Origin of the sequence: Pseudomonas sp. Pse1 (genome assembly GCF_024519635.1) — a bacterium.
Taxonomy (GTDB): domain Bacteria; phylum Pseudomonadota; class Gammaproteobacteria; order Pseudomonadales; family Pseudomonadaceae; genus Aquipseudomonas.
In genome coordinates this window covers 230181-285846 of the sequence record NZ_JALJRO010000001.1, presented here as the reverse complement: position 1 = coordinate 285846, position 55666 = coordinate 230181, and the positions used below count along the sequence as shown (strand labels likewise).

The 55666-nt window shown below is 57.3% G+C and carries 59 protein-coding genes and 4 pseudogenes (2 of these 63 only partly in view); 34 read left to right on the top strand and 29 right to left on the bottom strand.

Annotation, left to right across the window (positions count from 1 at the left end; translation table 11 throughout):
• The 4 genes from NR126_RS01305 to NR126_RS01290 form a co-directional block, all read right to left on the bottom strand.
• A protein-coding gene (locus NR126_RS01305; RefSeq protein ID WP_256829508.1) for an OprD family porin crosses the window boundary here: on the bottom strand, positions 1 to 543 show its beginning. Its footprint begins 735 nt before the window's first position; the window shows 543 of its 1278 coding nt (coding positions 1-543); the start codon lies at positions 541 to 543; its stop codon lies beyond the left edge, outside the window.
• Between the two features lie 35 nt (positions 544 to 578).
• A complete protein-coding gene (locus NR126_RS01300; protein WP_105754183.1) occupies positions 579 to 1913 on the bottom strand; it encodes an MFS transporter in 1335 nt (444 codons plus the stop codon).
• Between the two features lie 223 nt (positions 1914 to 2136).
• Positions 2137 to 3204, bottom strand: a complete 1068-nt coding sequence (locus tag NR126_RS01295) for an aromatic ring-hydroxylating dioxygenase subunit alpha (RefSeq protein WP_256829507.1) — start codon at positions 3202 to 3204, stop codon at positions 2137 to 2139.
• A gap of 37 nt (positions 3205 to 3241) precedes the next feature.
• On the bottom strand, positions 3242 to 4195 hold the full coding sequence (locus NR126_RS01290; RefSeq protein ID WP_256829506.1) for a PDR/VanB family oxidoreductase: 954 nt from the start codon (positions 4193 to 4195) through the stop codon (positions 3242 to 3244).
• A 242-nt stretch (positions 4196 to 4437) separates the two neighbouring features.
• Here NR126_RS01290 and NR126_RS01285 point away from each other — a divergent pair, with 242 nt between their 5' ends.
• Together NR126_RS01285 and NR126_RS01280 are read left to right on the top strand one after the other, a co-directional pair.
• Positions 4438 to 4911, top strand: coding sequence for a MarR family winged helix-turn-helix transcriptional regulator (locus NR126_RS01285; RefSeq protein WP_027618844.1), 474 nt, complete (start codon positions 4438 to 4440; stop codon positions 4909 to 4911).
• A 32-nt stretch (positions 4912 to 4943) separates the two neighbouring features.
• Positions 4944 to 5243, top strand: a complete 300-nt coding sequence (locus tag NR126_RS01280; protein WP_256829505.1) for a chorismate mutase — start codon at positions 4944 to 4946, stop codon at positions 5241 to 5243.
• A gap of 12 nt (positions 5244 to 5255) precedes the next feature.
• Here the strand turns inward: NR126_RS01280 and NR126_RS01275 are convergent, their stop codons facing one another.
• Entirely contained in the window at positions 5256 to 5717 is a 462-nt protein-coding gene (locus NR126_RS01275) for a MaoC/PaaZ C-terminal domain-containing protein (RefSeq protein ID WP_027618846.1), read from the bottom strand.
• Between the two features lie 264 nt (positions 5718 to 5981).
• Between NR126_RS01275 and NR126_RS01270 the strand changes: the two genes are divergently transcribed.
• On the top strand, positions 5982 to 6659 hold the full coding sequence (locus NR126_RS01270) for a type 1 glutamine amidotransferase domain-containing protein (RefSeq protein WP_256829504.1): 678 nt from the start codon (positions 5982 to 5984) through the stop codon (positions 6657 to 6659).
• A gap of 133 nt (positions 6660 to 6792) precedes the next feature.
• On the opposite strand, the gene NR126_RS01265 is transcribed toward NR126_RS01270, so the two are convergent.
• Together NR126_RS01265 and NR126_RS01260 are read right to left on the bottom strand one after the other, a co-directional pair.
• Positions 6793 to 8067: a carbohydrate porin gene (locus tag NR126_RS01265; protein ID WP_256829503.1), complete on the bottom strand. Its 1275-nt coding sequence runs from the start codon at positions 8065 to 8067 to the stop codon at positions 6793 to 6795.
• 108 nt (positions 8068 to 8175) lie between these two features.
• The gene (locus tag NR126_RS01260; RefSeq protein WP_256829502.1) at positions 8176 to 10581 is read right to left on the bottom strand and encodes a glucose/quinate/shikimate family membrane-bound PQQ-dependent dehydrogenase; all 2406 of its coding nucleotides are present in this window, start codon (positions 10579 to 10581) and stop codon (positions 8176 to 8178) included.
• A gap of 296 nt (positions 10582 to 10877) precedes the next feature.
• Here NR126_RS01260 and NR126_RS01255 point away from each other — a divergent pair, with 296 nt between their 5' ends.
• Positions 10878 to 11459: a hypothetical protein gene (locus tag NR126_RS01255; RefSeq protein ID WP_027618850.1), complete on the top strand. Its 582-nt coding sequence runs from the start codon at positions 10878 to 10880 to the stop codon at positions 11457 to 11459.
• A gap of 36 nt (positions 11460 to 11495) precedes the next feature.
• Here the strand turns inward: NR126_RS01255 and uraH are convergent, their stop codons facing one another.
• The gene (gene uraH, locus NR126_RS01250; protein ID WP_027618851.1) at positions 11496 to 11906 is read right to left on the bottom strand and encodes a hydroxyisourate hydrolase; all 411 of its coding nucleotides are present in this window, start codon (positions 11904 to 11906) and stop codon (positions 11496 to 11498) included.
• Between the two features lie 10 nt (positions 11907 to 11916).
• On the bottom strand, positions 11917 to 12420 hold the full coding sequence (locus NR126_RS01245; RefSeq protein ID WP_256829501.1) for a heme-binding protein: 504 nt from the start codon (positions 12418 to 12420) through the stop codon (positions 11917 to 11919).
• Positions 12421 to 12620: 200 nt separating this feature from the next.
• Here NR126_RS01245 and NR126_RS01240 point away from each other — a divergent pair, with 200 nt between their 5' ends.
• Both NR126_RS01240 and NR126_RS01235 read left to right on the top strand, forming a co-directional pair.
• Positions 12621 to 13292: a heavy metal response regulator transcription factor gene (locus NR126_RS01240; RefSeq protein ID WP_256829500.1), complete on the top strand. Its 672-nt coding sequence runs from the start codon at positions 12621 to 12623 to the stop codon at positions 13290 to 13292.
• On the top strand, positions 13289 to 14659 hold the full coding sequence (locus tag NR126_RS01235; protein WP_256829637.1) for a heavy metal sensor histidine kinase: 1371 nt from the start codon (positions 13289 to 13291) through the stop codon (positions 14657 to 14659). The genes NR126_RS01240 and NR126_RS01235 overlap by 4 nt, the downstream gene beginning before the upstream one ends.
• Here the strand turns inward: NR126_RS01235 and NR126_RS01230 are convergent.
• Positions 14615 to 15097, bottom strand: coding sequence for a TspO/MBR family protein (locus NR126_RS01230; protein WP_051550535.1), 483 nt, complete (start codon positions 15095 to 15097; stop codon positions 14615 to 14617). The two genes, NR126_RS01235 and NR126_RS01230, sit on opposite strands and share 45 nt — an antisense overlap.
• A 172-nt stretch (positions 15098 to 15269) precedes the next feature.
• Between NR126_RS01230 and NR126_RS01225 the strand changes: the two genes are divergently transcribed.
• Positions 15270 to 15878, top strand: a complete 609-nt coding sequence (locus NR126_RS01225) for a dTMP kinase (RefSeq protein WP_256829499.1) — start codon at positions 15270 to 15272, stop codon at positions 15876 to 15878.
• A 429-nt stretch (positions 15879 to 16307) separates the two neighbouring features.
• On the opposite strand, the gene NR126_RS01220 is transcribed toward NR126_RS01225, so the two are convergent.
• From NR126_RS01220 to NR126_RS01210, 3 genes are all read right to left on the bottom strand, one after another.
• A complete protein-coding gene (locus NR126_RS01220; RefSeq protein ID WP_256829498.1) occupies positions 16308 to 16649 on the bottom strand; it encodes a hypothetical protein in 342 nt (113 codons plus the stop codon).
• A complete protein-coding gene (locus NR126_RS01215; RefSeq protein ID WP_256829497.1) occupies positions 16636 to 16860 on the bottom strand; it encodes a hypothetical protein in 225 nt (74 codons plus the stop codon). Before NR126_RS01215 ends, NR126_RS01220 begins: the two co-directional genes overlap by 14 nt.
• Before the next feature lie 197 nt (positions 16861 to 17057).
• Complete coding sequence (locus tag NR126_RS01210) at positions 17058 to 17513, bottom strand: MarR family transcriptional regulator (RefSeq protein WP_256829496.1); 456 nt, start codon at positions 17511 to 17513, stop codon at positions 17058 to 17060.
• 296 nt (positions 17514 to 17809) lie between these two features.
• On the opposite strand from NR126_RS01210, the gene NR126_RS01205 reads away from it, so the two are divergent.
• The 5 genes from NR126_RS01205 to NR126_RS01185 all read left to right on the top strand — a co-directional run bounded on the left by NR126_RS01205 (position 17810) and on the right by NR126_RS01185 (position 23567).
• On the top strand, positions 17810 to 18430 hold the full coding sequence (locus tag NR126_RS01205; protein ID WP_256829495.1) for a TetR/AcrR family transcriptional regulator: 621 nt from the start codon (positions 17810 to 17812) through the stop codon (positions 18428 to 18430).
• Between the two features lie 94 nt (positions 18431 to 18524).
• Positions 18525 to 20033, top strand: coding sequence for an efflux transporter outer membrane subunit (locus NR126_RS01200; protein WP_256829494.1), 1509 nt, complete (start codon positions 18525 to 18527; stop codon positions 20031 to 20033).
• Positions 20030 to 21220: an efflux RND transporter periplasmic adaptor subunit gene (locus NR126_RS01195; RefSeq protein ID WP_256829493.1), complete on the top strand. Its 1191-nt coding sequence runs from the start codon at positions 20030 to 20032 to the stop codon at positions 21218 to 21220. The genes NR126_RS01200 and NR126_RS01195 overlap by 4 nt, the downstream gene beginning before the upstream one ends.
• Positions 21221 to 21231: 11 nt before the next feature.
• Positions 21232 to 22752 carry an MFS transporter gene (locus NR126_RS01190; protein WP_256829492.1) on the top strand — a complete coding sequence of 507 codons (1521 nt, stop codon included), beginning with the start codon at positions 21232 to 21234 and terminating at the stop codon, positions 22750 to 22752.
• A gap of 161 nt (positions 22753 to 22913) precedes the next feature.
• On the top strand, positions 22914 to 23567 hold the full coding sequence (locus NR126_RS01185; protein ID WP_256829491.1) for a hypothetical protein: 654 nt from the start codon (positions 22914 to 22916) through the stop codon (positions 23565 to 23567).
• 51 nt (positions 23568 to 23618) lie between these two features.
• Here NR126_RS01185 and NR126_RS01180 read toward each other — a convergent pair whose 3' ends face one another.
• The 4 genes from NR126_RS01180 to salA all read right to left on the bottom strand — a co-directional run bounded on the left by NR126_RS01180 (position 23619) and on the right by salA (position 28588).
• A complete protein-coding gene (locus tag NR126_RS01180; protein ID WP_256829490.1) occupies positions 23619 to 25070 on the bottom strand; it encodes an aldehyde dehydrogenase in 1452 nt (483 codons plus the stop codon).
• Between the two features lie 32 nt (positions 25071 to 25102).
• Positions 25103 to 26251, bottom strand: coding sequence for an NAD(P)-dependent alcohol dehydrogenase (locus NR126_RS01175; protein ID WP_306218646.1), 1149 nt, complete (start codon positions 26249 to 26251; stop codon positions 25103 to 25105).
• 43 nt (positions 26252 to 26294) lie between these two features.
• A complete protein-coding gene (gene catA, locus NR126_RS01170; protein ID WP_256829489.1) occupies positions 26295 to 27233 on the bottom strand; it encodes a catechol 1,2-dioxygenase in 939 nt (312 codons plus the stop codon).
• A gap of 71 nt (positions 27234 to 27304) precedes the next feature.
• Entirely contained in the window at positions 27305 to 28588 is a 1284-nt protein-coding gene (salA, locus tag NR126_RS01165; RefSeq protein ID WP_256829635.1) for a salicylate 1-monooxygenase, read from the bottom strand.
• Between the two features lie 144 nt (positions 28589 to 28732).
• Between salA and NR126_RS01160 the strand changes: the two genes are divergently transcribed.
• Positions 28733 to 29632, top strand: coding sequence for a LysR family transcriptional regulator (locus tag NR126_RS01160; RefSeq protein WP_256829488.1), 900 nt, complete (start codon positions 28733 to 28735; stop codon positions 29630 to 29632).
• A gap of 32 nt (positions 29633 to 29664) precedes the next feature.
• On the opposite strand, the gene NR126_RS01155 is transcribed toward NR126_RS01160, so the two are convergent.
• Positions 29665 to 30567 carry a LysR family transcriptional regulator gene (locus NR126_RS01155; RefSeq protein WP_256829487.1) on the bottom strand — a complete coding sequence of 301 codons (903 nt, stop codon included), beginning with the start codon at positions 30565 to 30567 and terminating at the stop codon, positions 29665 to 29667.
• A gap of 167 nt (positions 30568 to 30734) precedes the next feature.
• Here NR126_RS01155 and NR126_RS01150 point away from each other — a divergent pair, with 167 nt between their 5' ends.
• The 3 genes from NR126_RS01150 to NR126_RS01140 all read left to right on the top strand — a co-directional run bounded on the left by NR126_RS01150 (position 30735) and on the right by NR126_RS01140 (position 32038).
• Positions 30735 to 30932, top strand: coding sequence for a 4-oxalocrotonate tautomerase family protein (locus NR126_RS01150; protein WP_256829486.1), 198 nt, complete (start codon positions 30735 to 30737; stop codon positions 30930 to 30932).
• A 70-nt stretch (positions 30933 to 31002) separates the two neighbouring features.
• A complete protein-coding gene (locus NR126_RS01145) occupies positions 31003 to 31356 on the top strand; it encodes a putative quinol monooxygenase (protein WP_007910304.1) in 354 nt (117 codons plus the stop codon).
• 67 nt (positions 31357 to 31423) lie between these two features.
• Entirely contained in the window at positions 31424 to 32038 is a 615-nt protein-coding gene (locus NR126_RS01140) for a nitroreductase family protein (protein ID WP_256829485.1), read from the top strand.
• Between the two features lie 84 nt (positions 32039 to 32122).
• Here NR126_RS01140 and NR126_RS01135 read toward each other — a convergent pair whose 3' ends face one another.
• The 3 genes from NR126_RS01135 to NR126_RS01125 form a co-directional block, all read right to left on the bottom strand.
• On the bottom strand, positions 32123 to 32824 hold the full coding sequence (locus NR126_RS01135; protein ID WP_256829484.1) for a hypothetical protein: 702 nt from the start codon (positions 32822 to 32824) through the stop codon (positions 32123 to 32125).
• Between the two features lie 74 nt (positions 32825 to 32898).
• A complete protein-coding gene (locus tag NR126_RS01130) occupies positions 32899 to 33693 on the bottom strand; it encodes an SDR family NAD(P)-dependent oxidoreductase (protein WP_256829483.1) in 795 nt (264 codons plus the stop codon).
• A gap of 140 nt (positions 33694 to 33833) precedes the next feature.
• Complete coding sequence (locus tag NR126_RS01125; RefSeq protein ID WP_065953535.1) at positions 33834 to 34742, bottom strand: LysR family transcriptional regulator; 909 nt, start codon at positions 34740 to 34742, stop codon at positions 33834 to 33836.
• 145 nt (positions 34743 to 34887) lie between these two features.
• Here NR126_RS01125 and NR126_RS01120 point away from each other — a divergent pair, with 145 nt between their 5' ends.
• Complete coding sequence (locus tag NR126_RS01120) at positions 34888 to 35841, top strand: alpha/beta fold hydrolase (RefSeq protein ID WP_256829482.1); 954 nt, start codon at positions 34888 to 34890, stop codon at positions 35839 to 35841.
• A gap of 72 nt (positions 35842 to 35913) precedes the next feature.
• On the opposite strand, the gene NR126_RS01115 is transcribed toward NR126_RS01120, so the two are convergent.
• Entirely contained in the window at positions 35914 to 36813 is a 900-nt protein-coding gene (locus NR126_RS01115; RefSeq protein WP_256829481.1) for a LysR family transcriptional regulator, read from the bottom strand.
• A 109-nt stretch (positions 36814 to 36922) separates the two neighbouring features.
• Here NR126_RS01115 and NR126_RS01110 point away from each other — a divergent pair, with 109 nt between their 5' ends.
• From NR126_RS01110 to NR126_RS01095, 4 genes are read left to right on the top strand one after another with little or no spacing between them, the layout of a single operon-like run.
• Positions 36923 to 37552: an NADPH-dependent F420 reductase gene (locus NR126_RS01110; protein WP_256829480.1), complete on the top strand. Its 630-nt coding sequence runs from the start codon at positions 36923 to 36925 to the stop codon at positions 37550 to 37552.
• A 19-nt stretch (positions 37553 to 37571) separates the two neighbouring features.
• Positions 37572 to 38414 (top strand): class III extradiol ring-cleavage dioxygenase, encoded by an 843-nt coding sequence (locus tag NR126_RS01105; RefSeq protein WP_065953531.1) that lies wholly within the window; start codon positions 37572 to 37574, stop codon positions 38412 to 38414.
• Positions 38407 to 39078, top strand: coding sequence for an alpha/beta hydrolase (locus NR126_RS01100; protein WP_007910318.1), 672 nt, complete (start codon positions 38407 to 38409; stop codon positions 39076 to 39078). The genes NR126_RS01105 and NR126_RS01100 overlap by 8 nt, the downstream gene beginning before the upstream one ends.
• A gap of 18 nt (positions 39079 to 39096) precedes the next feature.
• Entirely contained in the window at positions 39097 to 39498 is a 402-nt protein-coding gene (locus NR126_RS01095) for a DoxX family protein (protein WP_256829479.1), read from the top strand.
• A gap of 81 nt (positions 39499 to 39579) precedes the next feature.
• Here the strand turns inward: NR126_RS01095 and NR126_RS01090 are convergent, their stop codons facing one another.
• Complete coding sequence (locus tag NR126_RS01090; RefSeq protein WP_256829478.1) at positions 39580 to 40461, bottom strand: LysR family transcriptional regulator; 882 nt, start codon at positions 40459 to 40461, stop codon at positions 39580 to 39582.
• A gap of 167 nt (positions 40462 to 40628) precedes the next feature.
• Here NR126_RS01090 and NR126_RS01085 point away from each other — a divergent pair, with 167 nt between their 5' ends.
• From NR126_RS01085 to NR126_RS01030, 12 genes are all read left to right on the top strand, one after another.
• On the top strand, positions 40629 to 41636 hold the full coding sequence (locus NR126_RS01085) for an LLM class oxidoreductase (protein WP_256829477.1): 1008 nt from the start codon (positions 40629 to 40631) through the stop codon (positions 41634 to 41636).
• Positions 41633 to 42433, top strand: a complete 801-nt coding sequence (locus NR126_RS01080) for a sugar phosphate isomerase/epimerase (RefSeq protein WP_256829476.1) — start codon at positions 41633 to 41635, stop codon at positions 42431 to 42433. The genes NR126_RS01085 and NR126_RS01080 overlap by 4 nt, the downstream gene beginning before the upstream one ends.
• Before the next feature lie 16 nt (positions 42434 to 42449).
• Entirely contained in the window at positions 42450 to 43256 is an 807-nt protein-coding gene (locus tag NR126_RS01075; protein ID WP_123449866.1) for a sugar phosphate isomerase/epimerase, read from the top strand.
• A 42-nt stretch (positions 43257 to 43298) separates the two neighbouring features.
• A complete protein-coding gene (locus NR126_RS01070; RefSeq protein WP_256829475.1) occupies positions 43299 to 44282 on the top strand; it encodes an LLM class flavin-dependent oxidoreductase in 984 nt (327 codons plus the stop codon).
• 79 nt (positions 44283 to 44361) lie between these two features.
• Positions 44362 to 44736 (top strand): helix-turn-helix transcriptional regulator, encoded by a 375-nt coding sequence (locus NR126_RS01065; protein WP_110718385.1) that lies wholly within the window; start codon positions 44362 to 44364, stop codon positions 44734 to 44736.
• A gap of 325 nt (positions 44737 to 45061) precedes the next feature.
• Positions 45062 to 46171, top strand: a complete 1110-nt coding sequence (locus NR126_RS01060) for an S-(hydroxymethyl)glutathione dehydrogenase/class III alcohol dehydrogenase (RefSeq protein ID WP_007910335.1) — start codon at positions 45062 to 45064, stop codon at positions 46169 to 46171.
• 65 nt (positions 46172 to 46236) lie between these two features.
• Positions 46237 to 46815: an S-(hydroxymethyl)glutathione synthase gene (gene gfa / locus NR126_RS01055; RefSeq protein WP_256829473.1), complete on the top strand. Its 579-nt coding sequence runs from the start codon at positions 46237 to 46239 to the stop codon at positions 46813 to 46815.
• Positions 46816 to 47068: 253 nt separating this feature from the next.
• Complete coding sequence (locus NR126_RS01050; protein ID WP_256829472.1) at positions 47069 to 47761, top strand: 3-oxoacid CoA-transferase subunit A; 693 nt, start codon at positions 47069 to 47071, stop codon at positions 47759 to 47761.
• An 8-nt stretch (positions 47762 to 47769) separates the two neighbouring features.
• Complete coding sequence (locus tag NR126_RS01045) at positions 47770 to 48411, top strand: 3-oxoacid CoA-transferase subunit B (RefSeq protein WP_110718389.1); 642 nt, start codon at positions 47770 to 47772, stop codon at positions 48409 to 48411.
• Positions 48412 to 48562: 151 nt separating this feature from the next.
• On the top strand, positions 48563 to 48991 hold the full coding sequence (locus tag NR126_RS01040) for a MarR family winged helix-turn-helix transcriptional regulator (protein WP_065953519.1): 429 nt from the start codon (positions 48563 to 48565) through the stop codon (positions 48989 to 48991).
• A 52-nt stretch (positions 48992 to 49043) separates the two neighbouring features.
• The gene (locus NR126_RS01035) at positions 49044 to 50300 is read left to right on the top strand and encodes a M20 family metallopeptidase (RefSeq protein WP_007910363.1); all 1257 of its coding nucleotides are present in this window, start codon (positions 49044 to 49046) and stop codon (positions 50298 to 50300) included.
• A 6-nt stretch (positions 50301 to 50306) separates the two neighbouring features.
• A complete protein-coding gene (locus NR126_RS01030; RefSeq protein ID WP_007910364.1) occupies positions 50307 to 50951 on the top strand; it encodes a trimeric intracellular cation channel family protein in 645 nt (214 codons plus the stop codon).
• A 25-nt stretch (positions 50952 to 50976) separates the two neighbouring features.
• Here NR126_RS01030 and NR126_RS01025 read toward each other — a convergent pair.
• Positions 50977 to 51441 (bottom strand): annotated as a pseudogene (locus NR126_RS01025) (MFS transporter); the annotation flags it as partial.
• Positions 51420 to 51539: pseudogene (locus tag NR126_RS28915) on the bottom strand (muconate cycloisomerase); the annotation flags it as partial. The pseudogenes NR126_RS28915 and NR126_RS01025, both read right to left, overlap by 22 nt.
• Before the next feature lie 156 nt (positions 51540 to 51695).
• Here NR126_RS28915 and NR126_RS01020 point away from each other — a divergent pair.
• Positions 51696 to 52562, top strand: a pseudogene (locus tag NR126_RS01020) (LysR family transcriptional regulator); the annotation flags it as partial.
• A gap of 36 nt (positions 52563 to 52598) precedes the next feature.
• On the opposite strand, the pseudogene glyA reads toward NR126_RS01020, so the two are convergent.
• The 4 genes and pseudogenes from glyA to NR126_RS01000 form a co-directional block, all read right to left on the bottom strand.
• A pseudogene (glyA, locus tag NR126_RS01015) lies at positions 52599 to 52925 on the bottom strand (serine hydroxymethyltransferase); the annotation flags it as partial.
• Positions 52926 to 52986: 61 nt separating this feature from the next.
• Positions 52987 to 53910, bottom strand: a complete 924-nt coding sequence (locus tag NR126_RS01010; protein WP_256829471.1) for a helix-turn-helix domain-containing protein — start codon at positions 53908 to 53910, stop codon at positions 52987 to 52989.
• A gap of 174 nt (positions 53911 to 54084) precedes the next feature.
• Positions 54085 to 54627, bottom strand: a complete 543-nt coding sequence (locus NR126_RS01005; RefSeq protein ID WP_256829470.1) for a VOC family protein — start codon at positions 54625 to 54627, stop codon at positions 54085 to 54087.
• Positions 54624 to 55666, bottom strand: partial view of an FAD-dependent oxidoreductase gene (locus NR126_RS01000; RefSeq protein WP_256829469.1) — the 3' portion only. Its footprint extends 853 nt past the window's final position; 1043 of the gene's 1896 nt are visible here — the last part of the coding sequence; its start codon lies off the right edge, out of view; it ends in the stop codon at positions 54624 to 54626. The genes NR126_RS01005 and NR126_RS01000 overlap by 4 nt, the downstream gene beginning before the upstream one ends.

Sequence of the window (55666 nt, the reverse complement as noted above, 5' to 3'; positions counted from 1 at the left end):
GCGCAGATTGACCCTATCCATGCGCCCGGCATGAACGGTCAGTTTGTCTACGTCATCGGAGATCAGGTAGGCCCCACGAAACGATTGCGGCAGTAGCCGGGCGGGGCTGGCGTTGATCACCGGCAAGGCAGGAAACTGGGTGCCGACGGACAACCGGGTCCTGGAGATCTTGCTTTTCAGTGCCAGTCCCAGCTCCGAGTATTCGTCCCGTGCCTCGCGGGTAACCGGGTTGTACGCCAGCAATTGGGTACCGGTGCGATCAGGCGACGAATCGAGCTTGAACCCGGCCAAGCCCGTGACATCGACACCAAACCCTAGCGTGCCCTCGGTGAAACCGGAATTGGCCTTGAAGATAAAACCCTGGGCCCATTCACGTGCAGCGGAGTAGGGGCTTTGTCCCTTGTAGTCGCGATCCAGGTAAAAGTTGCGGGTGGTCAGCGTCGCACTGCTGTCGTTGACGAAATCGGCCAACGCACTTTGCGCCAGCAACGCCGCAAGCAGCCCCAGGCCCGTCGACCTGAAGTTGAAAGAGTTGATGCACATGAAATATCACCTTCTTGTTGTTAGGGGTGATCCGCTCAGGCGGCAGGCTTGAGTGCAGCCCGTACCGTTAAATGACTGCTCATCAGCCACACCGCGACGGCCGCGACCACAAATGCGCAGGCAAACAGCAGGTAGAGATCGGCGGGCCGCCAACTGGCATCGATCAAGCGGCCAGCCACCAGCGGCGAGAGGATTGCCCCCATCCGGCCCATGCCGATGGCCCAGCCCAGCGCCGTGACGCGCTGCTCGGGCCCGTACAGGCTCGGTGTCAGCGCATACAGGCCGGCCACACAGCCATTCACCAGAATCCCGATCATCAGCACCAGCGCGAACGCCAGGTTGAGGTTGTCGGTGAAATGCACGAAAAGACCGAGAAACAGGGCGTTCAGGCACAGATAGCTGATCAGCACCCTTGGCAACCGATAGCGTGCCGCAAGCAGGCCGATCAGCGATGTGCCGACGATTCCGCCGACATTGAGCAGTACCCCGGCCGTGATGCCCTGCTGATTGGAAAGTCCCGCTGAAACCAGCAGCTTGGGGGTCCAGCTCATGACGAAATAGAAGCCGAACATGACCAGGAAGAATCCCGCCCAGACCAGCAGGGTGGAGCGCAGCAGTTCCCTGGAAAACAGCCCAGCAAAGGTCTCGCGCCAGGAAGCCTGGGTACTTGACTGAAGGGGCGGCATGGCGGTGATTAGCTGAATGCCAACTCGGCTCAATAGCCGATTGAGCCGCTGCAGGGCATTGCGAGGCTGACGCGCGATGAGAAAGGCGATGGACTCGGGAAGCAGCCAATACATGACGGGCAGCACCAACAAGGTGACGATGCCGCCATACAGAAACACCGCGCGCCAGCCCAGGTGCGGAATGATCTGCGCGGCGATGAGGCCGCCGATCGTTGCACCCAGGGCATAGGCGGTCGATTGCAGGCTGATCGCCAGGCTGCGCCATTTGCGGTTGGCATACTCCCCGGCAATCACGTAGCTGCTCGCCAGCACACCACCAATGCCCAGGCCCGTCAGGAAGCGCAATCCGCCAAGCATGCTCACGGACGATGCCTGCGACGACGCCAGCATCCCCAGCCCGGCGATGGAAATGCACAGCAGAATCACCGGCCGACGACCGAAGCGGTCAGCCCAGGGCGCGATAAACAGCGACCCCAGCGCCATGCCGATCAGGCCGGCACTCAACAGGTAACCCAACTCAATGCCGCCAAGCCCCCACTCGCTGGACACGGAGGCGGCGGTGAACGCCATCACCAGTACATCGAAGCCGTCGAGCATGTTGATCAGGAAACACAGGGCGATCACCACCCATTGGAAAGCCTCCATGGGCTTCTCTTCCAGTTGAACATTGATGGACCGACTCATGGGGTGGTCCTCCGGCTCTGCCTGGCCTGGGGTTTTGTGCAGGCGAACGGGTTCGTCCTGCTGATGAGGAGATTCGAAAGATTCATTGAGCACCTTTTTGTTTTTGTCGGGCGTGCAACGCAAGGCTCGGCAAGAATCACCGAGCGAAAACTGCAGACCGATCCCTCTACGTGGATCGGCGGCAGTGGGTCAGATCAGGCGGCAGCCAGTGATCGGTGGTCCATCAGGACTGTTGGCGAAGCTGTTCAATAATTCTCCGGGCTCGATTGGCGCCGACATCGACATGGATGTCGACCATGGGCCGGTCAGCGAACTCGAGCATGTTCTGGTACTGGGCTTCGATCACCCCTTTGTCTTCGTCGAAGGTCAGGACCGTCTGCTCGACCACTTTCGCGGCGATGGCTTCGCGGTTGTCCTTGGGGTTGGTGGCCATGGTCCAGAAGTAGTGGCTGGTGGTTTCGGTTTCCGGTGTCACACCGTGGAAACCGCGCATATGGAAGCCGCCTCGTTGCGGGTCATCCAGTGATTCGGTGCCGGCATCGGCGGCACCGGTCCAGATCCGCAGGTGGCTGACGTGGAACTCGATTTCCTGCCAGCGATCGACCTTGCCCTTGAACGGATAGGCCGCGGTGTAGGTGGGTGGCGGCTGCGAGCCGGGCATATGCCGGGTCACCTTGACGTGGGTGTCGTCGCTGTCGACACGCATCTGCGCATTCATGTGGATGCTGGCGTTGCCACCGATGGTGCGCAGGTGCACGTAGCCCAGGTGGCTGAGATCCAGCAGGTTGTCGTGGATCAGCTGATAGGGCGCATCGTAGTGATAGGCGCCGCCTTCGAAGAGGTAGTCATCGTTGCTGTGGAACTCGTAGGCCGGCGGCTCGCAGTTCGGCTGCGGCTGATCGGCGTTACCGAACCAGACCCAGATCAGTTGATCGCGCTCGCGCACCGGGTACGCCGGCACCTTGGCTTTCGACGGGATCTTCGCCTGGCCGGGCACTTCCAGGCATTGGCCGTCACCATTGAACAGCAGGCCGTGATAACCGCAACGCACGCCGCGTTCTTCCAGGGTGCCATGGGACAGCGGCAGGGCTCGATGGCAGCAGCGATCTTCCAGGGCTGCCGGCCGGCCATCGGCGGTGCGGAACAGCACCAGCGGCTTGCCCAGCAGGGTCCGGCCCAGCGGCTGGTCCTTGAGTTCCCAGGCGAATCCGGCGACGTACCATTGATTCAAGGGAAATTTCGGCAAAGCGGCAGGTGCTGCAATTTCATGGGCGAGTGTCGATGTACTCATGACGATCTCCAGTGATCAGGCTTGTTGTTATCGGTAGTCATAGGTCCAGCACCAGGCGTGGACTGCGCGAGCGCGAACAGCAGGGGGTGAAACTGTCGTTACGGGCGTGCTGCGCGGCACTCATCCACTGATCGCGGTGCTCGGGCTCGCCGGCCAGGACCTGGGTGATGCACGAGCCGCAGATGCCTTGTTCGCAGGAGCTTTCAATCTCCACGTCGTGCTCCAGCAGCACTTCAAGGGCGGTCTGGTGCGCGGGAACCTGCAGGACTTGGCCCGAGCGTGAGAGCTCGATCTCGAAGGGCTGATCACCTTCCAGCACCTGCGGCGGCGCGGCAAAGTCCTCGCGGTGGATCTGCTCATCGCTCCAGCCACAGGCCTTGGCCGTGCTCTGAATGTGCGCCATGAATCCTGAAGGCCCGCAGACGTAGAGCTGGTCGCCCGGGTTTGCCGTCGCGAGGATCCGTGCAGCATCCAGGCGCTGTTGCGCCGGACCATCGTCGACATGCACCTGGACGTGCCTGGCGAACGGCGCTTCGCCCAGCATCGCGGTGAACGCCAGGCGTTCGAAGGAGCGGCCGCAGTAGTGCAGTTCGAATTGCTTGCCTGCAGCGATCAGGGCATGGGCCATCGCCAGGATCGGGGTGATGCCGATGCCGCCGGCGAACAACAGGTAACGCTCGCCGCTGAGGTCCAGGTCGAACAGGTTGCGCGGGGCGCTGATGGCGAGTGTCGAACCCTGTGCAATGTCAGCGTGCATGCCCCGTGATCCGCCCCGGGAGGTCGGCTCGTTGAGCACTGCAATCAGGTAACGGCCGCGCTCATGGGGCGCGTTGCACAGCGAATACTGGCGGGTTAGGCCAGGCGCCACCTGCACATCGACGTGCGAGCCGGCGCTGAAGGCCGGCAGTTCTGCGCCATGGGCAGCGATCAGTTCAAAGCTGCAGACGCCGTCAGCTTCAGGGGTTTTACGAGAGACATAAACTTCAAGCATGAGTGTGACCCCACCGCAGTTGTGCAGTGTTTCAAAGGCTATGGAGGGTGTGCCGGGATTAGCGGGGCAGGGCAATCAGGACGGCGGAGGAGGGAGCAGGCAAGTCATGGCAGGGAACCTCGCAGTTCTTATTGTTGTACGGCGCGCTTATGATGCAGGCGCGCAATCGTGGTGTGATTGTCATCCTATGCCTTTTAGTTGCGGTGTCAACTAATTCAATCGAAGTCCAGGAACCGTTTGTCATGACCCCAGCCTCGCCCCTCAATCTGGATCGCTACGTTCCCGCGCTCCTGACCTTCCTCACCAACAAGATGTCGAGTGGCGCATCGGCCTGCTATCGCAAGCATTTCGGCATCGGCATCGTTGAATGGCGGGTGTTGTCGATGCTCGCGGTCGAAGACCGGATCAGCGCCAACCGGGTGGTGCAGGTGGTGGGCCTGGACAAGAGTGCGGTCAGCCGTTCGTTGCAGACGCTGGAGCGTGACGGCTATGTCTCGACTGTGGTCGATGCCAAGGATGCGCGGCGCTACACGGTGTCGCTGACGGATTCCGGGCGTGAGTTGCATGACCGGGTGCTGGTCATTGCCCTGAAGCGAGAAGAGTTGCTGCTGTCGGCCCTGAAGGAGGAGGAGGTCGACCTGCTGATCGGCTTCCTGCACCGGATGAGCGGGCAGTTGGATGCGGTGAATGCGATAGAGCCGGATGTTCAGGCGTAGGCAGTACAACAATGGAAAAGGGAGAACACGGAATGGACATTGAATGCACATCGATCGAGGACGTACGTCGGCACATCGATCAAATTGATCGTGAGGTGGTAGCGCTACTGGGCAGACGGGGCAAGTTCGTCACCCAGGCGGCAGCTTTCAAGAAAACCACCGAGGACGTGCGCGCACCGGCCCGGGTAGAACAAGTGATTCATAAGGTTCGCGCGCTGGCCGACGAAACCGGCGCCTCGCCTGCGGTGGTGGAGAAGGTCTACCGGGCGATGATCGCGGCCTTTATCGAGCAAGAGCTGCAGACCCATGCGCACTTGCACGCCGGGCGCTGAGAGCGCGGGTGATTAGCCCGGTCCGTCACGCAGGACCAGCACCGTCACTTCATACAGCAGCACGGTTTTGCCCTCGGCGGTGGCGACCTCGACCTTGAAGGTCACCCAACCGCGTCCGGGGTCGCGGGTGTGTGGCTCGGAGCGAACGACGTGGGTGGTGAGCTCGAGCCGGTCGCCCGCCACTACCGGGGCGACCATCCGCACACCATCGATCTTGCCCCCCGCCACCACATGGGTTTGCAGCAGCAAGGCGTCGCACATCAAGCGCTGCGAGATCGCAAAGGTCTGAATGCCGCTGGCGCAATGCACGCCCAGCGGACTGGCGCGGGCGAGGTCAGGGTCCATATGCATATCGAGGGGATCGTACTCGGCGGCGAAAGCGATGATCTGTTGGGTGGTGATGGGCGCCGATTGCCTGGCTGTCCAGGTTCTACCCAGCGTCAGGTCTTCCCAATACAGCGTTTTTTCTGCCACGTTGACTCCTGGGTGCATGTCCATTTTGGCGGGGCATGATAGCGGGGCATCGCCCGGTAGGGGGAATCGATAGTCTCGCAGCCCAGTGCCCCCGACAATGTCCGAAGGCTTCAGCCTGGCTGGATGATTTGGGCAGTCCGCCGTTCTCTGTAGGAGCGCGCCTACTCGCGAAAAAAATCGTGAGCGTTCAGCCACGGTGACTGTCTACCGGTTCGAGTGTCTCGACACCACCGTCGAGCAATAGCCAACCAAGAGGAACACCCCATGAAAGTGCTGATGGTTCTCACCTCCCACGACCAACTGGGTGACACCGGATTGAAAACCGGATTCTGGCTTGAAGAGTTCGCCGCGCCTTACTACGTGTTCAAGGATGCCGGTGCCGAAGTGGTGCTTGCGTCGCCGGCTGGCGGCCAGCCGCCCCTGGATCCGAAGAGTGAGTTACCTGATTTCCAAACCGAAATGACCCGTCGCTTCAACGCTGATGCTGCCGCCCAGCAGGCGTTGGCCACGACCGTCAAGCTCGATACGGTTAATGCGATGGACTTCGACACGGTGTTTTACCCAGGTGGGCATGGTCCTCTGTGGGATTTGGCCGAGTCGCAGACCTCCATCGACCTGATCGAGTCCTTCGAGCGCGCGGGCAAGCCCATCGGTTTCGTCTGCCACGCGCCGGGGGCGCTGCGCCACGTACGGGCGGCGGATGGCGAGCCGCTGATCAAGGGGCGCCGGGTCACCGGTTTCACCAATGGCGAGGAGGCCGCAGTGCAGTTGACCGATGTGGTGCCGTTTTTGATCGAAGACGAGTTCCAGCGACTGGGAGGGGTTTACGAGAAGAGCGCCGATTGGGCACCCTTCGTGGTTGAAGACGACAAACTGATCACCGGCCAGAATCCCGCCAGCTCCGAAGCGGTGGCCAAGGCATTGCTTGCCCAGTTGAAGTGATTTTTTTGGGAGGCCAAAAATCTGTGGGAGCGGGCTTGTCGGGTCGCCGCATCGCAGCGATAGGGCCGGCACATTCAACCTCCTTGCCGGCTGAGACAGCGCATTCGCCAGCAAGCTGGCTCCTACAGGGGGCTTACAGCGCCGCTTTCACCTGCAGTCCAAACACCAGTGCATTATCGATGTCCTGCCCGGAAAACGCCCCCGGCTCGATGATGTACTGCAGGTTCGGGCGAAGGGTCAGCCAGGAGGTAGCCTGGTAGCCATAGCCCAGTTCGATCAGTTGTTCGGCGCTGTCCAGGTCGGGGAACGCCGTGCCGTTAGCCAGCGCGGTGTCTTGCTGGACATCGCGGCTGCGTGGATTGGGCACGGCGCGGCCATAGCCCAAAGCGAGGGTATCCCGGGGGCGGCTGGCGAATGGTTGGTACAGCACCAGGCCGGTACCGTACCACTTGCTGAACGGCGAGGCCGCCTCGCTGGCTGCCGAGTACTGACCGAAAGCATGCAGGCTGCGGCCGCTGGATGCTGGCGAGCGCCACAGGGCTTGATCCACCAGCAGGTAATGGCCGCCACGGCCAGAGACCTCGCCATCACTGCCGATGCGTTTGGCCTCTGAGCTGTCGTAGTAGTAGCCGACTTTGTATTCGCCGGGCAATTCGCCGGTGCGCTTGTACACCAGTTCGATGGGGACCACGGTACCGGTGGTGTGCTTGGGCCCCAGGTGCCAGGCGCGGCTGGAGTTGCCGTTGCTTTCGGGGTCGACATTGAAGGCTGCGACACGCAACTGCCAGGCAGGCGACAGGTCGTATTTGACCCGCACGCCCAGGTGGGCATTGGGGTAGTTGGTCCAGCCGCTGCCACCGGACATGTTCAGCGGATGCCCGCAGAAACCGGCGTTCATGAAGTTGCAGAGGATGCCGCTGTCGAGGCCGCCGAGGTCGTTACCCATCGCCATGTAACCCAGTTTCACGTTAAGCGCCGGGGTCAACAGATTGCGTTCATAACTGAGTTCGGTCAGGCGAGTGTAGAGGCCACCGTAGTTCTCCTGGATCGGCAAGCGGTTGCCCACCAGGTCCTCGGAAGCGCTTTGGCCGCGGCGGTCGTTGATGGTCAACTGGACCTTGCCGGCGTTGTCCAGGCCATACAGTCTGTCCAGGTCGAACCTGGCGCCGAGCTTGATGTTCTGTGAATAGCGCGCCGAACGGTGCAGGCCGCCATCGGCGTTATAGGCGGTTTCGCCGCTGTAGTCGCCAGTCAATGTGAGGCCATCTTCCTCCATCTGGTGGCGCAGGCCGCCCCAGTCACCGCTCAGGGTGCTGCGTGAATCGTTGCCGGCAAAAGCGGGCAGGGCGGTGGTGCAGGTCAGGCCAATCAGCAGGCCTGTAGTCGAAAAGCGAACAGCGAAAAACATGAAAATCTTCCAGATCCAATCTTCAGCGATAGCGCAACGCAACGCGGCACCCGCAGGTGCCGCGCAGATTGCACAGAGGATGCCCGCCAGCCAGGCGGGCACAGCGGCTTACGGCAGGGCGTAAGCCATCACATAGTCACCGCGATCGGTTGACTGACGTGCGCCACCGGCGGTGATCACGACGTACTGCTTGCCGGTCTTCGGCGAGACGTAGGTCATCGGGCCGCCCTGGCTGCCCACCGGCAGGCGGGCTTTCCACACTTCTTCGCCATTGCCGCTATTAAAGGCACGCAGGTAGAAGTCCTGGGTCCCGGCGATGAAGATCAGGCCACCCTGGGTCGACAGGGTGCCGCCGAGGGTCGGCAGGCCAACCTTGATTGGCAGGTGCATGCGGATGCCCAGGGGACCGGTGTCTTCAACGGTGCCCACCGGCACTTGCCAGGCGACCTTTTGAGTCTTCATGTCGATCGCGGTCAGGGTGCCGAACGGCGGTGCCTGGCAAGGAATGCCGGCCACCGAAAGGAAGCGGTTTTTGTTCACCGCATACGGCGTGCCCTTGAGCGGCACCGCGCCCATCCCGGTATTCAACGCTTCGCCACCGCCAGCCGCCTGGCCTTTGTTCTGCGATGGAATCATCTGGATCCACAGGCCCAGGCGCATGTCGTTGACGAAGATGAAGCCGTGCACCGGGTCGGTGGAGATGCTGCCCCAGTTCATCCCGCCCAGGGAACCCGGGAAACTCAGGGATTTATCGGTGCCCGGCGCAGTGTACAGGCCGTCGTAGCGCATGCCCTTGAAGTCGATGCGGCACAGCAGTTGGTCATACGGGGTCGCGCCCCACATGTCCGATTCGCTCAGGTGCTGGGCGCCGATCTGCGGCATACCCACCGATTTTGGCTGGGTCGGCGAGTAGGGCTCGTTGGGGATATTGGCTGCCTTGACCGGTACTTCCTTGACCTCGGTCAGCGGCTTGCCGGTGGCGCGGTCGAGCACGTAGATCTGCCCGGCCTTGGTGCCGATGACCAGCGCCGGCACGGTTTTGCCGTCCTTGGTGAAGTCGATCAGGCTCGGCTGCATCGGCAGGTCGAAGTCCCAGAGATCGTTGTGCACGGTCTGGTACACCCAGCGTTCTTCACCGCTGCTGGCATCCAGCGCGAGGATCGAGGCGCCGTAGGTGTGATCGAGCTTGCTGCGTTCCACACCGTAGATGTCGGTGGACGAGCTGCCCATCGGCAGGAACACGGTGTTGGTCGCCGGGTCATAGGACATCGGCGCCCAGCTGTTCGGGGTGCTGCGTACATAGGTGCTGCCTTCGGCCGGTGAATTGCGATCCTGGGGGTTGCCCGGATCGAACGCCCAACGCTGGGCGCCGGTGATCACGTCGAAACCACGGATCACGCCGCCAGGCATGTCGGCCTGCACGTTGTCGGCGACACGACCGCCGACCACTACCGTGGTACCGGCCATCAGCGGCGCGGAAGACAACTGGTAGTAGCTGTCCGGCACATCACCCAGACCGGCCTTGAGATCGACCTGGCCGTTGTTGCCGAAACCCCGGCAGAACTCGCCGGTGTCGGCATCGACCGCGATCAGTCGGGCGTCGATGGTGTTGGTCAGCAAGCGTCGCTGGCAGTTGGCGGCCGCCGCCGGTTGAGGCTCGATGATGGTCGAGTTGCTCGGCTGGACAATCGGCTGGGTGGCATCGAAGTAAGCCATGCCACGGCAGCGCTGCCAGACTTTCGACTGGGCGTTGATCGAGTTTTTCCAGAGCTCTTTGCCGGTGTCGGCATCGAGGGCGATGAGGTTGTTGTGCGGGGTGCAGATGAACACCTTGTTGCCGATCTGCAGCGGGGTGAGCTGGTCTTCGGCACCGTTGCCATCGCTCTCGGCGACGTCACCGGTGTGGTAGGTCCAGGCTACTTGCAACTTGTCGACATTGCCGCGATTGATCTGGTCCAGCGCGGCGAAACGGCTACCGCCTTCGGTATTGCCGTAATGCGCCCAGTCCTTCTGCGCCTTGGCCGGCTCGACAGGCGTCAGGCCCGGGCCGGTGCCGGTGGCAGCCACAGTGGGGTGGGCGACGAACATATTGCCCGCAGCCACCGCCAGGCCTATCGCCAATACGGCCGCAACGGCGTAGGCACCGCGACCACCCACCTCACCGTTGGCGCGCTTGAGCAGGGGATAGACCAGGGTCACCGCCAGGCCCACCGCGCCGAACATGAACAGGCGTGAGAACAGCGGCCAGAACACCAGTCCGGCATCGCTCACCGCCCAGATCGCCGTGCCCAGCAGGAACGCGGCGAACAACCAGGCGCCGGCAGGCTTGCTGCGGGCGATCAGCAGGCCGGACACGGCCATCACCAGACCACCCACCAGGAAGTACCAGGACCCGCCCAGGCTGACCAGCTTCACGCCGCCCGCCGCCAGTGCCAGGCCGAGCAGGGCAATGATCACCCCCAGCCCGATCACGATGAATTTCGCTACGCCCGAGAGGCGTTGATTGTGCTTCACGTTGAATGTCCCGTTGAAATGAGGCGGTAAGTATATAGATAGGTAACTATCTAGTTAAACCACAAATTCACGGTCAAGGGTCGTTCGCAGGTTGTGGTCGCGCCTGATCGAAGAATCTGCCGTACCTCTTATCAATAGCGCTGAACTCTGCTTTTGTCGCATCCGTCCCTATGTTCAGCAGCAATCGAAAGTCACTCCGGCCTAGGTGGGGGCTTGTATTCAGGGCGGCAGAGATTCAGATTACGCGTCCGGATTCAGTGACAGACTTCCAGGGAAGAACCATTTTGATTGCAACCATGAAGCACCAAACCGTCATTGCGCTGATCTGCGCCGCCTTTTCAGCGGGCCTCGCAGCGACCCCTTCAGCCGCCACACCAGCAATGCCCCAAGGCCGTACCGTCAAAGAAATGATGCCATCCGAGCCATTTCCCTCGACCTATCCCGGATTTGAAAACCAGAAGAGCCAGTTCCCGGCACAACTTGAAGGCAGTGGCGAGTTTGTGGTCACTCGAGTAGCGAGTGTTTGCGCGGAGCCAACCAACCCCATCAACTTCGCGATGGAGGCCGAGCATTTCATTCGCATGGGCAACCAGACGGTGGCCGCCGAACTGGAGAAGCGCAACATCGACTGGGAAATGTGCGAAGCCTCGGTGGTCGGGCAAAAGCTCAAGGTGGTTCGGCTGCAACTATTGGCAATGGGCTGTGGCTTTCCTTTTGTCGGCGAGCAGAAAATTCCCTACGACCAGATCAGTAAACACGCCTGTTTTTATGTCCCGGTGGTGGAGTTCAACGGCAAGGAACAGGCAGTGGCGAGTGATGCGTTGGACGGTTTCGAGGCGTTTGCGGTGGAGCGGTTGAAGGTTTATTTCAACCAATAAGTTTTTTGCACACAAGAATGGATGCCTCCTTAACCCTCAATTCCCTCGGTAGGTAGAAAAGCCATAAGGGCTGAGCAGCAACGGGATGTGGTAGTGCGGGACGGTGCCGTCCACCTCGAATATGACCGGTACTTCAGGAAAGAAACTGGACGTATTGTGCGCCTTAAACCATTCCCCGGTTTTGAAGGTGACACGGTAGGTGCCTTTCTCCAGATCCCGACCTTCCGGATAGAGTCCGGTGACGCGACCTTGCTCGTTGGTGGCCGCGCTGTTGAGCATGTCCCAGTTTTTCCCCTCCTGTTTTTCCAGGGTGACATTGACCCCAGGGGAGGGCAGGCCATCCTGCAAGTTGAGGACGTGCACACTCAACGGATTGGCTGCCGCCAGGGCAAGGGATGAAATGGCACTCAATACGGCGCCAGCGAACAAGCTTTTCAATACAGTCATGGAGATATCCTTAGTGCTTGAGGGAAGGTAAGACGTTGTTGATGGCAGCCACTGCACAGCCTTCGTCGTTTGCCGCGCCGCCGGCACCGGCCACTCCGATGGCGCCGATGACTTGCCCCTCGAACGTCAAAGGCATTCCGCCACCCAGGAGTAACAACTCATCAAGGGTGTTGAGGTTTTCCGCATCCGGATTGGCGCGAGCACGTTCTGCCAATAACCGCGTGGAGGTTTTGGTCGACAGGGCGGTATAGGCTTTGCGTTGCGCCGCCAGGGTGTTATGCGGGCCGACATCGTCATCCCGTTGCACGGCAACCAGATTGCCGCCGCGGTCAACCACGGCGGCAACGGCTGTGCGGCCATCGGCGTGGCAGGCGGTGAGCGCGGCAGTCAACAAGTCGTTGGCCAGCGCCAGTGACACGTCCTTGCGCTGGGCAATTTGATCCGGGGCTGCAGCGGCGAATCCGGAGGTCATTGCCAGCGTGATCAGCCATGAAGTCGGTAGGCGGATACCCATGTTTTTTCCTTGTCGTAGGAGCCGGCTTGCCGGCGAAGGCGATTTGCCTGACACACCACGACCCAGGTTTGGTCGGTCGGCGTCATTGCCCGGCATCATGCCCAGCCCACCCCTTCAGGATGATTACCCCTTGATTACCAACATGTAATGAAAGAAATCAGCGAACCGGGCTAGCCTATGCGCCAGTCCTGGAGGAAAAAATGCGCATCCTGGTGGTTGAAGATGAAACGAAAATGGCTGATTACCTGCGAAAAGCCCTGACTGAGTCGGGCTATTCGGTAGAGATCGCCCTCGACGGGCTGGATGGCCAACATCTGGTGCAGGAGAGTGAATTCGATCTGATCATTCTGGATGTCATGTTGCCGGGACTGGACGGTTGGCAATTACTGCCAGTCATCCGGCGCAAGTGGCAGACCCCGGTGCTGTTTCTGACCGCACGGGATTCGGTTGATGACCGGGTCAAAGGGCTGGAGTTGGGGGCGGATGATTATCTGGTGAAACCCTTTTCTTATGCCGAACTGCTGGCCCGCGTACGCACTTTGTTGCGCCGTGGTCCGCCGCGTGAGGTTGAGCATTTTTTGGTTGCCGATCTGAGCCTGAATCTGTTGCAACGCAAGGTCACCCGTAATGGTGAACGCTTGATCCTGACCAACAAGGAGTTTGCCCTGCTGCATCTGTTGGTCAGTCGTGAAGGGGAGGTGCTGTCGCGCTCGTTGATTGCCTCGCAGATCTGGAACATGAACTTTGACAGTGATACCAACGTGGTTGATGTCGCCATTCGCCGTCTGCGGGCCAAGGTTGACGATCCTTACCCGCTCAAGTTGATCCATACGGTGCGTGGTATCGGTTACCTGCTTGAGGTGCAATCCTGAAACTCTATCCCCATGCCCTGAGCCTGCGCCTGGCGGTGATGTTCGCGCTGGTCAGTGTGCTGTTGCTGGGCTCTATCGGCTTTTATCTTTATCAGTCGTTAGAGCGAGAAATTGCCTGGCGCGACGATCAGGCCTTGTTGGGTCGCCTGGAGCGCGTGCAAGCCTTGATTAACGACAGCGCAAGCATTGAGCAACTGCGCAATCGGCCAAAACTCTACGAAAACATGCTGGGCAACAGTGACAATCTACTGTGGGTTGTTGATAAAAGCGGTCAGGTGCTGATCGAAATCAACCCTGTAGACATGTCCTTGCCCAAGTTGCCTGCGACTGCCCAGGCTCGTCTGGGGGACGGTAACTCGTCGATTTCAGTACGACTCGCGTGGAAGGATCTCAACCAGGAGGGTCGTGGCTTGACCCTGATTGCTGGCAAGTTGTTGAGCGAGCGCGAACAGATGCTGGCGGCTTACCGACTCAAACTCTGGTTCGCCATGTCGGTCGGCGCACTGTTGGCGTTTGTACTCGGCGGCTGGGTCAGTCGGCGAGGCTTACGGCCAGTGCGGATGCTGGCCAAGCACGCGGCTGCAATTGATGTTCAACACTTGCATCTACGGCTGAATGAATTCAATCAATTGAGTGAGCTGCAAGCCCTCAGCAATGCGCTAAACCAAATGCTCGCGCGCCTTGAAGATGGGTTCGCCCAGCTGTCCCGCTTTTCCGAAGACCTCGCCCACGAAATGCGCACGCCACTCAGCAATCTGATGGGGCATACCCAGCAAACCCTGAGGTACAGCCGCTCGATTGAGGACTACCAGAACCTGCTGGTTTCCAATCAGGAAGAGTACGAGCGACTGGCGCGAATGATCGACAGTATGTTGTTTCTCGCCCGAACCGAGCATTCAAACGCCTCCTTGAATCGCCAGGTCATCGACCTCCATGACCTGGTTGAGCAACTCTGTGAGTACTTCGAAGGCGTTGCGCAAGAGCGCGATGTAACGCTGATCAATCAGGCCCAGGGCGAATTGCAGGCTGATCCAGTCTTAATCCGTCGAGCCTTGGCTAACCTGCTGTCCAATGCGCTGCGTTATGGGGCACCCGCTGCGCAAGTGATCATTAGCACTATGGCAAGCGAAGAGGGCATCGCAGTCTCTGTTCACAACCAGGGCGAGCCCATTGCCGCGGAACACCTACCGCGACTGTTTGAGCGTTTCTATCGATGCGACCCGTCACGCAATCAGCCAGACGACTCCGGAGGCCTGGGATTGGCAATTGTTCGCTCAATCATGCAATTGCATGACGGGCAAGTCACCGTCGATAGCCGTCAATCAGGCACCTGTTTCAGCCTCGTGTTTCCGATTCGAAGCGCTTGAGTGGTGCTTGCGCAGAATTGAAAAATTCAAGGCGCAGGCTACGCACAGCCAGGCCAGGTACGGAAACAGGATCAAACCCGTGATCAGATCCAGCCGCACGGCCATCACCACCATTGCCGCGACCACCAGCCAGAGCACGACGAGGATCACCATACTGGCGAAAATGTGGTGCGCGCCAAAGAACACCGGCGTCCAGAGCGTATTAAGCGCAATCTGCGCCGCCCACAAAGCCAATACCACTTGGCTCCCGGGCATCAAACTCAGCCGGTACCCAGCCCAGGCGAGTAACAGGTAAATGACCGACCAGGCCAGCGGAAACGCCCAGCCGGGAGGGGTGAAGCCGGGTTTGGCAAGGGATTCGTACCACTCTCCTGGTTTGAAAAAGAAACCTGTGCTGGCCGCGGCACCGCAGGCCAGGAGGAAAATAAAAAAAGTCATGACCGTTCCTTAGTGGGGAGCTGTTGTAGTGAGTTGCGGCGCAATGCTTGCCCGCTCATAGAGAGGACTCCTCCTGCGGTTAGAAGTTTGCTCAGAGCAATGACTTTAGTTCTCTGAGAGGCAGATGCTTCGATCAGGTAGAGTGCTGATCCATTTAATCGTTGTGTGACACATGAATCGTCCGCTGTTCATTTCTCTGGATGGCCCCAAGGGTGCCGGCAAAACCACGTTGTTGGAGGCCGTGACCCAAGTACTGCGGGCCGACAACAAACAAGTCATCCGCCTGTGCGAGAAAAAAAGTGATCCCTTGCGGGGTGAAACCATGGCCCTCGTTAACCAACTGGTGCGAAATCCCAGCCGGACTCTGGAACGGGAGGTCTGTGAACGTTTTGCCGACAGCCGTGCCTGGATCTCCCAACACGTGCTGCCAAAACAGCCGCTCGACAGCATCATCCTGATCGATCGCTGGTACCCATCGGAGGCCGCGTTCCGCCGGCTGATCCCGTTCGCCGAGATTCTGCAACTGAACCTCGAACGCAACGTGCGGGTGCCAGATCTGCATGTGGGGGTGGTCGCTGATCCTGAGCTTTCATGGGCAAGGGCAGCGGCGCGTCGGCGTGGGTTGGGCAGTACGGTAATTCATACGCTGGAGGAGCATGTCGCCTGTACCCGTGCGTTTGAGCGGGCGGTTGCGGATAATGGGTGGGTGTTGTGTCGGAATGAAGGTTCTATTGAAGAAGCTACGTTGCGGGTGGTTGCGCAGATTTATGGGGTGCTTTGAAGTGCGTTACAGCTTCCTGCACGACACGCCGGCGTTGGGAATGCCAGACACGTTTATAGCGAGATTGACTGAACGAAAGACGGACAACAGCTCATGAACATACCTAACCCAATACATGATTTAACATAATATACATTATGCGAAGCGTCGTATGGGGAACCCATGGGCTCTGGAGGTCAGATTTGAAGCCAGGCTCACCTCAACAGGTTCTGGTCTGAGCAGATCGATTGCAGGTGCAAACCTACAAAAACCAGAAACGAAAACGCTTTCAAGCTATTCACTTCAGTTCCGTAGTCGGAACATTCCCCGTGCATCACCTGGTGACGATTCAGTGCAGTAAAGACCCCGCTGGAGCCGGATGATTGGCTTCGGGCCACAGAGCTTTTTAGAAAATCAGAATCATGAAGCGTAAAAAATGGATGAAGAAGATCAAGCGATCTCCTGATCAGATTCAAACCTTTCTTTTAAGTGCAGGCCTGCCTTTGTGGAGCGATTTTGGCCTTTACCATCTCGATTCAGCGGAGATTCTACTCCCAGGGTTTCGGCCAACAGCCCATCAGCCTGTGCAATAAAAACCGGTGTTGAGAGGAAAAACCCATCAGCACCAAACTCTCTATGAGCCCTTGCCGCAGCACCAATCGCTGTTGACCTGGAAGGATTATTGGCCAACAAACGATCAACAAAGTCCTGAAAGTTGTCGCGATAGTAATCAACCATGCACTGATCAATTTCACCATCTGGGAGGCTTGTAATGCGCTCAATCAACGGCATCAAGTCCTCTAAAGCTGTCGACCAGCCGAAGAACCATCCTTTTTGCTAAATATTCCGACAGATCACCACGGATTTCGTAGGCAAACTGAGGAATCACCTTCGCCATAGCATCAATGATAGGTGCCGTTATACTTGCTATTTCGGCAAACTTTTCGGCGAAAGCGTGCGCTAAGGTAACGAAATCAATCTGCTCTTCAGGCGTTTCAGACACGTTGAGCTCTCAAATGCAGTGAAATTCTGACAATTCTAACGCTGACGATAGGCTAGAGATTCAAGTTTGCAGTACCCTCCCCGCTGTTATTCTCTAATATTATAACTCAACTAAATATCTATTTAGTTGAGTTATAAAGCTATCTGCTGTCGAGCATGAAATCTCCGGTTGCTTGCAGATTTTTCTTAAGTCGATGCTCAACTATTTTTTTGGAGTAAGGTTTTAACTAACCTGGCAATAGGTGCGACGTTCGAGCCGGCGAAAAGTGCGGTGATCTGTAGTACGTCCGCACCGACATTACTTAATGAATTTTGCCACCGACCTAACAGAGTGGCCAGTGCGAGATCATAAATTTCAAGACCTTGATCAGTTAACTGCAACATAACTTTGCGTCGATCTAGCTTCTCACGTCGACGCTGCACAAAGCCTGACTTTTCGAGTTTATCGATCCTTTGTGTGATTTTGGATGATATGGCATTCAAATTCTGACTACATTGCTCCGCTGTCAGCGCAGTGCCCTGCGCCAAGCTATCAAGAATTCTAAGGTCCATGAGTGTCAGGTTTTGGCTAGCCACGGCGTCCTCTATCCATTGCCCCATAGTTTTGTTTACGCTCTCAAGAAAATTAAATGCGTCAATTAAATGCGTCTGCACTCCCGCCTCCTAAGCACTGTAAATACAATAAAACTGAACGGCCGCTCATAGCTTACTATCCCAAGAAGCAACCGCCGATCTACAAATATGATAGAAGTTAAATTGCATATCGACTGCAATAAGTCAGCCACTCTAACAGTCACGGGCTCGATGAGTTATTACAAAAAGCCATAGTCACTATTCATGTTGTGAATGCCTTATTCGCGCCTATTTTATTGACCGGGATTATATTTGGACATATAAATACCAACAGTTTCTATTGACGTTTTCACGCTCAAAAACAATCAGAGCACTATATGGACTCCAAGCCAGATCACCTGAAATCCGTCAAGCTGCGTAGCAGATCCTCCATCGGGGCTGTTCGCAGTCCTCAGAGCACAGAAGCCATTCTTGAAGCTGCTGCAGCGATTCTCGAGGAGCGTGGGTACCGAGCATTTACTATGGATGCCCTGGTGGAACGGGCCGGTTCGAGCAAGCCTACGATCTACCGGTGGTGGAAAAACAAGAGCGCGTTGCTCAGGGATGTTTATGAACGCACCGCCCTGACCTTCGTGACACAACCGGACACTGGAGATTTGAATAAAGACTTGATCGTTCACCTCCGCTCCCTTTGGAGTTGGTGGCGGACCTCAAGTGCGGGCGAAACATTGCGTAGCCTGATTGCCGAGATACAGCACGAACCGCAGGCTCTAGAGGAGTTCAGAAAAGAGTTTTTGCCACGTCGCGAGCGTACGTTAAGAAAGATTTTTGCACGCGCTGTAGAGTCGGGCGACATCGTTGAAGGTCCAGCCGTCGAAAGCGCAGTCTCGCTACTTACCGGTATGTCGTGGCTTCATTTGGTAACGGCGAACCTCGATAACCTGGATGACATCGACCATTCAGTCTCCGTAATCGTTAAAGGGCTAAGAGCCCGTTAATTCACTTTTTTTGCCTATAACGACACTGACAGTTTTTATTGAATCCTGCCCCGTCTTTGGCCTGATTTCTATTTGCCGTAAGAGTACAAACGTAATGAACAGTTGTAAAAACGAGGCGTCAGCGCACCCACGTTATGGGCTTCCCCTTGCCGCTCGACTATCGGTAGCGGCGTTGGTAGTGCTGCTCAGCGGATGCTCCTTCAATGATTTGAAGCCAGTCTCAAGCCTGCAACAACCCGGAAACGCCAGTGAAACCTTAGCCGATAGCGGGGTCACTCTCTCAACATCTGCTTGGCCAACTCAAACCTGGTGGAGCAGCTTCAACGACAAGCAACTGGATAATCTGGTTGAGGAGGCGCTGGCACAAAGCCCGACGCTGCGCTCCGCTGCCGCTCGCGTGCGCCAGGCGAGCGAGCTGGAAGCAATAGAAGGCGCATCGCTGTTGCCGCATATCGACGCATCAGCGAGCACCACCCGTGAGCGATTCAGTTCGAATGGTACAACCCCTGCCCCGGTTAAAGGCACCTGGCAAAATGTCGATCAGGCAACGCTGAATGTCGGTTACGAATTGGATTTCTGGGGAAAGAACCGCGAAGCGGTTGAAGCCGCTGTTGGGCGCAGAAAGGCGCTTGAAGTCGATAGTCGCGCGGCATCATTGATTTTGTCATCGGCCGTTGTACAGACGTATATCGCCCTGCAGGATACGTACGAGCATTTGGACGTAGCCCAGGCTTTGTTGAACCAGCAAATCGATATCGAAAAACTCACTCAACAACGATTCACTGCTGAGTTGGGTAGTCAGATCGATATCAAGCAATCACAGGCATCGCTTCCCGCCAGTCGCGCCAATATCGCAGCCTTGAAGGAAATGATCGAGCTGAACCAGAACAAGCTTGCCTCTTTGTTGGGCCAGGGGCCTGATCGAGGTAGATCGATCACCCGCCCTCACCTGCTAGCCAGCAACAACGTGGTGATGCCCACCAACATTCCGGCCGAACTGGTGGGACACCGCCCCGATGTTGTTGCTCAGCGCTGGCGTGTAGAGGCGTCGGGGCATGAGATTGAAGTCGCGAAAGCGCGCTTTTATCCCAATGTGAATCTGACAGCCTTCGTGGGTTTGCAAAGCCTTGCGTTCAGCACTTTCAACGATCACAGCAGCCGAATTCTGGGCGCGTCGCCCGCTATCAGTCTGCCCATCTTTGAGGGTGGGCGTTTGCGCGGCAATTTGAGTGCACAGAACGCGGCTTACGACCTCGCCGTTGAAAATTACAACCAGACCGTTGTCGATGCGCTTCGCGATATTGCCGATCAGTTGTCTTCGCTGCGTTGGCTGAAAGAGCGAATGGCGCAGCAAGTGGACGCGGTCAATACCGCGCAAGCCGCTTCCGATCTGGTCAACCTTCGTTACGGCGCAGGATTGGCAACCTATCTGCAAGTGCTGGCCACGGAGAATGCGACCCTGGCCCAGAAGCGCCAACTGGTGACGCTGGAGTCTCGCGCACTGTCGCTGCAAGCGAACCTGAGCCGAGCACTGGGCGGTGGCTATCGCCCGGAACTCCCTGTCACCTCCCCTGCAAATTCCACCGTAGTTGATAAATCATGACCTCCCCAACACCCTCTTCTTCTGACGCCTCCCGTCCATACAAGTCATTTCGTCCGCAACTGCTGCTGATTGTCGCGATCGTGCTGCTCTTGGGCGTCCTGGCGAGCTGGTATTTTCTGGGGCTTGGCAGTGAGTCCACCGATGATGCCTACGTGGACGGTAATATCGTGCAGGTGACTTCCCAGGTCGGCGGAACGGTGACCGTCATCAGCGCCGATAACACCGACCATATCGATGCCCACTCTCCGTTGGTCACGCTCAACGCAGTCGATGCCGAAATCCAGTATCAACGCACTCAATCGAACCTGGCCCGTACCGTAAGACAGGCGCGCACCCAGTATTACCAGGTGCAACAACTGGAAGCTGAGGTCAGTCAGCGGCAGAACGACGTGCGCAAGGCTCGGGATGACGTTCGACGTCGCAGTCAACTTGCCGCAAGCGGCGCGGTGTCTCGGGAAGAGATCAGCCACGCCGAGGAAGTGCTGAAAAACGCGCTCGCCGGGCTCGACGGCACGCGGCATGCCCTGGCAGTGCGCCTGGCCATGGTGGATAACACCACGCTACGAACGCATCCCGACGTGCTGGTGGCCGCGGCCAATCTGCGTGATGCGTTTATTTCCCTGCATCGCACGCAGATCAACTCGCCGGTCAGTGGCCTGATCACCAAGCGCAGTGTGCAGGTCGGTCAGCGCATCAGTCCGGGCGTTGCTCTGATGTCTGTCGTTCCGATCGATCAGGTGTGGGTGAACGCCAACTTCAAAGAGTCGCAGATCGAGGACTTGCGGATCGGCCAACCTGTGGAACTGCACGCCGATGCCTATGCACGCAAGGTGATGTTTCACGGAACCATCGTAGGGCTGGATGCCGGGACCGGCAGCGCTTTTTCGTTGATGCCGGCACAGAACGCTACGGGCAACTGGATCAAAGTCACTCAGCGCGTGCCGGTCCGTATCGCACTACGTCCTGACGAAATCGCCGCGAATCCATTGCGCTTGGGGCTCTCAATGCGGGTGTCGGTTGATACCAACGATACCAGCGGCGAGCGACTCAATAAAAAGACACCTGCGCAACCTGCTTACAGCACCGATATTTTTGAGAATGAACTCAAGGATGCGAATGACATCGTCGAACAAATAATCAGCGCCAACGAAGACCGCGGCCCCTCCTCCCAACTGTTGAAACCTTGACGAGTCAGCTCATGTATCGGAAAAACGCCGCTTTGCTGGTCGCCGTCGGCCTTTTATGCGCGCTCGAATATCTTCAGGCCGGCATGATTGCTTTCGCCTCAGCGCCTATTCGCGGCGAAATAGACGCCAGCCCTGAAGAGTTTACGTTGGTCGCCGCGCTTTACGCATGTATCGCCGTGGTGGTTATTTCAAAACAGCGCTGGTTGGTTGAGCGACTCGGCTGGCGCAATTTCATGTTGGGCTCGATCAGCATTTATGTGGTGGGCGCCTTTGTATGCGGCGTCAGCGATGATCTGACTTCGTTCACCGTTGGCCGCGTGATCATGGCGTTGGGAGGGGCGTCCTTCATGACGTCCGCTCGCTTGATGGTCAATCTTCTACCTCCCGGACCAGGGAGATTCGTAGGCGTCAAAGTGTTTGCCACAGGGCTTGCCAGCGGTACGGCTGCGGCGCCTTTCCTGTCATCGCTGGTGGTGGTCGAAGATACCTGGCACGCCATCTTCTGGCTGCTGATGGCGGGGGGCGTGGTAGCCGGTTGTCTATGTACAAGGTTCTTGCCTGACACGGCAATCGAGGAGGATGAGCGCTCGCCGTCCAGTCCAGGAAACATCTTGCTGCTGTCTGTCAGCACCTTCTTCCTGCTGTATGTGCTGCAGCGTTCCTACTACGACTTTTATAACGAAACAGTGATTCTGCTGGCATTCGCTTTGCTGGCGGCTTTGGGTGTTTACATCTTCTTCCATGCCGAGCATGCCAAGCACACACCGTTTCTCAAAGTCAGAGACTTGATGCAGTCGCGCTACATCCTCGGCGTTGCCTTGTTCTGCTTCACGTACATCGTTCTGGGCAGCAATAACTACATTTTGCCGTACTTCCTGCAAACCGCCCTCGGCTACTCGTGGGACACGATCGGGACATTCCAGGCGTTTGGTCTTGCCGGTGCATTGTTGACGTGGATCGTAATGGCCTTTGTCATACCGAAGCATCCGGGGCCGAAAAAGTTCTTTGTGGCCGGGTTTGCGGCGCTTATCAGCTTTGGTCTGCTTTTGTCATCGCTCACCCCTGATGCAAACATGTGGGCGAACATATTGCCCGCGCTGATACTCAATGGCTGCTTTGTGATGTTGGTGCTTGCGACCGCCGCCATGCAGACATTTCGCGACGTGACGCATCACGACACTTTGTTTGCCCATGCCTATCAGATCAAAAGCATGCTCGGGCAGATCGCCATGGCGCTCGGTACAACCGTTGCCACCTTATTTTTGCAATGGCGCACGACGCTGCAGTACAGCAACCTGAACGGGCACTTCAGTTCATCCGATCCGATTTACCAAGCGAACACGCAGTTACTGGCACAGTCGCTCACGCCCGCTATGGGCGCTGGTCCTGCCAATCAATTATCGGTAATGGCGCTGGGTCAAAACCTGCATCAGCAGGCAACTCTGGTCGCGTGCATGGAGTATTTCTGGGTGATTATCGTGATCGCCAGCATCGCGCTGGGTGTTTCCGTGATTCAGAAAACCTTCAAGTAATACAGGCTCTGCGGTGCTCAATGCGTCGGCATCGCGGGCAGCTCTTAATGCTGTTAAATCGAATATATCGATAATCTTCATCCATAAATGCCATACATACAGGACGTCGATTTGTCGTCAAATACCTTTCCATTTCAAATACATAACCCTTTGGAGCTGTTTTGCACCCTATTCTGCATGAGTTGAAACTGGCCTCTTTCTCATTGTTGCTGAGATTCGGATTTGTTTTCTTTTCACTGGCGATGCTCTGGCTGGACATCGCCGTTTTTCACACTCAGATTCTCGAGATATCGTTCACCGAAATCAGCCAGGAGTTGATGCTGTTCATAATCGCCGTACTGTTCTGGACGCTGCCGACGAGCAAAGGTCATGCGGGATTCAAATCACTGGCCGGCGGTTTCTTTGCCTGCCTGTTGATGCGAGAGCTGGATGGCTTGTTCGACCCCATCAGTCATAGCGCCTGGTGCGTGCCGTTCCTGGCCATCGCGACCGTCTGCGTAACGGTGGCCTTGGGCAAAGCCAACCGCAAACAGACATTGGCCGACCTCGCTGCGTTCACACAATCCCGCCCATTTGGAGCATTCGCTACAGGCTTTGGCGTGCTGCTGTTTTCACGCGTTTTCGGCATGGGCAGCTTTTGGCATCTTGTGTTGGGCGAAGGTTACGAGCGCTTGGCCAAGACGACGGTCGAGGAAGGAGTAGAGTTGCTGGCCTATTCAATGTGGCTGGCGACGACCATCGAGTATCGCCTGTCCGCCACCTTGGCACCGGCGTTTGTAGCGCCGAAAAAATTTGCGGAGGCCGCAGGGCATTAATCCATACCCTGGGTAGACCGGCTCCTCAGAGCCGGTTCCCGTATCTGGATATCAGAATGGATATGGCTGGTCGGAAGGTTCGACCGTGACCCATTTCACTTCAGTGAATTCCTCTATCACCGCGCTGCCGTCGAATCGACCGTAGCCACTGTTCTTCATACCACCGTAAGGGGCTTGAGGCTCGTTTTGCACCGTTGCCCCGTTGATGTGTACGCAACCGGCATCCAGTCGGCCAGCCAGATCAAGGGCCAGGCTTACATTGCGACTGAAGATGGCTGACGACAGACCGAACGCCGTATCGTTAGCGACTGCCAGTGCCTGCTCCGCGCCTTTGACCCGAACCACGGTGGTGACGGGCCCAAAGGTTTCTTCATCGTAGATATCCATTTTCGATGACACTCGATCCACCAGCGTCGGCGCCATCTGCGCCTCCTCTGCCAGACCTCCCACCACAATCGTGGCCCCCTTCCCTACGGCGTCATCCAGCAACTGATTGATGCGCTGTACCGAGCCTTGGGAAATCATCGGGCCGATTACGCTGGCAGGATTAAGCACCGGGTTCCCCTGTTCGAGGTCTCGAATACGTTGAGCAAACTTTGCCACGAAAGCATCAGCGACAGACTCATCGACCACGAAGCGCTCGGTCGACATACAGATTTGCCCTTGGTACAGAAATGCGCCAAACACGGCAGCGTTGACCGCGCCTTCGAGGTCGGCGTCCTCTAACACAATAAACGGTGCCTTCCCGCCCAGCTCGAGCAAACAGCGCTTGAGGTACTTCGCGCTGGTCTGGGCAATCATCCGGCCGACGTTGGTCGACCCGGTGAAATTGACCCGGCGTACCGTATCGTGAGCGATCAGCACTTCAGTTACAGCGCCGGCATCTTCTGGCGCCGAAATAATAAAGTTCACCACGCCAGCCGGGAACCCTGCGTCATAGAACGCCTGGGCCAGCAGCTCATGAGTGCGCGGGCTGTTTTCTGAACCTTTGAAAATAACCGTATTACCGCAGGCCAACGGGTAGGCAATGGACCGGGTGCCAAGAATGACCGGACCATTCCACGGTGCAATGCTCAACACCGTGCCGGCAGGCTGACGCAAGGTGACTGACAACGTGCCGGGCTTATCGGTAGCAAGGGTTTCGCCCTTGATTTGGGTGGTCAGCGATGCCGCTTCACGAAGCAGATTGGCCGAAGCCCCGACGTTGAACTGCGACCAGAGTCGAGAGGCGCCGATTTCTTCAGCCATGACACTGCAGAAAAGCTCCATCTTGCTTTCCAGCGTATCAGCCGCTGCCAGCAGTAGCCGACGACGCTCGGTCGGCCCCACTTTCGACCATGTTTTAAATGCTTGCTGGGACGATGCAGCGACGCGTCGCGCATCTTCCACGCTGCACGCCGCGCCGGTGCTGACAACGTTGCCACTGACCGGATCGATGCGCTGGTAGGTTTTACCGTCCGAGGCGGCTTGCGCAATGTTGTCTATAACGAGTTGAACAGTCATCTTGAAATCCTTTGATGAGTTTGAAAAAAAAATCAGGCTCGGTCGGCAGCTGCCGGCATACGAAGTATCGGTTTGATGGTGATACCGCTTTCGCTATCGGCCATCGCTTCGTTGACCTGCTCAAAGGTGTAGAACCGGCACAACTTGTCAAAAGGGAAACGCCCTTGCAGATGCAGATCGACAAGCGTGGGAATAAAGCCGTTGGCGACCACGTCACCCTGGACGATGCCCATGATGCGTTTGCCCGGGATCATCACGTCGTTGATGTTGAAAGCGACTTCGGTGCCCATCTTGGTCGCGCCGACGATGCCACAGGTGCCCAGCGTCGTGAGTGCGTCGATGGCCTGACGTAGAACTTCCGCGCGTCCGGAGCATTCCAGGCTGTAATTCGCCCCGCCTCCAGTAATCTCGCGAATGCGCTCCACCGGGTCTTCTTCCCGGCTGTTGATGACGTGTGTGGCGCCGACCTCAAGCGCCAGTTCCAAGCGACTCGGCGTCACGTCTACGGCGATAATGGTCGTCGCGCCGGCAACCCGGGCGGCCATCACCGCTGCCAGACCGACTGCGCCAGCACCGAATGCAACGAAGCTGCTACCCGCTTCAACTCGTAGGGCCTTGAGCACAGAACCAGCGCCTGTCTGTATGCCGCACCCCAAAGGGCCAAGCAGTTCCAGCGGTGCTTTTTTCGATACTTTGACCACGTTGCGTTCGTTGGCAATCACGTAAGTCGAAAAGGACGACTGGCCGAAGAAGTGATCGTGTATCGGGGCCGCGTTGTCGCAACTGCAGGTGGAGGTGCTGCCGTCGAGGCGACCGCCACCGAAATTCAGTGGGTGCATATGGGAGCAATGCGCCGGATGTCCGGTCTCGCATGGCAGACAAAGGCCGCAGGACATGTAGGTCATGACAACGTGATCGCCAGGAACGATGGTTGTAACAGCATTGCCTACGGCCTCAACAATCCCAGCACCTTCGTGGCCCAGAACGATGGGCAGCGGTGTCGGAAAAAGTTGGTCGCGTACGACCATATCGGTGTGGCAAACACCCGTCGCAACGATGCGTACACGAACTTCATCGGGACGCGGAACGGCCAACTCGGCACGTTCAAACTGAAGTTTGCCGCCTGCCTCACGCAAGACGGCGACTTTGACTTCGATAGGCATGAGCGCGGTGTGGGACATGAACTTATCCTCTTGAATAATGAATGGGTTATCCGGCAGCGACCTACGCGTCTTGCAGAGCACGCTGGCGATTGCTGCGTTGTTGCGCCTGATCGCTGGCAGCGTGACGCAACTGGAAATCAAAGGTCATTTGTGCAAAACGCCCCGACACTTCGTGAGCGATGGATTGGTTTTCGTCATCAACGAAATACACCTCGCCAATCAAGCCATCCCGGGTGGCATAGGCGAAGTCGTCCCAGAGATACTTATCGTTGGAAAGGTTGATCTGGGTGGTCAAATGCTCATAACCCGGAGCCGAGACGAAGAAATGAATATGCGCCGGGCGCTGGCCATGCCGGCCCAGATGGTTGAGGCACTCTTGAGTCGGGCCTTGAGGGTTACAGCCATAACCTGACGGCACGATGCTTTTGACGCGATAACGCCCTTGCGCGTCGGTCACGATGCGCCGACGCAGATTGAACGGCGATTGGCTTTTGTCGAAGTGGGAGTAGTTGCCCTTACTGTCGGCTTGCCAAAGATCTACCAGCGCACCGGCAATCGGTTGTCCGAGAGTGTCCAGGACCTGGCCGTCTAGAAACATCGGTGTGGCGATAGCGTCTTCGCTGCCATCGTCCATCCGCGCATATCCCTGAGACAGCGGTGCGCCGGCCACATACAGCGGCCCCTCGATCGTGCGTGGTGTTCCGCCGCTGCGCCCTGCTTCCGCCTCTTTGGCATCGTTGAGAAGATCAAGGAAATGCTCGAGCCCCAACCCTGCCATCAAGAGTCCAGCCTCGTTGTTTTTACCCAGTCGATTGATGTACTCGACCCCTGCCCAGAACTCATCTTCGCTGATCTCAAGCTCCTCAATGAGTCGCGCAGTTTCGTGCAGAATGCGCAGCACAATCTGTTTGCTGCGTGGGTCTCCAGCCTGGTTTTTCATCCCGGCTGCGTCTTGAAAAAATTCGCGGATTTCAGCGGTTTGGGAAATGCTGACGGTCATGATGATTCACCTTTTGTTCTTGGACGCGGACGACGCCAGTCGCTACGGACTGGCGAGCGGCCGGCAGGGAGTCAGACGGCTTGTGCCCATCCGAGCCGTGTGTGCGCCTCAGCCAGGTCGGCTTGCATGTCGTGGTTCCACAACCAGTCAAAGCGACTGGCCAGCGTTGTCGAGAGCAGTGGCTCCTGGTCCGCTACCTTGGCGTCGCGGAACTCGTAAAGTTCGCCCGCTTCCCAGGATGTCCGTTGAACACGGCAAGCACGCGGACGGCGTATGGCGTCATACACCTCAAGCACCTGCTTCGCGTCACGTTGCAAAACCCGCGGATCGGCCAGCAGCCGTGCCAGTAACCAGGCATCTTCCAGCCCCTGCCCGGCTCCGGCGCCTTGATGCGGCAGCATCGCGTGCGCCGCGTCGCCGATCAGCCCGACACGGCCGTGGACGTAACCCGACAATTCGTCCAGTTCGTGCAGTGCCCAAAGAGTGGGATTGGGAATGCACTCAAGCAATACGCGAACGGCATATCCCCATTCGCTGAAGGCTTCGAGCATCTCGGCCTGGGTGGTGTTTTTCACCCAGGGTTTGTCGGCGGGCCATACCGGGTTGGCATCAGTCCGATCCGAAACAAATGCCACGACGTTGATCAGTCGGCCCTGTTTGACCGGGAAAGTCAGGATGTGGGCATCGAGGCCCAAATACATTTGCGGAACGTTGATCAAATGCTCATCGACGCCCGCCGCACGATAGGCATCGCGCAGTTGCGAGCTGTCGATCATTCCGCGGTAGGCGCAGGTGCCACTGAAGCGCGGGGCGACCAAAGGCTGGTCCAAGCCCTGAAGTACGTAATCACGAATGGAGGATTTGATTCCATCTGCTGCAATCAAGAGATCGCACTGATGGTGCGTGCCGTCGGTGAATTGGACAATGACGCGATCATCCGTCTCATCTACGCTGACTGCGCGTTTACCGAAAACGGCGATGCCCTCTGGCAATTGACTGGCCAGCGCATCGAGAAAGTCTGCGCGGTGTACTGAAGACTGACCGACACCTTCAGCAATGCTTGCACCGAGGTAGCCGGCATCGACACCCCGACGCCATTCAAACCAGATGTCCTGCCAGGGCTGAGCAGTCCGGTCGGCGATTTGCTCGTAGGGCTTGCCGATGCCGAGACCTTCGATGGCCCTTACCGCGTTCGCGCCAAATGAAACACCTGCACCGACTTCGCCGAATGCCGGTGCAGCTTCAAACAGTTGAACGTCCAGATGTTGATGACGGCACAGATCCAGTGCGAGGGCGACACCTGCGATACCACCGCCAACGATAGCGACTTGCAAGACAGATTTAGGGCTATTCATAGGGAAACCTTTATGTTGTTTTTGGAATAGCTCGATCATGACTATTCACAAAACATTGATAAATGGCCTCACTCCCATACAACCTATCACCAACCTGAATACTGGTATGCTTGCAACCTCGTCACTCCTCCCGAGATGCCTGCAATGCACCTACGCGAACTCGACCTGAACCTGCTGGTGATCTTTCATCAACTATTGATCGACCACAGTGTTTCCGGTGCGGCTGAAACGCTTGGCCTCACTCAGCCGGCCGTGAGCAATGCACTCAAGCGTCTGCGTAATTCACTCAATGACGAATTGTTTGTACGCACCCATCAAGGCATGCAACCAACGCCCTACGCGTTGCAAATGGCCGAGCCGGTGTCTCAGGCAATCAACCTCCTGCATGGCGCCATCAATCGCCAGGATGAGTTCGATCCGGCCACCAGTCAAAAACGCTTCGTAGTGGCGATGACCGACATCGGCGAGATTTACTTTATGCCGCGCTTGATCGATGCCCTGCTCAAGCAGGCCCCCGGAATTTCGGTGAGCACGCTGCGCAGCAATGCGGGACTGTCTGAAAGTCTTGCCAGCGGCGAAGTGGATCTGGCGGTCGGACTACTGCCCGATTTGCAGGCAGGCTTCTATCAACGGCGTTTGTTCCATCATCGATACGTGTGCCTGTGCCGCCAGGATCATCCGCTGACACAACAACCCATGACGCGAGAACGTTTTTGTGAATATGGGCACGTGAGAATCGTTGCGGCCAGTACCGGACATGGTGAGATAGACACGCACATGCAGCGGGCTGGCCTGCAACGCCAGATACGCCTGGAGGTGCCGCACTTTGTGGCGGTGGGGCATATCTTGCAGAACACCGATCTTGTCGCGACCGTGCCTGAGCGCTTCGCCAGCAGTTGTAGCGGACCGTTCGGTTTGACCATCCTGCCGTTGCCATTACCGCTGCCGGAGATTGCGATCAATATGTTCTGGCACACGAAATACAACCGCGATCCGGCCAACAAATGGTTTCGGCAACTGATGTTTGATCTCTTCAGCGATTGAGTTTCAGACGCTAAGGGCGCCATGGCGGCAGGTCACTGCCAATGCTCACAAAGTTTGACCAACTCATCGACCACGTACCTGACCTTCGGCCGCAGATGCGAGACCTTTGGCCAGACGGCATGCACATCAACCGGATCAGGCTCGTAATCTTCCAGCACTTCGACCAGCCTCCCAGCCTCCAGGTCTTCTCTGAACAGGCAGCGCGGCATCTGGCACAAGCCTGTCCCGGCGACAGCGGCAAGAATCATCGCTTCGCCGTCGCCTATTTGATGCGTAGACGGTGGCGCATAACGGACAGTTTCCGCGCCTTGCCTGACGCGCCACGACAAAGGCTGGCCGCGACGATGGCCGACGATGCAATGGTGATGGCTTAAGTCCTCCAGTGTTTGTGGAACTCCAAACCGCTGCAGATACCTGGGGGCCGCACAAATCGCCCAGCGTTGGCGAGTAAGCCGGCGTGCTACCAGGCCGCTGGTGTCCTTCAGCTCACCGAAGCGCACCAAGAGATCAATGCCTTCTTCAAACGGATCAACGATGTGGTCGGAAAACGTCATGTTCAGTTGCAGTGCGGGGTATTTGTTGGCGATCTCGAACAGCAATGGCGCGACGACCCGACGTCCAAACGCCACCGGGATGTCCACTCGCAAGCGACCGGATGGCTCCCCTGCCCCCGGCCCGAGGCCACTTTCCGCTGCGCCGATTTCCTCGAGCGCTGTGGAGCACGCGGTGAAATACGCTTCGCCGTCGGCCGTCAGCGAGATGCGTCGTGTGGTGCGGTGGAACAGCTGTGTACCCAGGCGATCCTCAAGGCGCGCAATCGATTTGCCCACGGCCGACTTGGATAGGCCTAGGCGTTCTGCGGCCTGAGTGAAGCTGGTTGATCGGGCGGCGACCACGAAGGTGATAACGCCCTGAAAAGAATCGACAGGAATCATGCGAGCCATCTGATTGTAGAGTTTGGATCTACCCAGATTATAGTTTCAGGCTGTTTATCGCCAGATGATTCGACATTAGCATTGAGTCTCGAAAAACTTCGGTGCAACGCGCTTCAAGCGTGAAAGCACACCGATTATCCAGATCAATGCCTAAAGAGGAATTTGCCATGCCTGTCGTACGAGTCAGCTGGTTTGAAGGTAAAGAACACGAGCAGAAAGCCGCTGTTGCCGCAGACATCACTGCGAGCATCGTCAAGCACACCGGTACTGATGCGAACTACATCTACGTCATTTTTGAAGACGTCGCCCCCTCCGACTGGGCCGGTGCCGGCAAATTGTTTGGAGAGGCGCCGGAGAAATCCTGACCCGATCGTTAACGCCTGCATCGGCTGGGTCAGCGATGCATTCTCACTAGCGTCTAAGGAAAAACCCTCCATGCATCCACATATCTCCTGCCTGTTCTCCCTCGCGGTCAAACCCGCTGACTTCCCCGAATTCAAAGCGCTGATCGCCAACATTGTCGAAGCCACTAGCGCTGAGCCGGGCACACTGGTTTACGAATACAGTGTCAACGAAGACAACAGCGTCGTTCACATTCTCGAGCGCTACAACGTCGGTGCTGTGGTCAGCCACGTCGACACCACGTTTGCACCATTCGGTCAGCGTTTTCTAGAACTGTGCACCGTCACCAGCCTGGTTGTGTATGGCACGCCTGACGCCGAAATCCGTAAACGTCTCGATCCGTTCGGGGCTGTGTACATGACCCCATTCGACGGTTTCAGCCGCTAATTTCAGACGGCGCAGGCTCCACTTCAATGACTGGGTCTGCGCACTGTCTTCCCGCACAGAGACCCTCATGTCCGATATCGCAAACATTATCAAATCGCGAATTTCCGCCAACAGCTATGACACTGAGCGCAGCCTGAGCGATCAACAGGTTGCCGAGCTGATCGAGTTGGCTACCCATGCACCTTCCGCGTTCAATCTGCAAAACTGGAAATTCCTCGCCGTACGCAGCGCCGAAGCCAAAGCGCGTCTCCTGCCTCTGGCGTGGGGGCAGCAGAAAATCGTCGACGCTGCCGTGACATTTATCGTCTGCGGCACACTCAATCCGCATGAGACATTGCCGTCGGCGCTTAAACCTACCCTGGATGCCGGCATCATTGATCAGGCTATCTACGACATGTGGGTAGGTGCAGCTGAAGGCATGTACAAGGAAAACCCACAACTGCAGCGTGATGAGGCGATTCGTTCCGGCTCACTGGCAGCCATGACACTGATGCTGGCCGCGAAGGGCCAAGGCCTGGTTTCTACGCCAATGATCGGCTTCGATCAGTCGACGGTGGCCAAGGAGTTTGGTCTGTCTGACCTGGAAATTCCGGTCATGCTGGTCACCGTTGGCTACCCGGGTGCGACCAACTGGCCGCAGAAGCCACGCAAGGCCGTCAACGACGTTCTGCAGTTCGTGTAAGCACACGCGCCCCGGCGAAGTCAGATTGATCTCTGACTTCGCCGGGGTATTGATCTATTCAAAGGCATTACAAGCCTTTGAAGTTCAACCCTTGTCGTTTCTGGAAATCCGCAGATTTCTGAAGTGCGCGACTGTCCCGGACTCGATCCAGATACCCACTCCTCCGCGCTGCGCCGCCCCGTACTTCAGATCCCGTACGATAAACGCTGGTTTCTCCTTGTGATCCAGGAAAAGATCAACGTTTGAACCTTTGATCACCAACTTCATATGAATCCATCGACCCAACTCGAGGTCGGCGTAGGTCTCGTACTTTTCCGGCGATTCTTTGCGAAGCTGATCAAATCTGAAGTCTGGATAACCGGCGTATTGCACAGAATGATTGCGTCGTATCTGGTCATCCGCCGAACTGTTGGTCGGTCGCAGGTAAATGCTTTCGAAGCGCCCTGCCCCGTCTATTCGAAAGGCAACACCGACAAAACCACGCGCGTATTCAGGGGCGTCTTTCGCCAAGTCACTGGCGACGTCGACTTCGATGGAGCCATCGCCGAAATCCATGGGCAGCCACGCCATGAAATTTCTATCGAGCAATCGTTCCCGGGTCGGGTCCTGATAGGAAGAACCGGGCATTTGCAGCGCTAAGGAGTGCAGCCCTTGATAAAGCGTCTCGACCAGCGAAACGCCCGAAAGCTGATATTCAGCGGGCGCTGTATACGCGCAGGCCTTTTGATCACTTGCCATCACCACTCCAACTAAAAGAGACGCCGCGACAGCGATTGAATGCAGCATAATCGCAAAGGCTCCAGGCTAAGAACAAAAAAGACCCATGACACAGGCTGACATGGGTCTGCGATTGTTTCGAATCAGACGATGTCGTCGACCACGCCACCATCAACTCTGAGCGAAGCCCCCGTGGTGGCCGATGCTTGCGGCGAGCACACATAAACGATCATGTTGGCCACCTCCTCCACAGTGGCTGCACGCTGGATGATCGAGCTCGGGCGATGCTGCATCACAAAATCAGCGACGACCGTCTCCAGCGATTTGCCGGTGCGCTCGACTTCACCCTTCATCATGTCTGCCACGCCATCGGATAGCGTCGGCCCAGGCAGGACGCTGTTGACGGTAACACCGCTGCCAGCCACGCGTTTTGCGAGGCCACGCGCCAAAGCCAACTGAGCCGTTTTTGACACACCGTAATGGATCATGTCCGCGGGAATATTTCGGGCCGACTCGGAGGCGACAAACACCACCCGGCCCCAACCGTTCTCAACCATGCCAGGCAGCAACGCACGACTGAGGCGAACGCCGGACATGACGTTGGTTTGCCAGTAGTTGTTCCAGACCTCGTCGTCTGTTTCAAAGAAATCCTGTGGCTCATAAATGCCTGCGTTGTTCACCAGGATGTCGATGCCACTGACACCGGCGAGCAAGACCTCTACGCCTTCGGCAGAACTCAGATCCGCAGCCACACCGCTGACGGTCGCGCCGGGCACTGCCGCGTGCAATCGGGCGATCGCGTCGTTGACCGAGCGTTCACTGCGACCGTTTATGACAACCGCGGCGCCGGCCTGTGCAAGCCCCTTGGCAATGGCGAAACCAATACCTCCGGTAGAAGCGGTGACCAGTGCGTGTTTGCTATCGAGTTGGATATTCATCATTTCTCCGTCAAGAATGAGCGGGTATTGCTACCCGTCATCTGTTTCTACTGTCAGCGTAGAAAACAAAGCTGCCACTGTATGGGCTGCCCTTGCGTGGATAAATATCGATTCGGAATGGGGATCTACAACAGTTTGTTTCAAAAGCGCTCGGGCGCGATCGAGTCGGCTCCAAACGCCGCTATAGCGAAGTCGAGAAAACTGCGCAATTTTGGCGTCAGTCTGCGATCCGGCGCGTACAAGACATGCAGGGGGCGACTCGGCGGTGGATAGTCGGGCAATAAAGAAACCAGCTCACCGTTCTCAAGTGATTGGCGAACCAGTTCCTCCGGCTGCAGCAATATGCCCAGGCCGGCCAATGCGGCACACAACAGCGGTTCGCCGTGATCAGCCATGAAGCGGCTGCCAACCGGAACGACCACCGTTCCTTCCGGGCCATTGAATGTCCAGTGTGTACGTAATTCCGTGTGCGAGAAACCCAGGCATTCATGGTCCTGAAGGTTCCAGGGTGTTTCGATCGCTGGCTTGCCTTGCAGATAAGAAGGTGCAGCGCAGAGCACGAGTTTATAGGGCGCCAATTCTCGGGCAACCAGGCCGCTGTCAGCCAATTGCCCGACCCTGAATACCACGTCGAAACCTTCATCGATGAGGTCGATTGCACGGTTGGCGAGGCTCAGCTCGATGCTCACCAACGGATTGGCTTCCATGAACTCAGGCAGTCGCGGCGCAAGGGACTGCATGCCGAAGCTGACGGGAGCGTTGATCCTCAGACGCCCACTGGGCAAAGCCTGAGTGTGCGCGGCCAGGTTCTCAGCCGACTCTACTTCCGCAAGGATGAATTTGGAACGCTCATAGAATTCACGCCCGAAGTCAGTCAGGCTTTGTCGTCGAGTCGTGCGATTGAGCAAGCGAACGCCCAAGTGTTGCTCTAAATGATGGACATGTTTACCAATCAGTTGCGCCGACATTTGCAACGCGTCACCGGCGGCGCTGAAAGACCCCATCTCCACGGCTTTAACAAATGCCGCCATGCTGCTCAGACGATCCATTCCCAACAATCCGTTTCTAATGTTCGGGCATTTTGAGTATTTATTCCCCTACTGTCCAAGGCCTATCGTGGCGGCGGGGCGAATCGCTGCGCCTGGCGAGGCATTCGCCTGTTCAGACACGACTTTTAAAGACATGGGAAGGACTGTGAAATACCCGCTGAAAAATCAATCGCTCTCCGAATTGCTCGGCGAAGACTTTTACTTTCCGCACGAAATCATTGGCCAGGCGTTCCGCGCTTCGGACTTTGAAGAGCTGAAAATCAGCAGTTTCACCACAGGCGACGGTGTGAGCCTGGCGTACTGGGAAGCCGGAAGCGGTCAGCCGTTGATCTTCATTCCCGGCTGGTCGGCGAATGGCGCGATGTATTTCCACCTTATGCAAATCCTCAGCAAGCACTATCACGTCTACGTGCTCGATGTTCGCAACCAGGGGCTTTCGGAGAAAGCCGTAAAGGGTAATCGCATCTCGCGTTACGCCATGGACGTGAAGGAATTTGCGCAGCATCTGGATCTGCCCCAAGCGCACTATTGTGGCTGGTCGATGGGGGCCTCGATCATGTGGGCTTATATTGATCTTTTCGGCACACAAGGCATTCGCACCCTTAGCATCATTGACCAGGCCCCCTCAATCTACTGCCACGCTGACTGGACGGAACAGCAGCGACTGGAGGCCGGAGCATTCACCACATCGCCGGAACGCATGATCGCGTCCTACGTCAACATGACGCCCACCAACCAGTTGATTTCTGGCAGTCGGGTTGTCGAGCGGGCGATGGCGCTCGACTCCCCTTATTTTCACAATGTGATTAGCCTGGTACAGGTTGTGGTGAAGGACGACATGGCGTTCACTGGCCTGGTACTTTTCGATCACGCTACCAACGATTGGCGCGATGTCATTGAAACCAAAATAGACGTGCCTACGGCGATCTTTACCGGCGAATACAGTGACTGGCTGGAAAGCCAGCGATGGATGCACGCCGTGATCCCGGACTCGGTTCTGCATGTCTACAGCAAGGCGGACCAGGGCGATCACTTCCTGGCATTCAAGCACCCGGAAAAGTTTGCGGCAGATTTGCACAGCTTCTTGCAACGGTCGTAATTGATACAGGCTCCTTTTGCCCGGCTGAATGCTCCCCCTTGTTGTCAGCCGGGATTTTTTGCTGAACCTGTTCTAGCGCTCCCATTGCGGGTGAGCGAAACGCTCAGCCAGAAAGTTGATCAACACGCGGACTTTGGTCGCCAGATGCTTGCGCGTGGGATAGACCACATAGATGCCCAATTCCACCGATTGATACGCTGGCAGAATCTCAACCAGATCCCCTTTGCGCAGGTCTTCGGCCACCATGAAACTGGGCTGCAAGGCAATGCCACCACCTGCCAGCGCGATGCTGCGACAGGTATCACCATTGTTGCAGCGCACACTCGAGCGGGTACGCACAGTCTCGCTTCCATGAGGCCCTTCGAACTGCCACTCGTTGCCGCTGGCAAAGTTGGTGTAGGCGATCACGCCATGCTCAGTCAGGTCAGACAGCGAGCGAATCTCAGGGTGATTGGCCAGGTACTCGGGCGAGGCGCACAAGCACATTCGCGTACCCGCCAGACGTCGCCCCACCAGAGAAGAACTTTCCATCCGTGCAATGCGAACGGCGGCATCAAAGCCCTCCTCCACCAGATCCACCAACCGGTCATTCAGGCTGATATCCAGTTCAACGTTGGGGTACACCTTCATGAAGTCTGCCCACACCGGAGCCAAGTGCAGCACCCCGAAACTGACCGGCGCATTGATCCGCAGTACACCGCTCGGCTCGGGCGCCGACGACGAAACCGCCTCTTCCGCTTGATCCATGAGCGTCAGTACATCGCGTGCCTGGTGATAGAACTGACGCCCTTCCTCCGTTAATGAAAGCTTGCGGGTGGTGCGATGCAGCAGTCGCACGCCCAGGCGTTCTTCAAGCCCACTGACGTAACGCGAAATAGCCGCCTTCGACATCTCCAACGGCTCGGCTGCGCCGACGAAGCTGCCTTTATCAACCACCGTGCAGAACACCTGCATCTCTAACGCCCTGCCCATCACTGTCTCACTAAGTGGAACTATTAATCACATTTCGCCTTATTTATCTCATTTTTACAACCTATAAACTGAGCCCATCGAAACGAACATCAACGGAGATGAAGTCACTATGAAAATTACAGTCGTGGGTACCGGCAACATGGGTTCGGCGTTCACCAAGCAATTGTCCGCCGCCGGACACATCGTTCGAGTCACTGGCCGTGACATGGAAAAGGCCAAGGCACTGGCTGCTCAGTTTGAAAATGCACAGGCTTACCCGGCAGCAGAGGCTCTGGGCGACAGCGATGTCGTAGTAATTGCCACCGCCTACCCCGATGCCGTAGCTGCGCTGCAAAGCCTGGGCGATCTGATTGGCAAAGTGATCATCGACATCACCAACCCGCTGAGCGCCGACTACATGTCGCTGACCATCGGTCACGAGACCAGCGCCGGCGAAGAAATCGCCAAAGCAGTGCCTCAAGCGCACGTCGTCAAAGCCTTTAACACCTTGTTCGCTCAAGTACTCGCCGATGGTCCGACGTTCGCGGATAACCAGAAAGGCAGCGTGTTCGTCGCCAGCGACAGTGAGCGTGCCAAACAAACCGCTATCACCCTCGCCTACAGCCTGGGCTGGAATGCGGTGAACACCGGTGGACTGGTCAACGCACGTTACCTGGAGCCACTCGCCGGCCTGAATATCTACCTCGGCTACGGCGCCGGTCTGGGCACCTCGATCGCCCCGGTCTGGCTGAACAAGTAATCACATTGGAGCTTTCACCATGAACACCTCGTTCCCCCTGCTGTTTGTGTCTCATGGTGCTCCGCTGTTTGCCATCGAGCCCGGTCTGGCTGGTCCGCGTCTGGCCGAGCTCGGTCGCGAACTGCCGCGACCTGATGCCATTGTCATCCTGTCTCCGCACTGGATGACCCGTGGTGAAGTCAATGTCACGGCGAGCACCGCCCCGCAAACCATTCACGACTTCGGCGGTTTTCCCGACGAGTTGTACCAATTGCGCTACCCGGCACCGGGTGCCCCGATCCTGGCTGCCCACATCGTCAAACTGCTGCAGGCAGCAGGCTGGACCTCCCGACTCGATCACCAGCGCGGGCTGGACCATGGGGCGTGGGTGCCGCTGATGTACTTGGCGCCCGATGCCGACATTCCCGTGGTTCAGGTGTCGATGCCCGCGCGGCTCGATACCCATCAGGCCTGGAAACTCGGTGAGGCGCTCAAACCACTGCGTGACATGAACGTGCTGATCGTAGCGTCCGGCAGCCTGACTCATAACTTATATGAGTTTCGCGGAGCGACCCGCGAGGGTGCGGATTACGTTAAGGCGTTCGCGGCCTGGACCGCGCAAACACTGCGTGCCGGGCAAACCGATCAACTCCTGGATTACCGGCAACAGGCGCCCTCTGCCGAGCGCGCTCACCCGACAGATGAGCACTTTTTGCCGTTGCTGATCGCTCTGGGTGCCGCCGGCGAACGTTATGACACCCGCGTGCTGGAAGGCGGCGTGTCCTACGGCGTGCTGGCGATGGACAGTTACCTGTTTTCCTCGAAAAACGAAGATGGATCTGAATCCACTCCTCTCAATCAAGGCGTTACCAACCATGCGTGATACGACTTTTTCCGAAGCGGCCCGCGAGCCGCAATCGGGCCTCTTTTTCCGCAAGGGCTGCAGCGTTGCAGCGCCCAAGGGCCGACTGATTCTGCTGCACGGCGTGGGGTCGAATGAAGCCAACCTTGCGTCTATGGCTCAATCGCTACCCGAAGGTCTGGAAGTGATTTTGCTGCGCGCTCCCCTGCAGGTCGGGCCTCAGGGCTTCGCCTGGTATCAGGTGAACTTCACCAGTAATGGTCCTTCGTTCAATCAAGAACAAGCAGAAGCCAGCCGGCATCTGCTGCACACCTTTATCGACGCACTGCCCCAGTTGCCGACGGTCATCGCAGGCTTCAGTCAGGGCGGCATCATGAGCGCGAGTCTGGGCGTGACCGAGCCTGAACTGGTGCAAGGTTTTGCGATTCTCAGCGGCCGAATGCTGCGCGAGATAGCCCCGAAGGTCGCCTCGCCTGAGCGTCTCAAGTCAGTCTCGGCATTCATCGCCCACGGTCACCACGACGGCGTGTTGCCGGTGGACTGGGCGAAGGAAGCTGACGCTTGGCTGGATCGAATCGGCGTCGTCCACGAAACCCATTTCTACGAAATGGCCCACGAGATCATCGCTGAAGAACTGGCTGACTTCTCGACATGGCTAACCCAAACGCTGTCACTGACTCATTAAACAAAAAGGAGCTACACCATGATTGACTCTCGCACCGCCCCCTACGCTGCATTTGTGATGCGCCTCGCCCTGGGCATCATGTTTATCGCTCACGGCCTGACCAAAGTGTTTGTTTTTACGCCCGCAGGTACCGCAGGTTTTTTTGAATCCATCGGTTTTCCGGGCTTTCTCGCTTACCCGGTCATGGCATTTGAAGTGATCGGCGGCTTGATGTTGGTATTGGGTTTTTACGCACGCTGGGTGGCCGCCTTGGCGGTGGTTCAGCTGTTCGTCGCCGCAACCGTCCACTTCGGCAACGGCTGGAGTTTCACCAATGCCAACGGCGGCTGGGAATACCCGATCTATTTGTCCGTGACGGCATTGGTTGTTGCACTGCTGGGTGACGGCGCCTTTGCCGCGAAGGCATCTCGCACAGCGTAACTCGCTGCGTATTACTTGAATGCCGATGCACTGGAGCAATCCAGTGCATTGGCGTTTTGCGTTGTGGTCAACGGTGGCACATCACGCCAGTCGCTCAGTCATGAAGCTGACGAACGCTTTTATTTTCGGCAAAGGGTGGCGACTGGATGGCCAAAGTATGCTGAACGTACGGTGATCGCTCATGTAGCGATCCAGAAGCGCAACCAATCTTCCATCGGTGATGGCATCTTCGACAAAAAAATCCGGCAGGCACGCGATTCCCAATCCAGCCTCAGCCATCGCCATGAGCGGCTCTATCGCATTGGCGGTTGCCGACTGCCCGAGTTCATAGCTGTCCTGACCGTTTTTTGTCAGCAGTGGCCAAGGGTCGAGTTTGCCACTGGTTGGATACCGGTAACGCAGGCAGGAATGGCCGGCGAGATCTGACGGCCGTGCAGGCGTACCACGGGTTGCAAGGTAGTCAGGCGATGCAACGAGCCGATGGCTGTAGCCATTGAGCTTGCGCATTGTCAGGCGCGAGTCTTCGACCTCACCGATACGCATCACCGCATCAAAACCCTCCTCGATGACGTTGACCAGCCGATCACTGAATTCAAGCTCCAGCTCCACGTCGGGATAGGCCTGCTGAAACGCAATCAAGTGAGGCATCAAACGCATGCCCAACTGGGGCAAGCCCAGACGCAATTTGCCCTGGGGTTTACCAGCAGCCTCGGTGATCTCCCGTTTGGCGACCTCATATTCCGCAAAAATACGGTGACAGCGCTCAAGGAACACACTGCCCTCGGAGGTCAGCGTTATCGCCCGTGTGGAGCGGTGAAACAACCTCACGCCGAGTTCTTCCTCCAAACGTGCCACGGCCTTGCTGACCGCCGATGAAGAAACGCCAATCCTCCGTCCAGCCTCGGTAAAGCTGCGCGTTTGCGCGGCCTGAACGAACGCGCCGAGCGCTCCAAAATGGTCCATGACGACTCCGATCTATTTGAGCGTTTTATTCATAAATGTTCGGAACTGCATCCTGTTTTTCTTTCACATCATACAACCTATAGTCACCGAAATCGTGGCTTCGCCCCAAGGCGTATCGCCTCGCGAAGCCTCTGCCATCCTGGATTACAGAAGAGCCCTCGAAAATCATGTCCTCTCGCTATACGAGTGCGCCGGAACTGCAACAGCACCGCGGTTATGCGCGGGTTTTTCAGCCCGGTCATCTGACCTTTGGCTTCATCGCCCCCTTGGAAAGTTACCCCGACAGTCCGGGTCCGACTCTGCAGGATCATGCGCAGTTGGCTCGCCGGGTCGATGAGGCTGGTTTTTCCGTCATCTGGCTTCGCGATGTACCGTTCTATGACCCGAACTTCGGTGATGTTGGGCAGATTCTTGACCCTCTGGTGTACGCCGGATTTCTGGCTGGCGTGACCCGTAATATCGCCATCGGTACCGCGGGCATCGTTCTCCCTTTGCGCGACCCATTGATCGTTGCCAAACAGGCCGCGAGCATCGATCAGTTGCTAGGGGGACGATTTATCCTCGGACTGGCCACCGGCGACCGTCCGGTGGAATACCCTGCTTTCGGGCTTGATTTCAACAATCGCGCAGAGCGTTTCCGTGATGCGCTGGCGATCATCCGCGCTGCAACCGAAACCCACTGGCCAGTGCATGCCTCTAAGTTTTATGGCCAGTTGAACGGTGATATCGACCTCATCCCCAAGCCTGTGGGTCCACGCCTGCCGACCATTATTGTGGGTCAGGCTGGCCAGTCGCTGGAGTGGATTGGCGAAAACACCGACGGCATTCTCTCGTATATCTCCAATCCGATCCTGATTCCGCAAATCATCGAACGCTGGCGCACGGTTTGTGGCCAGGGGCTTTACAAGCCCTACGGCTACGGCACGCTGTTTGATCTGGACCGCGACCCGAACTTTCCACTGCAGGCGGGTCGGGTGCTGCGTGCCGGTCGCAACGCATTGATCGAACATTGGAAGCGTCAACAGGATCAGGGCGTCGGTCACGTTGCCCTGCACTTCAAACCTCAGCGACGTCACGCCTCGGAAGTCATCGATGAGCTGGGCGAATACCTCCTCCCACACTTCCCCAGTGCATCACTTCCGGTCGAACCCTCACCCATGCAGGCCCGCTCATGAATCGCCCTCTTCACCACATGGATTTCATCTTTCAGACCGCGTTGGGCACTTACCCGTTGGCAGCGCAGTGCGAGATGCTCGCCGAACTCGGCTACCAAGGGATGACGGTGTCTGCCTGGAGTAAAGACTTGCAGTCGATTGCCCAGGTCAAACCCACTTGGGGCCTGGACGTAGGTGCCGTCTACCTGATCTATCGCCAAGGTCTGGAATCGTTTGTAACCAACATCTTCGAAACCATTGAGGGCTGCACCACGATTGAGCTGGCCCTGCATTCAGGCGACGAAGTCACCGACGCTGACCGCAGAATGCTTGAGCACCTGCTGCCAATCTGCGAGCGTCGAGGCCTTGAAATCAATCTTTATCCCCACGCTCGCTACGGCATGCAGACAACCGCCGAAGCTGTGGCCTTATGCGAAGAATTCAACCACCCGCTACTCAACATCGTTTTCAACGGTTATCACTGGTATGCGATGCAGGAGCAGGCTCTTGAACAACGTCTTGACGCGGTATGGCCTTGGCTGAAACAGGTCAATATTGCCGGCACCCGGCGCTCGCCACTGGGTTGGGGCGGCCTGGCGACCATCGAACCGCTCGATGAAGGGGAAATGGACAACTTCGTGTTGTTGGGCGCCCTCGAACGTCGTGGTTTCGACGGCCGCTTTGGCGTTCTGGGCTGGGAGAGTATGGGCGGTGACGTCTATGGCAACCTGCGCCGTTCGGTCACTGCGTTTCGCTCCATGGAGCACCGGTTGGCGGTCCATCCCGAATGGTCCGTTCTGACCGACTCACCGCGCTGAGCCCAGGAGATAATTCATGGCTCATCGTATCCATGCACTCGATTCATTTTTCTACTCATCGATGGGCGTTTACGCCTTTCAAACGCAGTGCGAAATGTTGGCCGAACTGGGTTATGACGGCATCACCGTGGCGGCCTGGGGCGGTACACCTCTGACCGATCTCACTTTATTGCCCCGTGTCAGGGAAACCCACGGCTTGCACGTCGAGGGGCTTTATCTGGTGCTACACGAGGGGCGTAACGACAGTCTGATACGACGCATCGTTGAAACCGTCGAAGGTGTCGAACTCATCGAGCTGGCGATACAAACCAGCGTCAATGGTGCTCAAGCCATTCTCGGGTTCATCGAGTCGCTGCTGCCCATTGCCGAGCAGCGTGGACTGCGAATCGCGCTGTATCCCCATCTGCATCATGTGACCCAGACCACCGAACAAGTCGTGCAGATCTGCGAACTGTTTGCTCACCCGCGCCTGGGTGCCTCGTTCAACGGTTATCACTGGTACGCCAGCCAGGAGGGAGCGCTTGAAGCACGCCTCCTGGCAATGAAGCCATGGCTTATGCAAGTGGTGACGTCCGGTAGCGCGCTTTCACAGCTGGGCTGGGGCGGCGTGGCCACGATGGAACCGGTCGATCGTGGCGAGATGGACAACTTCGCGTTGATCGCAGCGCTGAATCGCATTGGCTACACCGGCAGCATTGGCGTGCTCGGCTGGGATTATGGTGGCGACATCTACCTGAAACTCCAGCGATGCCTCGCAACGCTGCGTGATATTGATCGACGCCTTGAAGCGCACCCGCAATGGGCGAACTTCCCATTGAAGTAAGACCGCATCACCTTGTGAACCCGAATTGAAATGGAGCCTGCAATGACAGCCCTCTCTGTACTGGATCTGATGATGATTGGCGAAGACAAAACCTTCGCTGACACCCTTGATGATGCGGTTGCGCTGGCGCAACACGTGGAAGCTCACGGATATAAACGCTACTGGATCGCCGAGCATCACGACCTGCCGGGTATCGCATCCTCGGCGACCACCCTGCTGATTCAGCATCTGGCGGCAGCAACACGCACCCTGCGCGTAGGCTCTGGCGGGATCATGCTGCCTAACCACTCGCCCCTCGTCGTCGCGGAGCACTTCGGGACGTTGGAGACGTTATTTCCGGGGCGTATCGATTTGGGCATTGGCAGAGCACCGGGATCTGCCGGGCCAGCAATCCGCGCCTTGCGCGGCGACGCCTCCGAACGCGACTTCACGCAAGACCTGCGACAAGTGCAGGACTATCTGGCGGACAACGGCAAACAGCCGGTGCGGGCAATCCCGGGGCACCACGACATCCCGCTCTGGTTGCTGGGTTCCAGTATCAACAGTGCTGACCTTGCGGCAAAAATGGGATTGCCCTATGCATTCGCTTCGCATTTTGCACCGCGTTTTTTGATGGAAGCGATTAACCACTACCGCAGTACCTTCCGACCCTCGACCGTTTTAAGCAGCCCCTATGTTATCGCTGGTGCAAATGTCTTCGCGGCCCCTTCCCGGGCCGAGGCTGACTACATCGCCAGCTCACATCGACAGTGGGTCAGCCATTTGTACGCTGGTAAGGCAGGCCCATTACCGCGTCCGGAAGAAGGCTATATGGAGCGGATCTCCGCCTATGATCGACAGAGCCTGGCCCAAGCCATGTCTTGCACTGCAGTGGGTGACGTGGACGATGTCGGCAGTTGGCTGCGCCAGTTCATCGCTACCACTCAGGTGGATGAAGTGATCATCGATGCGAGGATTTATGACCCCGCGGCACGTTGCCGCTCGTATCAGATTGCCGCCGAATCCATTGCCGACCTGCTCGACTGATACCAGTCGGATGTCGTGTGCACTGTCTGTGCAGGCCTCGACATGAGGCTTGCCAGCGCTATGAAATCGAGGATCAGACATGTCCAATACTGATCAGCAAGCGATGCTCGCTTCGCCTTCGCCTTCCCCTCAATTGATCCTGCATGCGATCGCACACCCGCTGAGACGAAAGATACTTGGCTGGCTGAAAGACGCGATTCGGTATTTCCCTCAGCAAGCCTACGGTCGCGAATTCGGCGTGTGCGCTGGCCAGATTGCCCTGCGTTGCGGGCTGGCACAATCGACGGTGTCCCAGCACTTGTCATTGCTCAAGAAGGCCGAATTGATCGAGGAACACAGAGTCGGTTCTGTACATTTTTTTACGCGAAACGAGGTCACGCTTCAGCACTTTACTCATCAGCTGACTTTCCTGCTGGCCAACCCGCTGAGTGCGGTAAATCACCAGATAGATTGAGCATTTCCCCGTGAGCCGTCAGCGCTCGGTTGATTAGAAACAAATCGACCGTAGTCACCAAACAGAAAGGACGTGTTTGTTTTTCTGATGAACGCCTAAGCTTTCCGGTAACCCGATTCCCGTAATTGACGCCCTTGGCCGGTTACTCCGTTGCAGTACAAATGGTGCTGATGGAGACGCTCCGCCCGCTTTCGCCACGCTTGGCGAAAACTCATCGATCAAGACGCGCACTGCTGGGTACTGAGCTCAAGTAATCACTTGCACGCCTCTTCGATCCAGACCAACGCCTCGGCCTGAAAGTATTACCACTTGGAGATAAAGCTTTATGAAATCCCGTGCTGCAGTTGCATTTGAACCCGGCAAGCCGCTGCAAATTGTCGAGATCGACGTTGCGCCGCCACGCGCTGGCGAAGTGCTGATCAAGATTACCGACACCGGTGTGTGCCATACCGATGCCTTCACGCTGTCGGGTGATGATCCAGAGGGACTGTTCCCTGTTGTGTTGGGGCACGAAGGTGCGGGCGTGGTGGTTGAGGTCGGTGAAGGCGTTACCAGCCTCAAGCCCGGCGATCATGTTATTCCACTGTATACCGCCGAATGTGGCGAGTGCCTGTTCTGCAAGTCTGGCAAAACCAACCTGTGCGTCGCCGTCCGTGAAACACAAGGCAAAGGCGTGATGCCGGATGGCACCACTCGGTTTTCCTACAATGGTCAGCCGCTCTACCACTACATGGGTTGCTCGACGTTCAGCGAGTACACCGTAGTGGCTGAAGTCTCCGTCGCAAAGATCAATCCGCAGGCCAACCATGAGCACGTATGCCTGCTTGGCTGCGGTGTCACCACTGGCATTGGTGCAGTGCACAACACAGCCAAGGTGCAACCGGGAGACACCGTCGCGGTATTCGGACTCGGAGGTATCGGGCTCGCCGTGATTCAAGGCGCGCGTCAGGCCAAAGCCGGACGCATCATTGCCGTCGACACCAACCCTGGCAAATTTGAGCTCGCCCGGTCTTTCGGCGCCACTGACTGCATCAACCCGAAGGATCACGATAAGCCTATCCAGCAAGTCATCATCGAAGCGACCGGATGGGGTGTCGACCACTCGTTCGAATGCATCGGTAACGTGCATGTCATGCGCGCCGCGCTGGAAAGTGCGCACCGTGGCTGGGGCCAATCGATCGTCATCGGTGTAGCAGGCGCTGGGCAGGAAATTTCGACCCGCCCATTCCAGCTCGTCACCGGGCGTACCTGGAAAGGCTCCGCTTTCGGCGGCGTCAAAGGTCGCACTCAACTGCCAAAAATGGTTGAGGACGCTATGAAAGGTGAAATCGAGCTCGCGCCTTTCGTGACGCACACCATGCCGTTGGAGCGCATCAATGAAGCGTTCGACCTGATGCATGAAGGCAAATCGATCCGTACTGTCATCAAGTACTGAAGTAAGGCTCAGGGCCGCAAGGCCCTGTCGCTTTCCCACGCTCGTTATCGATCTGGAGATACCTTGTGACCGAGATAAAACTTCATCCTTCCCTGGATAGCGGTATTTCCCCTGCCGCCACGAACTTTGCCGGAGGCACGCTGCAATGCCTGTGCACCACCGATAAAGTCGAAATTGCCATCGATGCTCAGACACTTCATAACCACGCTTGTGGCTGCAGTAAATGCTGGAAACCGGAGGGTGCCAAATTCGCCGTGATCGCGGTTGTGCCACGGGCGAACGTCAGCGTCACCGCAAACGCGGAGAAGCTCGCCATCGTTGACGATACGGCGGTTATTCAGCGCCATGCCTGCAAAGAGTGTCATGCACACCTGTACGGACGTATCGAGAACAAGGATCACGCGTTTTATGGTCTGGACTTCGTTCATACCGAATTGTCCCCGCAAACGGGTTGGTCTGCTCCCGGGTTCGCCGCCTTCGTTTCGTCCATTATCGAGAGCGGCACGCCACCCGAAGACATGAAGGCCATCCGCGCACGTCTGCGATCCATAGGCCTTGAGCCTTACGACTGCTTGTCCCCTGACTTGATGGATGTATTGGCGACGCAAGTCGCGAAATTGAAAGGCATCGCCAAGTCCAACTGACACACCCGCTAAACACCCGAACAGGTATCGTCAGTCAGATGAATGATGACGCCTGTCCGGGTGTTTTTTTGCAGTGTCTTTTTACCCGTCGCATCACTCACGGTTGCGTTCGCTAATCGCACGACATCGCCTGCTCGGGCACCCTCCTTTACTCATTGTTTGGCACGCTACGCATATCGCTGCAGGCGCCGCCAGCCCTGCGGTTCGCTTGCTGATTGATTTGTTCAATCAAGATGAATAACAGGAGAACGCCTTGATCAACAAAACCTTTGAATCCATCGCGGCAGCGCTGGACGGGATAGCCGATGGCTCGACCATCATGGTCGGTGGTTTTGGTACCGCCGGCATGCCATCCGAGCTTGTGGATGGTGTTATTGCCTGTGGCGCCCGCGAGCTGACCATCATCAGCAACAATGCCGGCAATGGTGAAATCGGTCTTGCCGCCTTACTCAAGGCTGGGCGGGTTGCCAAGGTCATCTGTTCGTTTCCGCGCCAATCCGATTCTTATGTATTTGACGAACTCTACCTGGCCGGAAAGGTACAGCTTGAAGTGGTCCCGCAGGGCAACCTGGCTGAACGCATTCGCGCCGCCGGTTCAGGCATCGGTGCGTTTTATTCGCCAACAGGCTATGGAACGCTACTGGCTGAAGGCAAGGAGACGCGGGTGATCGACGGCCGCAACTACGTACTGGAAATGCCGCTGCACGCCGATGTGGCACTGATCAAGGCCGAAAAAGGTGATCGCTGGGGCAACCTCACCTATCGCAAGGCTGCACGTAATTTTGGGCCGATCATGGCCATGGCGGCGACAACGGCTATCGCTCAGGTCAACCAGATTGTCGAGTTGGGCGACCTGGATCCCGAGCACATTGTCACACCGGGGATCTTCGTGCAGCGCGTGGTCGCCGTGCCGTCCGCCCGTCTTGCTAAAACCAACGTCAATTGAGGTTCGCCATGACAGCTATGAATAAACTTTCGCGTAGCGAAATGGCCCAGCGTGTGGCCGACGATATTCTTGAAGGCTCTTACGTGAACCTCGGCATTGGCGTGCCGACGCTGGTGGCCAATTATCTGGGTGACAAGGAAGTGTTCCTGCACAGTGAAAACGGTGTGTTGGGCATGGGCCCGAGTCCTGCGCCGGGAGAGGAAGACGATGATCTGATCAATGCCGGCAAACAACACGTGACACTGCTGGCCGGTGGTGCCTACTTTCATCACGCCGACTCCTTTTCGATGATGCGTGGTGGACACATCGATATTGCCGTACTGGGTGCTTTTCAGGTTTCGGTCAATGGTGACCTAGCCAACTGGCACACCGGTGCTGAGGGTTCTATTCCTGCAGTGGGCGGCGCCATGGACCTTGCGACTGGCGCACGCCAAGTGTTCGTCATGATGGATCACCTGACCAAGGCAGGCGAAAGCAAGTTGGTGCCGCAATGCACCTACCCGCTGACCGGCATTGGCTGTGTGACGCGGATTTATACTGACTTGGCCATCCTCGACGTGACCCCTGAGGGCTTGAAGGTCAGGGAGATTCTGGCCGATATCAGCTTTGAAGATCTGCAATCGCTCAGTGGCGTGCCGCTGATCAAGTGACAGGGCTTCAACCCTGCGCCGGACAGCGTTATGCACTGTCCGGCGACTGAAACTCACGCTTCACCTCCACACCGCAGTAACCAGCCACTGAAAATATAGTTGAATAATTCAACTATATCTCTATACTTCAGCCATACGACTGGAGCCCGCCATGTATTCCGACTTTCTGAATTTCAAGCTTGATTTGGCCAGTGCCCTGCTGATGGAACGGGCGAATGCCGTCTACCTTCAGCACTGGGATCTGGATGTCCGTGGATTGCGGGTTCTGCGCTTGATTCAGGCCTGCCCTGATATCACCCCGAAAGAAGTTTCAGCGCGGGCCTTGCTGGAAAAGACACTGCTCTCCAAGACTCTGGCACTGCTCGAATCGCGTGATCTCATATCGCGCTCCCCTCACCCGGTCGACCGCCGCAGTGTTGGTTTGCGTACCACTGCCGCGGGTTCGCAGATCGCTGACGACTCCACTGTCGTCGGCTCCGAACTTGAAGATCAACTGGTGTCTGCGCTCTCGCCCAAAGAGCGCGCGGCACTGGATAGTCTGCTTTCAAAACTGATGGAAAGCCTGCTTCCGCCTTCCTGACACCACCTCTCTCCCCTCTTTTTGCTGCCCTCTTTTACATAAGGAGTACCCCATGTCGTCCCTGAAAAAGTTGATTCCGGATCTTGATGCTTTGTTGCCTGAACTGGAGGACGTCTACAAGGACTTGCACCGTCATCCTGAACTATCGATGTACGAGTATCGCACCGCGAAAATCGCCGCCGACTACCTGGAGCGTTATGGGTACGAGGTGACGCGCGAAATCGGCGTGACCGGTGTTGTCGGTGTGTTGCGTAACGGTGATGGTCCGGTGGTCATGCTGCGCGCTGACATGGACGCATTGCCCATGGCCGAGGCTACAGGCCTGCCCTATGCGAGCGATGTGGTCACCCGCGACGAAGACGGTGTTGAAGTTTCTGTTTGCCACTCCTGTGGACATGACATGCACGTCACCTGGCTGATGGGAGTGGCTCGGGTTCTGTCCGAACAACGCAGTACCTGGAGTGGCACGCTTCTGGCTGTATTCCAGCCGGGCGAGGAAGTGGGTGTTGGCGCGCAGAGCATGATCGACGACGGCATGCTCGATCGCTTCCCCAAGCCGGACATCATTCTCGGTCAGCACGTCATGGTCGGGCCGGCCGGCACTGTGGGGCACCGCAGCGGCACCATTCTTTCGGCTGGCGACAGCCTGAAAATCAAGATGTTCGGGCGCGGAGCTCACGGCTCTCAGCCGCAAACGTCGGTTGACCCGGTGATCATGGCGGCATCCACCGTGCTGCGCCTGCAGACCATCGTCTCGAGAGAAGTCTCTCCGCTCGATCAGGCCGTGCTGACGGTCGGCTCGCTGCAAGCGGGCACCAAGGAAAACATCATCCCGGACAATGCCACGTTGAAACTCAACATGCGCACCTACGACGAAGACGTACGCGAGCACATGCTGGGTGCGATCAAACGCATCTGCTGCGCTGAATGCTCAGCCTCCAACGCACCGCGCGATCCCGAGATCACCACCATCAACCGCTATCCGTTGACGGTCAATGATGCGCGCGCATCCAGCCGTTTGGCTGATGCCTTTGGCGCCTGGTTTGGCGACAGAGCTTATGAAACGGCACCGGCCGCTGCGAGTGAAGATTTCAGTGTATTCGGCCGCGCGTGGAAGGTGCCCTACGTGTTCTGGTTCGTGGGTTGCACAGATCCGCAGATCTACGAACAGGCCAAAGCCACGGGAAAAATCAACAGCATCCCGAGCAATCACTCGCCGCAGTTCGCGCCTTTGCTGCACCCGACATTGCGTACCGGGCTCGAATCGATGCTTTGCGCAGCGTTCGCATGGTTCGGCAACGCTGAGTAACCAGGCATGGACACCCACCTGATCTACACCGTCATTGACCTGCTCGGCACGTTTGCATTTGGCGTGAGCGGTGCCATTGCCGCACGGCAGCAGCGCCTTGATCTGTTTGGCATTGCGACCATCACGTTCATCGTTGCCTGTGGTGGCGGGATTCTGCGGGATCTGTGTCTCGGCACACTGCCGCCGGCCGGGCTGTCGAGTTGGCGCTACCTGATCGTGTCGCTGCTCGCTTCAGCGTGGGTGGTGTGTGCTTACCCGATGGTGTGTCGAATGAAATCCCCCGTGCAATTGTTCGATTCCATTGGCCTCGGGTTATTCGCGGTGGCAGGCGCAAAGAAGGCACTGACCGTCCACGCCGGTGCCGAGGTTGCGATATTGCTGGGGATGGTCAGCGCTGTCGGGGGCGGTGTGCTCAGGGATGTTTTGCTGTCGCGTGTGCCCAGCATTTTGCAGCGGGAAATCTACGCGTCTGCCGCGTTGGCTGGGGCAGGTGTTGAAGTTTTGCTGAGTTACAACGGCGCCGATTCCGTGATGGTCTCGTGGCTGACCGCAGCAGGATGCACCCTGCTGCGGCTGGCGTCATTGCACTACGGTTGGCGGCTGCCATCCACCGACGATGAATCTGAAAATCGCCCGGACAGTACTCATTAGGCCCGGTGCGAACCGGACTCGATGCTTATTCACTGGGTTGTAACCTGACTTCTTCGTGCGACTGTACCGTTCGACGCTTGAGAAATATCAGGATAGCCGCTGCACCAATGACTCCAGGAACGGCAAATACCAGGAAACTGGCCTGCAGTGGCAAGCTTGATCCGTGCAACACACCGCCAAGCACGGGCCCGATGATTGCGCCTATGCAGCCTATCCCCATCGCCCACCCCAAACCGGTGGAACGGACATGTGGCGGGTAATATTGAACGGCGCAAGCGTTCGCCAGAATCTGAGTGTCGATTGTGCAGGCTCCGGCAATCGCGATGAGCAAGTAGAGCATCATCAAGGGAGCCTTCACGGCCAACAGACTTAAGGACAATGCTCCGCAGGCAAAGAAAAACAACAGCACTTTGGCGATGCCGACTCGATCACCCAGCCATCCGCCACCGATGGCGCCTACAATAGCTCCCGTGTTGAGCACAAACAGAAACTTTGCCCCTGCATGGTGTGCATCGCCAACTTGTGCGGGCGAATGGTGGGCAAGTCGACGATGATCGTCTCAAGGCGCTCGATCCGGGTTACGTTCATTTCTGGTTCCATTGTGCGGAGGTTCAGATGTGGGTCGTGATGCCTGTGCATCGATACCCACGGAATCTTATTTGATGTAACTTAGAATCCGCGCAACGCATCCATTGCGTCCAATATTCATTTTGTCTCTATCCATACCTCGGAGGTATCGTGTAACTCAGACATACCCGCTACTTTCAAGCGGTGGCTGAAACGCTCAATTTCACCCGTGCCGCCGAGCGTCTGAATATCGCCCAGCCACCGCTTAGCCGGCAGATTCAGCAACTCGAAGAGCATTTAGGTACAGCATTGCTGGAGCGCACGCGTCCGGTGCAATTGACCGAAGCGGGCCGCTACTTCCATGAGCACAGCGGCATGCTGCTCAAGCAGCTCGAACGGCTATGCGAGAACACTCGACGCATAGGTGAAGGGCAGCGGCAACGGCTTGGTATAGGCTTCGCGCCGTCTACCCTCTATGCGCTGCTGCCTGAGCTCATTCGAGAATTACGCCGCGATTCAGACCTTGAGCTTGGCTTGCAGGAAATGACCACGCTTCAGCAAATCGAGGCACTGAAAAGCGGCCGTATCGACATAGGTTTTGGTCGTATTCATTTCGACGATGGCGCCATCCACCAGCAAGTGCTCTATGAAGATCCGCTGGTCGTGGTACTGCCGACCGGGCACCGTTCGCAGGGTGAAACCATCACGCTGGAGCGCCTGTCGCACGAATCCTTCGTGCTGTACCCGGCCAACCCGAGACCCAGCTACGCCGATCATGTTTTAGCGTTGTTTGCAAATCCCGGTATGGGCGTGCGGGTTTCTCAATGGGCCAATTAGCTGCAGACAACCCTGGGCTTGGTGGCGGCCGGATTGGGCATCACGTTGGTACCCGCGTCTGTTCAGCAACAACATCGTGCGGACCTCACCTATGCGCCTATTCAGGATTCGGAAGCTGTTTCGCCGATCATTTTGAGTCGTCGGGCTGGTGACATCAGCCCAATGATTCAACGCTGTCTTAGCATCATCAATTCGATAAACCCCTGATCCGTGCACGCTATGGCGTGCGCGGATCATCCGGTATCAAGCACTCTTTCCTGTATCTCGTGCTGAAAGCTGTAGGAAGGGAAGCGCGCAGAGCTGCGCGGCCTGCCGAGCGACCTGCGCTTCGACGTCAGCATCACCCAAGTGATCAAGCACATCACAGATCCAAACGGTGAGCGCACGGAACTCCTCCGCCATAAAGCCTCGCGTGGCCACCGCCGTGCCTCTCCGCAGTCCGGAAGTCACGAGCGGCGACTGGGGATCATTCGGCGCAGCGTTTTTGTTGACAGTTATACCACCGCGTTCCAGGGCAGCGTCGGCGTCCTTGCTGGTAATGCCCTGACGAATCAGGCTGAGCAGAGTCAGCGCAATAGTCCCATCGACGAGAGCACACTAAAGACCTTTAAAAACCATCCGCGTCGCTCAATCACTGGACGGTGAGAGAGCCGAACAAACTGAATGCATGTTTGTCGCGGTATTCTTTCGGCGTCATTAACAGCCTTTCTTTGAACAGCCTCGTCATATGACTTTGGTCGGCAAAACCACAATCCATCGCAACGGCCTTGAGCGGAACATTTCGCAGGGTCGACAGCAACCGCTCGGCACGCTTGAGCCGTTGCGCCTGCACATACTGATGCGGCGAAACACCAAACACCGTGGCAAACACCCGAACGAAGTGTGATGGGCTTAAATCGACAATGGCGGCCATATCCTTTACAGATATGGCGCCTGACAGGTGCGTGACGATATAGCGCTGCAAAGCATCGAGACGGGCACTGGAAATGCGTGAAGCGGTTTCTTCTTGACCATCACATTTGATGTATTTGCGCATCAGGTGAATACAGAGCTGCACTTCCAGCGACTGCGAAAAAAGATCGCTGCCGGGTTCCTCACTCAGCACTTCAGCCTCATAGCGCCCCATTAGTGCTGACAGCGCGGGATCGTTAACAATCGGATAGTGATCAACGAAAACACGATCAATGTTTTTGTGAAAAATTTCGCTGGCGACTTTGGCCATTAGCGCTTGTGAAATGTAGATATGACTGACTTCGATATCATTCATCCAATACCAGCGAGATGATTCGCCACGGGTCAGTATCGTCACATCATTTGCCTGCACAGCGTTTTTTCGCCATCGCGAGCCGTCGTGAAACCCGAGATTTGCGGTACCTTTTTTCCAGCGAACCAACTCATAGTCACGCATGCTGGGGATGTCCACCTCGGTTTTATAGAAACGATAACCGCGGATTGACATTCCCTTGTTCAGCAACGTATCCACTGTGCCTTTTATGGTGACTTCGCCCGGGATGACCTCGAGCATTTTCTCAGGCGCTAACAGAGTCAGACTCATCACAACTCCTTTATTGTCTTTAAGTAGTGGAGTTTTTTCACAGTTGCGGCTCCCGCCGGTCCTTTGACCTGAAGCGTACGCCGGCTTCTAAAATTAGCACAAGATAACGACGAGGGAAGCTGGCTCATGGTCGTCAGGAGCCAGGCCCGTTCAGGTCACTTCACCTTAAGAGTCTCACTCAGACTGTTTCTTGAGATCATCTTCGGCGGATTTGCCAGGCCTCCAGCGGCGAAAATCTGTCTGGCGTTCGTATGCCTGAGCCGTTGGATAGGTGACCAGTTCAATGGTACTGCCCCAAGGCGTTCTGGTGTACACGTAGCGATTGCCGGTACCTGCATCCAGTCCGGGAAGATCTCCTGGCTGGCTAAGCAGGGTGCCGCCTGCTTCGGCCAGCCGATCAGCGGCAGCATCGATATCGTCTACGTAGATACAAATGTGCTGGATGCCCAGATCGCTTGGCACCACGGGCTGCGCCTGGGGCACACCGGAGTACGAAAACAGCTCCAGATTCGGTCCGTTGCCCAGCCGGAGCATGCGGATGACCTGAATCACCGCGCCTTGCGCGATGCCTAGCCCTGCCTCCACAGCGGACCCACCCAGCGGTTTGTCCAGCATGTCGTAAAGCACCTGCGCGCCAAACGCCTCCTCAAAGAAACGGGTTGCCAGCTCCATGTCTGGAACGGTAATGCCGACGTGCTCGATAGCGCGTACGTTCATAGCGCCTCTCCTATACGTGCGGCAGACCAAAAACCTGATTGCGTGGCTTCGTACATCCTGCCTCCTCGGGCACGCGTGCCAATACTCTGCACGTGATAATCATCGACAAGGGCGGCATGTAGTGTCGAGGGGGTGCGCGCGCCGGCCATGATGACCTGGCCGTTTATCGGCAGCGTGGCATGGGTGACGATCTTGACGCCCAGGTTCTGCAAGATTTCCGTAAGGTGCCCACGTTGCATATCATTGGTGTCCACGCCGACGCTCGCCGCCGGCGAGAGTAAGCTGACGCTACTGCCGTTCTCGGCCAGCCAGAGTGCTGCGAATAAAGCCACTTCGGTCTCGCCATAGACCGTGACCTCACGCTGCGAGGGGAACATGCCAGTGGACATCATCTGCACCACGTCTACCTCCGGCTGATCTGACTCGGTGCCAGTGGCAAGCAGCACGGAATCCCAGAGGTTCGGATCCATGTCCTTGCCATCGGAGTTCAGGTGTACGGTGACCCCAACACGATCGAGTTCACTGGTGTAGAACTCGATCATGTTGATGACCTCCATACGAAACGGGCTCGCTGCTGCCCAGGCCCAAAGTTGCCCACCCACTCGTGCGTCGCGTTCGAGCAAGGTGACGCTGTGGCCCCGTTGGGCTGCCAGAATCGCCGCCTCACAGCCAGAAGGTCCTGCGCCGATTACCAGCACCCGCTGCTTGCGCGCGGCCGGTCGACGGGCCTGCTCGGCTCGCCGCTCTTGGCCCAGAGTGGGGTTGATAACGCATTGAGTGCCTTTACCGTTGAACATCCAGCGCGATATGCACTCATTGACAGCCAGGCAGCGGCGCACACTTTTAGGTTGCCCGCGCTGAGTCTTTATCACCGTGTCCGGATCAGCGAGTCCTGATCGTCCAAGCGCTACAAAATCCAACTCGCCCGCAGATACCGATTCAGACATTTCCTCAAGTAGCCAAGTCAGGCGGCCAACGCCAATAACGGGTATCGACACCCTCTGCTTCACAGCCTTGGCGTAATTAACCAATGAGCCGG

What these genes read in the sequence shown, in the direction of transcription:
- NR126_RS01125 (WP_065953535.1), bottom strand. Translation starts at nt 34,742, where the DNA reads ATGGATCGTCTGAGCAGCATGGCGGCATTTGTTAAAGCCGTGGAGATG.
- salA (WP_256829635.1), bottom strand. Translation starts at nt 28,588, where the DNA reads ATGAATAGCCCTAAATCTGTCTTGCAAGTCGCTATCGTTGGCGGTGGT.
- NR126_RS01240 (WP_256829500.1), top strand. Translation starts at nt 12,621, where the DNA reads ATGCGCATCCTGGTGGTTGAAGATGAAACGAAAATGGCTGATTACCTG.
- NR126_RS01045 (WP_110718389.1), top strand. Translation starts at nt 47,770, where the DNA reads ATGACAGCTATGAATAAACTTTCGCGTAGCGAAATGGCCCAGCGTGTG.
- NR126_RS01270 (WP_256829504.1), top strand. Translation starts at nt 5,982, where the DNA reads ATGAAAGTGCTGATGGTTCTCACCTCCCACGACCAACTGGGTGACACC.
- NR126_RS01280 (WP_256829505.1), top strand. Translation starts at nt 4,944, where the DNA reads ATGGACATTGAATGCACATCGATCGAGGACGTACGTCGGCACATCGAT.
- NR126_RS01085 (WP_256829477.1), top strand. Translation starts at nt 40,629, where the DNA reads ATGTCCTCTCGCTATACGAGTGCGCCGGAACTGCAACAGCACCGCGGT.
- NR126_RS01230 (WP_051550535.1), bottom strand. Translation starts at nt 15,097, where the DNA reads ATGACTTTTTTTATTTTCCTCCTGGCCTGCGGTGCCGCGGCCAGCACA.
- NR126_RS01040 (WP_065953519.1), top strand. Translation starts at nt 48,563, where the DNA reads ATGTATTCCGACTTTCTGAATTTCAAGCTTGATTTGGCCAGTGCCCTG.
- NR126_RS01160 (WP_256829488.1), top strand. Translation starts at nt 28,733, where the DNA reads ATGCACCTACGCGAACTCGACCTGAACCTGCTGGTGATCTTTCATCAA.
- NR126_RS01065 (WP_110718385.1), top strand. Translation starts at nt 44,362, where the DNA reads ATGTCCAATACTGATCAGCAAGCGATGCTCGCTTCGCCTTCGCCTTCC.
- NR126_RS01060 (WP_007910335.1), top strand. Translation starts at nt 45,062, where the DNA reads ATGAAATCCCGTGCTGCAGTTGCATTTGAACCCGGCAAGCCGCTGCAA.
- NR126_RS01140 (WP_256829485.1), top strand. Translation starts at nt 31,424, where the DNA reads ATGTCCGATATCGCAAACATTATCAAATCGCGAATTTCCGCCAACAGC.
- NR126_RS01200 (WP_256829494.1), top strand. Translation starts at nt 18,525, where the DNA reads ATGAACAGTTGTAAAAACGAGGCGTCAGCGCACCCACGTTATGGGCTT.
- NR126_RS01190 (WP_256829492.1), top strand. Translation starts at nt 21,232, where the DNA reads ATGTATCGGAAAAACGCCGCTTTGCTGGTCGCCGTCGGCCTTTTATGC.
- NR126_RS01150 (WP_256829486.1), top strand. Translation starts at nt 30,735, where the DNA reads ATGCCTGTCGTACGAGTCAGCTGGTTTGAAGGTAAAGAACACGAGCAG.
- NR126_RS01090 (WP_256829478.1), bottom strand. Translation starts at nt 40,461, where the DNA reads ATGGACCATTTTGGAGCGCTCGGCGCGTTCGTTCAGGCCGCGCAAACG.
- NR126_RS01300 (WP_105754183.1), bottom strand. Translation starts at nt 1,913, where the DNA reads ATGAGTCGGTCCATCAATGTTCAACTGGAAGAGAAGCCCATGGAGGCT.
- NR126_RS01220 (WP_256829498.1), bottom strand. Translation starts at nt 16,649, where the DNA reads ATGCCGTTGATTGAGCGCATTACAAGCCTCCCAGATGGTGAAATTGAT.
- NR126_RS01245 (WP_256829501.1), bottom strand. Translation starts at nt 12,420, where the DNA reads ATGGGTATCCGCCTACCGACTTCATGGCTGATCACGCTGGCAATGACC.
- NR126_RS01075 (WP_123449866.1), top strand. Translation starts at nt 42,450, where the DNA reads ATGGCTCATCGTATCCATGCACTCGATTCATTTTTCTACTCATCGATG.
- NR126_RS01195 (WP_256829493.1), top strand. Translation starts at nt 20,030, where the DNA reads ATGACCTCCCCAACACCCTCTTCTTCTGACGCCTCCCGTCCATACAAG.
- NR126_RS01285 (WP_027618844.1), top strand. Translation starts at nt 4,438, where the DNA reads ATGACCCCAGCCTCGCCCCTCAATCTGGATCGCTACGTTCCCGCGCTC.
- NR126_RS01155 (WP_256829487.1), bottom strand. Translation starts at nt 30,567, where the DNA reads ATGATTCCTGTCGATTCTTTTCAGGGCGTTATCACCTTCGTGGTCGCC.
- NR126_RS01105 (WP_065953531.1), top strand. Translation starts at nt 37,572, where the DNA reads ATGAACACCTCGTTCCCCCTGCTGTTTGTGTCTCATGGTGCTCCGCTG.
- NR126_RS01030 (WP_007910364.1), top strand. Translation starts at nt 50,307, where the DNA reads ATGGACACCCACCTGATCTACACCGTCATTGACCTGCTCGGCACGTTT.
- NR126_RS01035 (WP_007910363.1), top strand. Translation starts at nt 49,044, where the DNA reads ATGTCGTCCCTGAAAAAGTTGATTCCGGATCTTGATGCTTTGTTGCCT.
- NR126_RS01225 (WP_256829499.1), top strand. Translation starts at nt 15,270, where the DNA reads ATGAATCGTCCGCTGTTCATTTCTCTGGATGGCCCCAAGGGTGCCGGC.
- NR126_RS01005 (WP_256829470.1), bottom strand. Translation starts at nt 54,627, where the DNA reads ATGAACGTACGCGCTATCGAGCACGTCGGCATTACCGTTCCAGACATG.
- NR126_RS01175 (WP_306218646.1), bottom strand. Translation starts at nt 26,251, where the DNA reads ATGTCCCACACCGCGCTCATGCCTATCGAAGTCAAAGTCGCCGTCTTG.
- NR126_RS01130 (WP_256829483.1), bottom strand. Translation starts at nt 33,693, where the DNA reads ATGAATATCCAACTCGATAGCAAACACGCACTGGTCACCGCTTCTACC.
- NR126_RS01010 (WP_256829471.1), bottom strand. Translation starts at nt 53,910, where the DNA reads ATGAGTCTGACTCTGTTAGCGCCTGAGAAAATGCTCGAGGTCATCCCG.
- catA (WP_256829489.1), bottom strand. Translation starts at nt 27,233, where the DNA reads ATGACCGTCAGCATTTCCCAAACCGCTGAAATCCGCGAATTTTTTCAA.
- NR126_RS01100 (WP_007910318.1), top strand. Translation starts at nt 38,407, where the DNA reads ATGCGTGATACGACTTTTTCCGAAGCGGCCCGCGAGCCGCAATCGGGC.
- NR126_RS01205 (WP_256829495.1), top strand. Translation starts at nt 17,810, where the DNA reads ATGGACTCCAAGCCAGATCACCTGAAATCCGTCAAGCTGCGTAGCAGA.
- NR126_RS01265 (WP_256829503.1), bottom strand. Translation starts at nt 8,067, where the DNA reads ATGTTTTTCGCTGTTCGCTTTTCGACTACAGGCCTGCTGATTGGCCTG.
- NR126_RS01080 (WP_256829476.1), top strand. Translation starts at nt 41,633, where the DNA reads ATGAATCGCCCTCTTCACCACATGGATTTCATCTTTCAGACCGCGTTG.
- NR126_RS01110 (WP_256829480.1), top strand. Translation starts at nt 36,923, where the DNA reads ATGAAAATTACAGTCGTGGGTACCGGCAACATGGGTTCGGCGTTCACC.
- NR126_RS01255 (WP_027618850.1), top strand. Translation starts at nt 10,878, where the DNA reads ATGAAGCACCAAACCGTCATTGCGCTGATCTGCGCCGCCTTTTCAGCG.
- uraH (WP_027618851.1), bottom strand. Translation starts at nt 11,906, where the DNA reads ATGACTGTATTGAAAAGCTTGTTCGCTGGCGCCGTATTGAGTGCCATT.
- NR126_RS01095 (WP_256829479.1), top strand. Translation starts at nt 39,097, where the DNA reads ATGATTGACTCTCGCACCGCCCCCTACGCTGCATTTGTGATGCGCCTC.
- NR126_RS01295 (WP_256829507.1), bottom strand. Translation starts at nt 3,204, where the DNA reads ATGAGTACATCGACACTCGCCCATGAAATTGCAGCACCTGCCGCTTTG.
- NR126_RS01145 (WP_007910304.1), top strand. Translation starts at nt 31,003, where the DNA reads ATGCATCCACATATCTCCTGCCTGTTCTCCCTCGCGGTCAAACCCGCT.
- NR126_RS01290 (WP_256829506.1), bottom strand. Translation starts at nt 4,195, where the DNA reads ATGCTTGAAGTTTATGTCTCTCGTAAAACCCCTGAAGCTGACGGCGTC.
- NR126_RS01135 (WP_256829484.1), bottom strand. Translation starts at nt 32,824, where the DNA reads ATGCTGCATTCAATCGCTGTCGCGGCGTCTCTTTTAGTTGGAGTGGTG.
- NR126_RS01115 (WP_256829481.1), bottom strand. Translation starts at nt 36,813, where the DNA reads ATGGGCAGGGCGTTAGAGATGCAGGTGTTCTGCACGGTGGTTGATAAA.
- NR126_RS01070 (WP_256829475.1), top strand. Translation starts at nt 43,299, where the DNA reads ATGACAGCCCTCTCTGTACTGGATCTGATGATGATTGGCGAAGACAAA.
- NR126_RS01180 (WP_256829490.1), bottom strand. Translation starts at nt 25,070, where the DNA reads ATGACTGTTCAACTCGTTATAGACAACATTGCGCAAGCCGCCTCGGAC.